Below are 57,671 nucleotides of genomic sequence, written 5' to 3'. Positions count from 1 at the left end.
AGGTTTCGCCGTTGCTGTTATTGTTAAAATCAAATATTCAATTCAATACTATAATCATTGAAGAACCGGAAGCGCATTTGCATCCGAGACTCCAATGGGAGATGGCAAAATTGATTATAAAACTCGTAAATAGTGGGATTCCGGTTTGGATCACCACCCACAGTGATACCATTTTACAGCATGTCAACAATATGATAAAACTTGATAACAATGCGGATAAAGCCAAATTGATGGAAGAATATTCTTATTCAAAAGACGATATGATAAACAGAGAAATGATCGCAATGTATCAATTTAACTCAGATAATATGGGAAAGACAAATATTGAACCGCTGGAATCGAACGAATACGGCTTTATTGTCCCCACTTTCAATGCGGCATTGGAAAACCTGGTCAATGAAGTGTATGCATTTCAGGAGGATTAAATGATAGCTGAGACAAGAATTCAGTATGCTCTGGATCATTTTATCGCAGAAAAATATTTTGATGCAGAAGCGGAAGAATATCTTCTAAAAGAGATGCGTGATAGTGGTAAAAGTGAATTAAAGATTAAAATCACCAGGGATAATCTCTGTATTGAAGATTTTGATAGCCGGGGTAAATGCAACTTTGTGAGACCAGATAAAAATATCGGTATGAAAAAAAGTGTAGATCACTTGATTTTTAGAAAAATAGAGGATCAATGGGAACTTCATCTGATTGAAATGAAGAGTTCGATTGGTGATCGTAAGTGGATTGAAATCAAACAAAAATTTAGAGCCAGTTATTTAAATGCCAAGGCGATTGCAGTTTTTGTAGGAATTACAATTGATAAAGTCATACTCTACACAACATATGAAAAAGCAGATATTACTGGCAGACCTAGTGGGACAACAGATTTAAAAAGCTACGCACCGAAACTGGGAGAAAAATTAATCAATATCAAAAAAGAATGGGACACTGGAATCGTAGAGCTCAATTTTGGTCATTATGAGGCGTTTCAGCATACCAAAATAAAAATGACCAGATCAGATGATCAAACTACGCTACTGGGAGAATACACGATATAAATACATGCAAGGGCTTTAAAGCTGATAAGGGGGTGACGTATGAATCTGCAAACGATACAAGAACAATTAAATAAAGAATTCCAGGGAGAAGGACGAAGGCTTGTTTTCTGGTATGATGATAACGGCGAATTCATCGAAGATATAGAAAGCCTGCTATTAGATAACGCAAGGATCCATCGTTTAACTGGAGACAATACTCTGTACACCAAGTTTTTTCTTGAGTGTGAGGATCATAACTACCTGATTTATGCTCCTTTTCCGAAGCCTGGTGATAAGGATAATCATTTGGCAGATATGGTTTATTATTCCCGGCAATTTTTTACGGATCGCGTGTCGCTTCTGTGCAGTACCTATAGTATTCCAGAAAAACATCGGGAACAGCTTTCCCAGTATGGAAAATTCTGGAAAGCCAATGAACGGATTGATAAGTTTATTGCTTTAGGGATTGCGGAATATAATCCGGAAATCATTGAAATCGGACTGCTTGCGGTGTTGGCGGGGGTGAAAACCCCCAGCCTGGATGAGATTCTAAAAAAAATGATTATCAGTGGCGGTTTAAAAGAGAATAAATATAAAGAAAACAAATACCTGGATGAGTTTGAAAAAATGGATATTCTGTCCAGTTTTTGGGCTTTATGTGCTAAATACTACGGCTATGTGGAAGAAAACAAAACCTTTGAAAAACTGGTCGCCACGCTTTTGGTTACCCACACTGCCAATTCGTTTATCGGGGAACTGCCAAAAAGCTGGCAGCCTTTTGTTTCGCATAAGAAAAACGATGTAGCTATTTTTGTTTCCAATTTTATGAATAATATTTATTCGCAGGATCGGTATGATAAAATCGCCAGCGAAATTGGCAGGAAATTGAAGGTCGATGATTTTCTGGCTTCGGTGCCAGTTGAGAATTACTTTGAATGTGACACCTTCGCAGCCTTTGATGTTTACATCATTAGGGCGATGGCCGAAGACCTGGTGAACCGAGGTGCCCCTCTTCCAGAGGAACACCGGGAAATGATCAGAAACCGTAGCGCCCGAAAACACTTTTCCCCAACCTACTTGCATCATTATAAAGCTTTGGATAAGGCTGATCAGCTGGTTGGCGGCATTCAGGCTTTTTCACAGGAATTGCTGGAAGTTGGAAATGCCGATGAATTTATTCAGATGTATGCCACAAAATGGGAAAGCATCGACCGCTATTACCGTGGTTTTTATACGGCCTATGACAAGATCCAGGGCGATGAGGCGTTGCATGAATTAAGAAGCTGGGTTGAAAACTTGTATACCAATGCCTATCTGCTTAAGTTGTCCATTGCCTGGGCGGACACCCTGGAAAAGGTAGCCGGATGGCATCAATTAGCCGGCGAAAAACAGTGGCATTTCTATCAATGGCAGGTAGCTCCGGCGATAAAAAAAGAAGTAACCGTGGTGATTATCTCCGATGCCCTTCGCTATGAGGCTGGAGTAGAACTTGATAAACGACTCAATGAGCGGGCCAATACCAAATCGGAAATCAGTCCGATGATTGCGGCGCTGCCATCCTTTACCCGTCTGGGCATGGCGGCGTTGTTGCCTCATCAATCCTTGACCATTAATTCAGCCGGTGATGTGCTGGTGGATGGGATGCCCTGTTTATCCAGTGAACAACGGGAGAAGATCTTAAAAACCCGTCATCCACTATCGGTTGTCGCCACCTATCAGGCGGTGATGGCAATGAATCGGCAGTCCATCCGCAAGCTCATGACCGGACAAGAGCTGATTTATATCTATCATAATCAGATCGATGCCCGGGGTGACCATATGGCCACGGAAAATGAAGTGTTTACGGCAGTGGAGGAGACGGTGAGTGAACTCATAAATCTGATTCAAAAACTGACCGTGGATAAATCCATTACCAATTACATCATCACGGCGGATCATGGCTTTATTTACAAGCGCGATAAGCTCGATGAAAGTGATAAGCTTACCTTGCCAAAACAGTCCGGCGACTTTATTAATAAGCGATTTATCCTTTCTAATGAATTGCCCGACTTAAATGGAACTTTGACTTATCCTCTGGATTACGCCGGAGCTCAAAATAAGGATGTGTTGGTTTCCGTGCCCCGGGGTGTGGCTGTTTTCAAAACCCCCGGCGGCGGGCAGAACTTTGTCCACGGTGGGGCCAGCTTTCAGGAAATAGTGATTCCACTGATAAAAGTCAAAACCGAAAAAAGAAAGAAAGATGTGGAAAAGGTGACGGTTGTCCTTACTTCAGTGACCCGCAAGATTACCAACCTGATTGTCTATCTGGATTTTCTGCAAAATGAAGCCGTTACCGATCGTCTGCGGCCAGCCAAGGTTGAAGTCTACTTTGAAAGTGAGTCCGGAGATAAAATATCCGACCGGGAAATCATCGTGGCGGATCGAAAAGACCAGGAAGTTGATAAACGTATGTTTAAAGAAAAATTTATCTTTAGAAATCAGAACTATTCACAAGATGAAAAGTACGATCTGGTCATGAAGGATGTCGTATCGGAGATAGAATTGGCACGACATGAATTTATCATCGATATTGCCTTAGTAGATGATTTTGGATTTTGACCACCAATGCAAAAAAGCATGGAGAGCAGTGTGATCACTGCATCCATGCTTTTTTTTATTAAAGAGGGAAAAGACGCTATATAAGTTGAATTAACATTTTTGTAGGGGTGATTATTAATCGCCCGCACACTGCACATGCCAGCTCAATTTGCAAAATTCTTTAATCAAACATATATAGTCTGAAAATCAGTTTAATAATCAATCGTTTCCATAAAGATAATTGCATAAATATCCGCATGGGCGTATAATGGAACAAGGAGTCATTTATAGTAAACATTATCTTGCTCAAGTAAATAAAAAGCACCCCGAAAGGTGCTTTGCATTTTAAAAAAGGTGGATTGCTTGACGGTTACCACCATACCCCACGGCGACCTCGTTAGAAGTGCCTTATCTTAGAACTACTGATGGATATTGATAAACTTACACTAAATCAATAAAATTATCGATGGATATTGATAAACTTACGCATTAGTAATTCTTTGAATTAATTGTATACGATTAAAAATGCATTGTCAATCTGTTTAAGGAGAAAAATTATGTTAAAATATCGACTGGGTTTAGATATCGGCATTGGTTCAATTGGTTGGGCGATCATTTCGGGCGATTCAAAGGTGGCTCGTATTGAAAATTTCGGGGTGCGGATTTTTGAATCAGGAGAAGATCCGCGACAAAATGAACGAAAAAGTCAGCAGCGGAGAGGTTTTCGAGGGGCGAGACGATTGATCCGTCGGAAAAAGCACAGAAAAGAACGGATAAAGGGACATCTGCAGAATATTGGTTTGGTAAAGATTGAGGAACTTAATCAGTATTTTGAAACAAATAATCAGGACATCTATGAAATTCGGGTTAAGGCGCTGAATGAAAAAATTTCCCCGAAGGAGATCGGCGCTTGCCTGATCCATTTTGCTAATAATCGGGGCTATAAGGATTTTTATGCCTTGGAAGTAGAATCACTCGATGCCGAAGAAGAGGCGGATTATGAAGCCCTAAACAATTTTGATAAGCTTTATAAATCATCAAATTTTAGAACTCCGGCGGAGTGCATTTTAGAAAAATTTAAAAAGGACGGGCAGCCTTATCCCGATTTTAGAAACAATCATTTCAAATCGGTTCATTATTTAATTAATCGTGAGTATTTAAAAAATGAAATGCACCAGATATTAGAAGAACAAAGTAAGTATTATGAATGCCTATCGTCAGCTAATATTGAGAGACTGGATGCCATTATCTTTGATCAACGGGATTTCGAAGATGGCCCAGGTGATAAAAATGATGCGTATAGACGTTACAAAGGATTTTTGCTTTCAGTTGGAAAGTGTATGTACTACAAAGATTTGGATCGCGGCTTTCGTAGCACGGTTATCTCAGATGTTTATGCGGTGATAAATACCTTATCTCAATACCGATATGAGGACAGTGAACCGGGTGACTATTATTTAAAACCCGAGGCTGCCAGGGAATTGGTTCAAACCTTGCTTAAAACCGGAAATCTGACCATGACCGAGGCAAAAAAGATTGTAAAAAAACATGGTATCACGATGTCAAAGAGTGATTTTTCAGATGATAGCGCTCTTTCAAAAGCTATCAAGTATCTTAAAGTGATCAAGAATATGATTGAATGTTGCGGTTTGGATTGGAATGGTTTTATTAGTGAAGACCAATTTGATGTCGATAATTATTCACGGCTGCATCAGATGGGCGAACTAATTTCAAAATATCAAACCCCTAAACGAAGAAAGGATGAACTTAAGAAACTGTCCTGGATGACTGAACCCTTGTTAAAGGAGCTGTGTGCAAAGAAAATTAGTGGCACCAGTAATGTCAGTTATAAATATATGTGCGAGGCAATTCAGGCTTTTATGAATGGCGAAACCTATGGTAATTTTCAGGCCAATAAACTCAAAGAACGGCAGGAAAATATCAGTCCGGAATATCGAAGTATGCTTTTAAAAACCCTGGATGATCCGGAGATAAAAGATAATCCGGTGGTGTTCCGCGCTATTAATGAAACCAGAAAGCTGATTAATGCCATTATTCGGAAATATGGCAGTCCGGAGTGTATCAATTTGGAGGTTGCCAGTGAGCTTAATCGGAGTTTTACAGAGCGCGCAGTGATTCAGAAAAACCAAAAGGAAAATGAAAAGAACAACGATAGAGTAAAAAAAGAAATCGCTGATCTTTTGCAGATTGAGGTTGGCGATGCCAGTGGCCCCCAAATTGACAAGTATAAATTATATTATCAACAGAATTGTAAATGTCTCTATTCGGGCAAAACCTTGGGCGATATTGAACTAGTTTTGAGGGATAAATCTCATCGCTACGAAGTCGACCATATTGTTCCGTATTCGCTTATACTGGATAATACCCTGCATAATAAAGCACTGGTGCTAGGTAATGAAAATCAGGTTAAGAAACAGCGAACACCCCTGATGTATATGGGGAATCAGCAAAAAGAGGATTTTATTGCCCGGATCAATGAAATGCATAATAAAAAACAAAAGCAGATATCAGATAAAAAATACAAATACTTAATGCTTGAAAATCTTAATGATGAGAACATGTTGCGAGATTGGAAATCAAGAAATATTAACGATACCCGTTATATCACTAAATATTTAATTGGCTATCTAAAATCCAATTTGCAGTTTAACAGTAACCGACCAGAACCGGTTTATGGGATTAAAGGCGGGATTACTTCTAAGTTTCGAAGAATCTGGTTGCGGGACACCAATTGGGGCAAGGAAATAAAAGATCGGGAATCATATCTCAATCATGCGGTGGATGCGGTTGTTATCGCCAACTTGACACCGGCCTATGTAGAAATTTCATCGGACAATATGAAACTGGGCCAGATGAGTAGACGCTACCGGAATACCACGAATGATGAATATCAGAAATATTTAAAAGACTGTCTTGTCAAAATGAGTGAATTTTATGGCTTTAAACCCGAATATACCCAGCGACTGCTAACAAAAACAAACAGAGTGCCTTCTTTTGTCGATCAACTGGAAAAAGAAGTGGCCATTCGTTTTGATGAAGAAAACCCGGAATTGTTTGATGAACGGGTGCAAGCCTTTTATGGGGGGGTGTCTGATTTTGTGATCAAACCTCATCTGCCCATTGTTTCACAGAAACAGGAACGGAAATACCGGGGGAAGATTTCTGATGCAGAACCAATAAAAGTATGCGAAATTGATGGGGTTTTAATGAAGATCAATCGAGCAAATATTAGTGATTTAAAACCAAAAGATATGGTGCGTTTAAGAACGGCTGATACTGATTTGATTGAAAGTCTGGAAGAAGTATTTGAGACATTTCCAACTGTTGATGCATATCTCAAGACCTATAACTTAAAACAGTTTAAAACAGTTTAAAACAAAGAAGGGTCAAACTGTTAACCGAGTATCAGTGATAGAGGGTTCAATAAGCAACTATTATAAAAAAGAGATCAGTGAACAGAATTATTCTATTCTCGGAAAAATGAAATATTACTGTGTCGAGGTGTACCAAAATAAAAAAGGTGAAACAGCCATCTGGGGGATTAAGCATACGGATCTTACTAATAAAGATAAAAAGCTATGTTTAAAAGAGAAGTCATTGCCAGAGAACTATGGAGAACATGTGATGTATCTGTTTAAAAATGATTATATTAAAGTGTTTAGCAAGAAAAAAGATGAAATGAAGTTTTTGGGTTTTTATAAATCAGTAGAGAACGTAAATCAAAATAAATTGAAAGTAGCTTTACCAACAAAACCGAAACGAAAAACACCGCTTACTGTTTCAAAATCCGATGTATTCAAAAAATATGATATCGATATTCTAGGTAACAAAGGGGGTGAAATCAAATGTTCCGCACCCTTATCATTAATACCGGCGAAAAAATAACTGTAAAAAACAATTGGCTGATCGTATCCGAAAATGAGGAAGAAAAGAAAATTCCACTTTCAGATATTTATTCCATTGTCATTGACAATCCACGGACTACCTTGACCATTGCTGCCTTAAACGCCATTACCCAATGCGGTGCCCATATTTTATTCTGTGATGAAAGCCATTTGCCGGTTTCCCACACTTATCCGATGAATGGCAGCTATGCACCGTTTGGAAAACTGAAAATGCAGATTGAGATGACGGAGTTTTTTAAAGGTCTTTTATGGAAAACCATTATCCAAGGGAAAATAAAAAATCAGGCGAAGGTATTGTCTCTCTGCAAGGTGCCGGATGAGCACGTGCAGCGGATGTTGAAGTTCAGGGATGAGGTGGACTATGATGATGTCACCAATCGCGAAGGGATTGCGGCCAAGTGGTTTTTTAATCGGCTTTATGGGGCGGGTTTTGTCAGAGATCACGATAACGCTATTAATGCCGCTCTTAATTATGGTTATACCATCATGAGGTCATCGGTTGCTAAAACACTGGCGGTATTCGGCTTTAGCTGTGCATTGGGTGTTCACCATATTAATCGTCACAACGGTTTTAATCTGGCCGATGATTTAATGGAACCATTGCGGCCATTGGTGGATTTATGGGTAGATCAGAATCAGGAGGACCTGGTTAATGAGCTGACAAAAGAAAATCGACGGGATCTTGTTAATCTGGTGAATCACACGGTTCTGGTGGGCAACCGGAAGTATCACTTGCGGTATGCTCTGACAGAATATATTTCCAGCCTGACTTCAGCAATTGCTAAAGAAGATGTGACCTTGTTGAAAATTCCGGAAATTCAGTTGAATGATGTGTTTTTTAAGGGGAATGATGGTGAATAACAGAGTCATGCGAATTATAGTAATGTTTGATTTACCAACGTTAACGAAAAGCGATCGCCGCGAGGCGTCATTATTCCGAACAAACCTGATCAAGAATGGATTCTTTATGGTGCAATTATCGGTATATTGTAGAGTGACCCGTAATCATGATGATGCCCGAAAAAATGTAGGCATCATCAAATCCTTTCTCCCACCCCACGGCTCGGTGAGAGTGCTGACAATTACCGAAAAACAATATGCGTCTATGCAGATCTTAATAGGCGATAAAACAGCATCTGAAACATTTCTCAATACGGAAGACATTTTGGAACTCTAAAATCGCATCAACATGCGGTTTTAGGTCATGAAAAAATAAAATCAGATTATGATTGCAATTAGCTAAAAAACATGTTAAATTGAATTTAAGGTTTTGGTTCTCTGATGGATATTGATAAACTTACACAATGCCACTGAAGTATTCACCAAAGAAGTAGTTTTGGTTCTCTGATGGATATTGATAAACTTACACATTCCGATCGATCTTTACGCTGGTATTACTGTTTTGGTTCTCTGATGGATATTGATAAACTTACACTAAAATCTCAACTGCTACATGGGCGGGAAGTTTTGGTTCTCTGATGGATATTGATAAACTTACACCTTTGCTCACAGCTTTAAATTTGATATTGGGTTTTGGTTCTCTGATGGATATTGATAAACTTACACTCTCATTATTGATTGAAAGACTTCGACTTTGTTTTGGTTCTCTGATGGATATTGATAAACTTACACCTATTCGTTCTCGATATCGTAGCCGATAGCGTTTTGGTTCTCTGATGGATATTGATAAACTTACACCCGGGCCAACCGCTGCGACCAATGCCCCAGGTTTTGGTTCTCTGATGGATATTGATAAACTTACACGATAGTCCTTGAGCTTAATATCCTTACCCCGTTTTGGTTCTCTGATGGATATTGATAAACTTACACCAAAACCACCAACCGTACAGACTAGGCTTGGTTTTGGTTCTCTGATGGATATTGATAAACTTACACGTAGGGCTTCTTCTTATCTTGATACTATAGGTTTTGGTTCTCTGATGGATATTGATAAACTTACACGAAATAACGTAATATAAACTAACAGCACTTGTTTTGGTTCTCTGATGGATATTGATAAACTTACACAGCCCAAGAAAACTATAAGTACGGTAGCACGTTTTGGTTCTCTGATGGATATTGATAAACTTACACTCATAGACGCTACTAAAGCGCCCATCAACAGTTTTGGTTCTCTGATGGATATTGATAAACTTACACTTTTATATTCATCGGAAGTCAAAACCTCTAGTTTTGGTTCTCTGATGGATATTGATAAACTTACACTTACTATTCCAGTGATGATCGTAGTTAGTGGTTTTGGTTCTCTGATGGATATTGATAAACTTACACATAAGTTTACAATGTGTCTTAATCCGATGACGTTTTGGTTCTCTGATGGATATTGATAAACTTACACCGCCCAAGTCGGTGTATCGTTGCCAAGCCCGTTTTGGTTCTCTGATGGATATTGATAAACTTACACAAACCGTTCTGTCTCCCTCAGCTTCTACGCGTTTTGGTTCTCTGATGGATATTGATAAACTTACACGTTGTTGTCTCATATTTATTTACCAGCCTTGTTTTGGTTCTCTGATGGATATTGATAAACTTACACTGTTACATCTTGCGTGTATGGTGCTGATGGTTTTGGTTCTCTGATGGATATTGATAAACTTACACACGCTTATCCTTAACTGTTACCCATTTCTTGTTTTGGTTCTCTGATGGATATTGATAAACTTACACATCCGTAACACTGCATGTAATTAACGGCCTGTTTTGGTTCTCTGATGGATATTGATAAACTTACACAAACCGTTAATGCGTTGAAATAAATTTCATGTTTTGGTTCTCTGATGGATATTGATAAACTTACACCTTTCCACTTAACGCCGCCGTATGGGTCAGTTTTGGTTCTCTGATGGATATTGATAAACTTACACTGGTTTACCCCTTTACTTTGTAATCAATGCGTTTTGGTTCTCTGATGGATATTGATAAACTTACACGAATTTGACAAGATGGCCATTAAAACAGTCGTTTTGGTTCTCTGATGGATATTGATAAACTTACACCCGGATTTGTTGTTTTTGTATACAATTTACGTTTTGGTTCTCTGATGGATATTGATAAACTTACACCAGTGGCTCCGTCTGCATACCATGGCTGCCGTTTTGGTTCTCTGATGGATATTGATAAACTTACACACGAAGGTTGCGTTGCGTTAGTACCAATCGGTTTTGGTTCTCTGATGGATATTGATAAACTTACACTGGACCATAGCGACATTGAAACCCCGGACCGTTTTGGTTCTCTGATGGATATTGATAAACTTACACCAATACCTTCATGATATCGTGAACCCACATGTTTTGGTTCTCTGATGGATATTGATAAACTTACACCGTTTGTTTACACAATTAACAGCGTAGTAAGTTTTGGTTCTCTGATGGATATTGATAAACTTACACTTTATAAAAGTATTGCTTACAATTCTGGGAGTTTTGGTTCTCTGATGGATATTGATAAACTTACACGTAAAAAAGACAGTAAAGAGAGTACAGAGCGTTTTGGTTCTCTGATGGATATTGATAAACTTACACTGATGATAAACAACAGCATCAGTATGCTTGGTTTTGGTTCTCCGATGGATATTGATAAACTTACACATATTTTTGATCTGTACGAAGAACTCCGCTGTTTTGGTTCTCTGATGGATATTGTATACGCTGGAAACCGGAATCGATCTGCTGCAGGAAGAAATGGAATCCATGGCGGAAGCATTTCTGGATTACATGAATATTAAACCATCCATGAAACGCATGGATAGTGTGATGGTGGCTTCAAACTGTAAAAAAATGACCCGGCTGGAAATTCTGTACAGCTGTATTGCCAATATGGTAAAGGCTATTCATCAAGCTGATAAAACCGGATCGCACCGGGAAACCCATTCCAAAAAATAAAAAAATCCATTACCCCCGACAGCCTCCAGAATCCCTCGGATCCGGATGCAACCTTTCGACGCAAAGCTGGAAAAAACCATAAAGGTTATGTGGGTAATATCATCGAAACCTTCGATGAACGAGGTGCCATCATTACTGGCTATGATTATGACATCAACAGTCACAGTGACAGTCAATTCTGCAAATAAACAATCAGTAAGTTGGGATATCAGAATGAAGCGACCACCTTGCTGGCCGTTGGAGCCTATGCAAGCACCGACAATTACGAACAGGCCGTCCAAAACAATATCGAACTGGTCACCACTGCATTAAGTCGGTGACTTTTGACATTTGTTCTAATATATGACAATATGTATGATATTTGCCGCATGTTTAATCAGGAGGGATTCTAAATGACCAGACGGAACAATGATAAAAAGAAAAACGAAATTACCATACATAGCAGTGCTGCTGAGTACTTAACCTTTGTCGCTTCCAGCGGGGAGGGCGGCGTTGAAATACGTTACGAAGATGAGAATATTTGGCTTACACAAAAAATGATGGCGGAACTCTATGATGTCAGCGTTTCTGCAATCAATCAGCATATTAAAAAAATATTTGGCGACGGAGAACTTGAGTCTGCAGCAGTTATTAAGAAATTCTTAATAACTGCTGCAGATGGTAAACGGTACAAGACAAATCATTATAGTCTGCAATTGATTATCGCAGTGGGATTCAAGGTTAACAACGAACGCGCAGTTCGTTTTAGGAAATGGGCGATTCAAATTGTCAAAGATTATACGATACAAGGTTGGACAATGGACGTTGATCGGCTCAAAAAAGGCCATATGTTTACAGACGAATATTTTGACCGTCAACTACAATATATTCGCGAAATTCGGTTATCAGAACGCAAATTTTATCAAAAAGTGACCGATATTTATGCCACTGCCTTCGATTATGACAAAGATGCCAATACTACTCGTGAGTTTTTCAAGTTAGTCCAAAATAAAATGCACTGGGCTGTTCATCGTCACACGGCAGCTGAGTTGATTGTGGAACGAGCTGATGCTAAAAAAGAGAATATGGGTCTGACCACATGGCAGGCTGCACCCCAGGGAAAAATCATCAAAGCAGATGTTTCAATTGCGAAGAATTATCTAAATGAAAAAGAAATGGATTATATGGGACGTATTGTGTCCATTTATTTGGATTATGCAGAATTACAAGCTGAACGCAAGATTCCTTTATCGATGGAAGACTGGGCAAAAAGGCTCGACGGTTTTTTAGAGTTTAATGGTAACGAAATTTTAAAGGGGGCTGGTAAAATATCCCATGAACAGGCAAAACTCCATGCCGAAACCGAGTTTGAAAAGTATCGTATTGTGCAGGATCGACTTTTTGTTAGTGATTTTGATCGGTTTATGGGATTCGAAGACAAGCCAATAGAGTAATAAATTGTAAAATTGGTTATAATCGAAGACTATCAGTCGTAAGTGCCTCAAAAGATGACGTATAGCAAGTTTGATCTAAACCTGATATACTGATGACATCATTATTTGAGGCACTTTTTGTAGTTATGATTGAGTCTGCACACCTCAGGCAATTCCTGAGACCATGGCAGGTATTTTTCAAGTACTTCCGGCTGGTGCAGATAGTCACTGTTGGGGATTTCTGTCAGAAGGTAATTCAGATATTCGAATACATTAAGTTCATTAGCCCGGGCTGATTCCACCAGCGTGTACAGAACCGCATTGGCGGTTGCACCTTTAGGCGAATCGGCAAAAAGCCAGGCGCGGCGCCCTGTTGCAAAAGGTTTGATGCTGGCCTCACAGAGATTGTTGGAGATGGGAAGACGTCCGTCTTCCAGGAAGGTTTCCAGATATTTCTTCTGGTTTTTGGAATAATTCAGGGCTTTAGTCAACTTTTCATTTGTCGTTGGAATGGCCGCAGTTTCGTCAACCCACGACCAAAAGGCATCGAGGATGGGGCGTGACCTTTCCAGACGCTTTTCTCTGATCTCCTCATAAGGAAGATCCTTTATTTCGTTCTCAATTTTAAAAAGCAGGTCGATGTACGCTCGTCCTTCGGCACCCTTTGAACCCGGGATTTCTTTCCCATTGCTGGTCAAGGGAATGCTGTCGATAAAATATCTACGACAGTGCGACCAACATAAGTTGCGCCGGATATTCTCGACTTGTTCATAAGCGGCATACGCATCCGTCGTTAAATAGCCATGGAATCCGGAAAGCAGCTGCCTGGCGATCTCCCCTTTGCGTGTCGGCGAATAATGAAAGAAAACGGCTCGGATTGTCTCGCATGCCGCACTACGGATCACCCACATATAGGATTCGCTGTTGGCTTTCCTGCCTTCCTCCCGGTTACACTGAATCCGTGTCTCATCCATATGCAGCACCTCACAGGTACGCAGTTCGGCAAGAATACGTTCATAAATCGAGGTTAGCCATTCTTCGCTGCAGCGGTTTGTCCAGTTAGCCATGTTTGACCGGGATAGAATGAGCCCCAACCGATACCAGTCTTTTTCCTGACGGGCAAAGGGGTAAGCGATTCAAAAGATGGCGTAGTGCAAAATAGGTCGAATTATTGTAGACTAACCTAAAAGAACTTACAGGAGGTTCAGGATACAATGGACGAATCAAAAAGACAGCTTTGGGAAGAGCGTTTTGAAGAACAGGCAAACAGTGGAATGACGGTCGACGCCTGGTGTACCTCAAAGCAGCTTAACAAATATACCTACTATTATTGGAAGCAGCGGATCCGAAAGGCGAAAATGGAGCCGATGGAGAAAGGGACCACAGCACCACTGTTTGCAAAACTGGAAATGCCAACGGCTTCTGATGAGCGAATACCGGTGGCGGGACTGATTATCCGATGGCGGGGTTTTGAGCTGGTTTTGTCGGATCCCCATGATATCTCTCTGGCAACACAGTTTATCCGACAGCTTTCACAGTCATGATGGATCGGTTTATCAACGACACCACCCATATTTATATTGCGTGTGGAGCCACTGACTTCAGAAAACAGATGGATGGCCTGGCCGTCGTTGTTAATACGGAGTTCAAGCTGGATCCATTCGCTGACAAATGTGCCTTTATCTTCTGCAACCGGAAAAGAAATGCCCTTAAAGTTTTACGTTACGATGGCAACGGCTTTATTCTGGCTAGCAAGAAGCTGCTCAACGGCATGAAATTTCAGTGGCCCAGAACCCCATCGGAAGTCAGAGAAATAACCGGCCAGCAGGTTCAGTGGTTGCTTCAGGGGCTTGAAATCGAGCAGAAAAAAGCCCTTCAACCAGTGACGATGACGCTGGAAAACAGCTGCTTTTAACCGCTTCAAAACAGCGCAAATAAATTTGCAAAATGGCTTTAAAATGGCGTTTTAAAGACTTTTTATTACCGATAAATGTAGCATTCTGAAGCTAAAAATGGTATAATAGTACCAATAAAAAGCAAAGGAATGGATACGGATGACAGGACAAGAAGAACTGCTGATGCTGCGGGCGCTGGTGGAAAAACAGAAAGAAGAGCTGGCCGCCAAAGACGACATCATTGCCAAACAGAATATCCGCATTGAAAATATGGTGCAGGCGCTGCTGCAAGCTCGCAAAAAACTGTTTGGTTCCTCCACTGAAACATCGAGAAACCTGGATGGACAACTATCCCTGTTTGAAAAAACGCAGGAACTCGCGAAAGAACTGTTTGGTGAACAGCAGAAAATAACCGTCCCCAGTCATACCCGGAAAGCCCGCCAACCCGGAGTCCGTCAGGAAATGCTTGCCGGTCTTCCGAAGGAGATTGAAGAGTACATCATTGGGCCGGATGATTCCTGCGTCAAGTGCGGTGGAGCCCTTACGGTCATCGGCAAACGGATCGTCCGAACCGAAGTGACCTATGAGCCACCAAAACTGAAGGTGAAGCAGATTGTCCAGCAGATTGCAAAATGTACCCAGTGTGGCAAAGAAGGCAGTGAGAATCCCAAGGATCATTTTCAGAAAGCCGCCATACCGGTGCCGGTACTCCCGCATTCCATTGCCACGCCGTCTCTGGTGGCTCAGGTCATGTACCAGAAGTTTGCCATGGGCATGCCCTTTGCCCGTCAGGAAAAAGACTGGTATCGGTTGGGGCTCATTCTATCCCGGTCAAACATGGCCAACTGGACAAACCGCTGCAGCGAAGAATGGCTAACCTCGGTTTATGAACGTATTCTTGCCGAACTGCGTACCTGTGAGGTGCTGCATATGGATGAGACACGGATTCAGTGTAACCGGGAGGAAGGCAGGAAAGCCAACAGCGAATCCTATATGTGGGTGATCCGTAGTGCGGCATGCGAGACAATCCGAGCCGTTTTCTTTCATTATTCGCCGACACGCAAAGGGGAGATCGCCAGGCAGCTGCTTTCCGGATTCCATGGCTATTTAACGACGGATGCGTATGCCGCTTATGAACAAGTCGAGAATATCCGGCGCAACTTATGTTGGTCGCACTGTCGTAGATATTTTATCGACAGCATTCCCTTGACCAGCAATGGGAAAGAAATCCCGGGTTCAAAGGGTGCCGAAGGACGAGCGTACATCGACCTGCTTTTTAAAATTGAGAACGAAATAAAGGATCTTCCTTATGAGGAGATCAGAGAAAAGCGTCTGGAAAGGTCACGCCCCATCCTCGATGCCTTTTGGTCGTGGGTTGACGAAACTGCGGCCATTCCAACGACAAATGAAAAGTTGACTAAAGCCCTGAATTATTCCAAAAACCAGAAGAAATATCTGGAAACCTTCCTGGAAGACGGACGTCTTCCCATCTCCAACAATCTCTGTGAGGCCAGCATCAAACCTTTTGCAACAGGGCGCCGCGCCTGGCTTTTTGCCGATTCGCCTAAAGGTGCAACCGCCAATGCGGTTCTGTACACGCTGGTGGAATCAGCCCGGGCTAATGAACTTAATGTATTCGAATATCTGAATTACCTTCTGACAGAAATCCCCAACAGTGACTATCTGCACCAGCCGGAAGTACTTGAAAAATACCTGCCATGGTCTCAGGAATTGCCTGAGGTGTGCAGACTCAATCATAACTACAAAAAGTGCCTCAAATAATGATGTCATCAGTATATCAGGTTTAGATCAAACTTGCTATACGTCATCTTTTGAGGCACTTACGGCAAAGGGCACGCCCATGGCAAACTTCTGGTACATGACCTGAGCCACCAGAGACGGCGTGGCAATGGAATGCGGGAGTACCGGCACCGGTATGGCGGCTTTCTGAAAATGATCCTTGGGATTCTCACTGCCTTCTTTGCCACACTGGGTACATTTTGCAATCTGCTGGACAATCTGCTTCACCTTCAGTTTTGGTGGCTCATAGGTCACTTCGGTTCGGACGATCCGTTTGCCGATGACCGTAAGGGCTCCACCGCACTTGACGCAGGAATCATCCGGCCCAATGATGTACTCTTCAATCTCCTTCGGAAGACCGGCAAGCATTTCCTGACGGACTCCGGGTTGGCGGGCTTTCCGGGTATGACTGGGGACGGTTATTTTCTGCTGTTCACCAAACAGTTCTTTCGCGAGTTCCTGCGTTTTTTCAAACAGGGATAGTTGTCCATCCAGGTTTCTCGATGTTTCAGTGGAGGAACCAAACAGTTTTTTGCGAGCTTGCAGCAGCGCCTGCACCATATTTTCAATGCGGATATTCTGTTTGGCAATGATGTCGTCTTTGGCGGCCAGCTCTTCTTTCTGTTTTTCCACCAGCGCCCGCAGCATCAGCAGTTCTTCTTGTCCTGTCATCCGTATCCATTCCTTTGCTTTTTATTGGTACTATTATACCATTTTTAGCTTCAGAATGCTACATTTATCGGTAATAAAAAGTCTTTAAAACGCCATTTTAAAGCCATTTTGCAAATTTATTTGCGCTGTTTTGAAGCGGTTAAAAGCAGCTGTTTTCCAGCGTCATCGTCACTGGTTGAAGGGCTTTTTTCTGCTCGATTTCAAGCCCCTGAAGCAACCACTGAACCTGCTGGCCGGTTATTTCTCTGACTTCCGATGGGGTTCTGGGCCACTGAAATTTCATGCCGTTGAGCAGCTTCTTGCTAGCCAGAATAAAGCCGTTGCCATCGTAACGTAAAACTTTAAGGGCATTTCTTTTCCGGTTGCAGAAGATAAAGGCACATTTGTCAGCGAATGGATCCAGCTTGAACTCCGTATTAACAACGACGGCCAGGCCATCCATCTGTTTTCTGAAGTCAGTGGCTCCACACGCAATATAAATATGGGTGGTGTCGTTGATAAACCGATCCATCATGACTGTGAAAGCTGTCGGATAAACTGTGTTGCCAGAGAGATATCATGGGGATCCGACAAAACCAGCTCAAAACCCCGCCATCGGATAATCAGTCCCGCCACCGGTATTCGCTCATCAGAAGCCGTTGGCATTTCCAGTTTTGCAAACAGTGGTGCTGTGGTCCCTTTCTCCATCGGCTCCATTTTCGCCTTTCGGATCCGCTGCTTCCAATAATAGTAGGTATATTTGTTAAGCTGCTTTGAGGTACACCAGGCGTCGACCGTCATTCCACTGTTTGCCTGTTCTTCAAAACGCTCTTCCCAAAGCTGTCTTTTTGATTCGTCCATTGTATCCTGAACCTCCTGTAAGTTCTTTTAGGTTAGTCTACAATAATTCGACCTATTTTGCACTACGCCATCTTTTGAATCGCTTACCTATCAGTCCATCATAACCAAGAATCTTTATCAGCTGTCTAAAAGTGTCTAATATATAGATAAAAAAAACATCAGCGGCTATGTTGAAACCCAATTTTGGGCAACGTAGCCGCTTTTTATTTTTTGAAATTTTCATAAATCAAGCCATGTTTTTGGAACCCTCAAAAGGAAGTGAGATTACAATTGTAAATTGACAAAATAATATCAATTTACAATTGTAAAAATAGATTGTTAAAAAATAAACTTGTATTTTGAAAAAAAAGTTTAAAACATTACTTAAACAAATGTATAAAATGAGCAAAAAATGACGAAAAAATACCTAAAAAACGACAATAAACTGTTGACTTAATGAAAAAACACGCTATAATTACAATAAATTAAACAACAACAGCAAAATAAATCAGCCAAACATATGAAAACGAAACGCACTCATTAAATTTACAATTGTAAAACAAAATCAAGACCTTAAGGTGATTAGTATGAAAAAAGTAATTGATAATAAACGATTGATGCTCAAAGTATGTGATCTGTTCTACAATCACGACGAAACACAGCAAACGATTGCAAAACAGTTGTCCATATCAAGGCCCACCGTGGCAAAAATACTAGAACAAGCACGCGCGACACAGATGGTACGAATCATTATTCCAGACTTGGCCGAAGATAGTTATTTTGAAATGGAAAGAAAACTGGAGTTGATGTACGGACTTAAAGAGGCGATTATTGTTGAAGAGAAAAAAGATCTATACGCTCAAAAAGATGAAGTTGGAAAAGCTGCCGCTGAGTATTTAGAGCGATTAGTCAAAGACGGGAAAAATATTGGTGTCTCAATGGGGACGACATTAGGGCATATTGCTAAATATATACAGCCTAAAGTCGTAAAAAACGCGATGTTTATCCCCTTGGTTGGCGGTATTGGCCAGGTAGGGATGGAGCTCCATTCAAATTATTTAGTGGAAGAGCTGGCAAATGCCTTTAAAGCTCAATATATCTTACTTCATGCACCAGCTAAGGTTTCAAAAAAATCCATCAAAGAAGGACTAATTGGAGAAGCGTACATTGAAAAGATTATTAAACTCACTAACAAATTGGATGTTGCTTTGGTCGGTTTAGGTGTTCCAACCAGAAATTCTACAACCATGGCGACGGGCTATTACGATGAACGGGAGATGGAACTGATGCGCAAAAAGAATGTCGCTGGTGATATCTGTATGAATTTCTTTGATAGTGCAGGTCGTACTGAACAGTTTGAAATGAATGAAACGGTTATCGGCATTGACATCAAAAAACTAAAGTCAGTTAAGGATTCAATCGGTGTAACCTGTGGTGCCGAGAAAGTTAGTGCCATTCGAGGTGCTATTGCTGGTCAATACATTAATGTTTTAATTACCGATGCAGGGTGTGCCAGAAAGTTGATTGAAGAAAGGGAAGTGGAGGAAAAATCATGACTTATATTATTGCTTTGATTTTTATTGGGATGTGTTTGCAGGGACTTCTGACTTTTTATCAGGTCAAAAGCTATCAAAATGCCATGGGGTCTCTTAAAGGCAAGGGCTTACTGGGAGTTGGGTATCGAAGAGGGGTGCTAAAAGGTGGACAAATTCTGATTTTGTCCTATGACAGAAATTCCGGAACAATCAATAATTGCAAAACCATGAGAGGAATCACTTCATTTGAGCGATTTAAAACAGCCGATGACTATATTGGTTTAAGTTTGAATGAAATAAAAAAACTGGCAATACTCGAAGATCAGAAATTGAATAAACCCCAGAAAACAAGAAAAGACGGATCAAAAAAAGTGGCGCCTCAAAAGCGAGGAGCATTGCTTCAGGCAGTGGAAGCCATTGAGACACATATGAAAAAAGAGCAGCGACAAAAACTTCATGAGAAAAGAAGAGAACAACAAGCATTAGCAGGCATGGTGGTGGAGTAAAAAATCAGTGTTGACAGTCAGGACTGTCAAGCCTGACAGTTCTGGAAAATAAAGTGACGTAATGTAGTTAGCAGAGTATTACAAATTATTGGAGGTGAAAAGGGGAACGTTTTAGGGGTAATTATTGGAGCGGTCACATTATTGGGTATTGATTTTAAAATAAGGAGAAGGTGAAAAAATGGATTTTTTAGCACAATTGGCAACTAATTTTATAGGTCTCTTTCAAGCTGGAGGAGAAACATTCGTTGGTTTGGTAACGGGTATTTTACCACTATTAATCGTCTTAATGACGGCAGTCAATTCATTGATTAAGATTATCGGTGAAGAACGGGTGGAACGTGCGGCTAAGTTTAGCAGCAAGAACTTTATTTTGCGCTACACCGTATTACCGGTTCTGGCCATGTTCTTTCTCACAAATCCGATGGCGTATACTTTTGGACGATTTGTTGAAGAAAAACATAAGGCCGCATTTTATGACTCAGCAGTTTCATTTTGCCATCCGATTACCGGTTTATTTCCTCATGCTAATCCTGGTGAACTCTTTGTCTACCTGGGAATCGCAGCAGGGCTGACAACCTTGGGGTTGCCGCTTGGTGATTTAGCGGTGCGGTATTTTATCGCAGGTGTTTTGGTTATTCTTTTAAGAGGAATCGTTACTGAAAGAATCTATGCAATCATGGCATCTAAAAAAGCTACTACGGAGGTGGAATAATGTATAAAGCAGTTCTTATCGAAAAAGGTCAAGGCGGATGGGGTGGTCCATTGGTAATCAAACCCACTGAAGAAAAGGCTTATATTATGTCGGTTACCGGTGGTGGCATTCATCCGGTGGCCCAGAAAATTGCTGATTTGACTGGCGGAATCGCTCTGGATGGATTTCTAAGCAGTGCGCCAGATAGTGAGGTGGCTTGTGTGGTTGTAGACTGTGGTGGTACCGCACGGTGTGGGGTTTATCCTAAAAAGGGAATCCTAACCATCAACCTGACCCCGGTTGGTCAGGCGGGACCGTTAGCCCAGTATATTAAAGAAGATATTTATGTGTCGGGGGTAAAAGAAAATAATATATCGTTGTATGACGGCGAAGCACCCGTAAGTGAACCATCAAAGAAAAAAGACTATCAGGAAGTAAAAGCTGAAGCAAAAGCAGCAGCAGAAAAGCAAAAGGGCTTTGTTGGCTTTATCTCACGGCTTGGAAAAGCTGTTGGGGGTGTCGTTGGTAAGTTCTATCAGGCGGGCCGGGAATCGATCGACATGGTTATTAAAAACGTGCTTCCTTTTATGGCCTTCATCGCGATGCTCATTGGGATCATTACCGTCACCGGGCTGGGAGATATTATTGCGAATACCATCTCGCCATTTGCGGGAAGCTTACCAGGACTTGTGCTTATTTCAATTGTATGTACCCTTCCATTTTTATCGCCGATTCTTGGACCAGGGGCAGTTATCGCCCAGGTTGTTGGGACGTTGGTAGGGGTTCAGATTGGCGCTGGCGCGATTGCTCCGGCATTGGCTTTACCGGCACTCTTTGCTATTGATGGACAGGTTGGGTGTGATTTCATTCCGGTTGGTTTGTCTTTGGGAGAAGCTGAAACAGAAACAGTCGAAATTGGTGTCCCGGCAGTGCTCTTTAGTCGATTAATTACCGGCCCAGCTGCTGTACTGATCGGTTTTGTATTGAGTATCGGAATGTACAGCTAAGTAGAAAGTTAAGCAAAAGGCAAGGAGATAAAATGGATTTCACAACAGAAATAACCCAAATTGGAGAAATGGTAGAGGAATTTTTAAAAGAAAAGTTGCTCATCGTTTTTGATGAAAATGCCCCGCCAGAATTGGCAGAAATAGCAGTTTTACACACCAAAAAAGAATTTATCAGGGAGGTGAAAGAAGGAGACGCGGTACGATTTGGGGATGTCGTTTATGAAGTGACAGCCGTCGGACATGAAGCAAACATAACATTAGAGAGCATGGGGCATTGTTCATTTTGCTTTACCGGGGAAGATCAGGTAAAACTACCGGGACAAATTGAGTTAAAAGGCCAGGGGATTCCGGCAGTTAAGATTGGTGATCCCTTCCAAATTATTTACAAATAAAAAATAAAATTAAGCGAGGAAAAAATGTTAGGACTAAACTACAAACTAGCACAATTAGAAGAAAACGGAAAACACATCATGACCAGTATTGTTGGTGCAGGACAAATGGGACGGGGCATGGTTGGACAGATTATGTCGATGAAAGGGATGCGTCCTGCAGTGGTGGTTGACATTAACATTGAAAATGCAATTAATGCCTACCAACATGCCGGTTTAAAAGAAGGCGATTATATGATTGCCAATACCATCTCAGAAGCCAATGAACTGCTTGCCAAAGGTAAATTCATTGTCACCGACAATCCGGAAATTGCAACAAAGACAGATTTAATCGATTGTGCCGTGGATGCTACTGGCGTTCCTGAGGTAGGTGCAAAAGTTGCGATCGACAGTATTAATGCCGGCAAACACATTGTCATGTTAAATGTGGAAGCAGATGTTTGTATTGGACCAATGCTTTACAAAATGGCTCAGAGTGCCGGTGTGGTTTATACCGGATCGGCAGGAGACGAACCGGGCTCCGTGCTTGAATTATATGATTTTGCCGATGCGCTGGGATTTGATGTGCGGGTCATTGGTAAGGGAAAAAATAACAAGGTTGATAAGACGTCCAATCCGGACTCGGTATTAGAAGAAGCAACCTTAAAAGGCGTCAGCCCGAAAATGCTTACCTCATTTAAAGATGGGACAAAAACCATGGTTGAAATGACAGCAATGTCCAATGCCACCGGCTACTTGCCGGATATAATGGGTGGTCATGGCGCAAAAGGCATTGTTTCGGAGTTACCAGATCTGTTCAGACTAAAGAGTGAAGGCGGAATTTTAAATAATTATGGGATCGTTGATTATATTGATGGTGTTGCTCCAGGTGTATTCATTATTGTATCAACCGAACAACCCGACATTATTCATGAACTGAACTACCTCAGTATGGGAAAAGGTCCCAATTATGTGTTGTACAGACCGTATCATTTATGCAGTCTGGAAACACCATTATCGGTTGCAAAAGCGGTAATTGATGGGGTGCCGACCATCGCTCCAAGAAAAGGGCTTGTTTCGGAAACCATTACAGTGGCAAAACGGGACTTAGTAGCAGGTGAATACCTGGATGGTATTGGCGGATTCTCAATTTATGGCAGTTTTGAAAAAGCATCAGTGGCCAATGAAAAAGGGGCGCTGCCGATGGGCATTGTCAATAAAAAGACTAAAATGATTAATGCCGTTAAAAAAGGTGAAATCGTCACTTACGCTGATGTTGCCTTGGATAACGATTCGCTGATGGTTCAACTGCGTAAGATTCAAGATACACTGTATTTATAAGATCATTAAGAAAATTATAAGATAGGGAACTGATTTACCAATCTGTTTGTGCTAGCAACACTTAAACGCTACATTGAGAGTGGTTGTTACAACGGTAAATATTGGCATATTCATAGGATTTGATTAAAAACGCACACCAACAATTAAATCCTATGAATCAGCTTTCCGGTAAAAAAATTTCGAAAGAAAGTTAAAACACCTGAAAAAATCGGATTCTTGCTAAAATAAATCTAAACGTGAACACCATTTACTAAATAGCCATTAAGCAAGAATTCGAATAAGCAAACAATATGGGAGGAACACCATTGAAAAACGAGAATAAGGAATTGGGACTAAAGTTACTAAAAGATATGTACCTGTGCAGAAAATTTGAAGAAAAGGTTCAGCATTATTTTTCGCTGGGGATGATCCATGGCACGACCCACTTAAGTATAGGTGAAGAAGGGGCCGCAGCCGGAACCTGTGAAGGTTTAGAGCCCCAGGATCTGATGTATGCCACTCATCGCGGGCATAGCCAGGCCATTTGCAAGGGGATTGATATTAATCTGATGATGGCTGAGATATTTGGCAAGGCAACCGGGGTTTGCAAAGGAAAAGGCGGCTCCATGCACATTGCCGATAAGGACAAGGGTGTGCTGGGAGCCAACGGGATTGTCGCTGCGGCCCTGCCACTGGCCTGTGGCAGTGCTTTTGCCGCCAAAAGAAGAAAGCAGGATGTCGTCACGGTAGCTTTTTTCGGCGATGGAGCGGCTAATGAAGGAGCCTTCCACGAAGCGATGAACCTGGCCTCGGCCTGGGATCTGCCGGTTCTCTTTGTCTGCACCAACAACACCTATGCCATGTCGACCCATATTTCCAAGGTAATGAAAGATACCGATATTGCCAAGCGGGCGATCCCTTATGGCATGCCGGCAGAAACAGTCGACGGAAATGATTCGTTGGCCGTTTATGAATGCATTAAAAGCGCCCGCGACTATGTGGCAAAAAATGGTCCGATGCTGATTGTTGAAAACACTTATCGGATTTCAGGACACTCGAAAAGTGACGGTAATCTATACCGAACCAAAGATGAAATCAATGCCTGGAAGGCCCGAAATCCCATTGATAAAATGAGAAATGACCTGCTGGAGGCAAAGACCTGCATGGTTGAGGAACTCGATGCCGTGGATAAAGAGACCACTGAACTGATTGACAAGGCCGTTAAGTTTGCCCTGGATAGTCCCTATCCTGAGCTTGATGATGTGTATCATGATGTTTATGCGTTATAAGAGGGGGGACAGAAAATGCCTAAAAAAGAAATAACCTACGCAAATGCGATAAAAGAAGCCATCAGTGAAGAAATGATCCGGGACGAAGACGTGTTTATGATGGGCGAAGACATTGGTGTCTACCGGGGCGCCTTTGGCGTTTCGGGAGATCTGGTCGAAACCTTTGGCGAAGACCGGATCATTGATACGCCGATTTCAGAACAGGGGTTTGTTGGCTGCGCGATTGGTGCGGCAGTGGCGGGGATGCGCCCGATTGTGGAAATTATGTTTTCGGATTTCATGACTGTCTGTTGGGATATGATTGTCAATCAGGCACCAAAGATGCGCTATATGTTTGGGGGCAAGGTGAGTGTGCCGATGGTACTGCGAACGGCATCCGGCGGCGGAACCGGAGCGGCCGCCCAGCATTCCCAATCCCTGGAAGCGATGCTGTGTCATGTGCCGGGGCTAAAAGTGATTGTGCCGTCAACGCCAAGAGACGCTAAAGGATTATTAAAGTCAGCGATTCGGGATAACAATCCAGTCATCTTTTTGGAACAAAAACTTTTGTATCGGACCAAAGGGATGGTGGAGGAAGAAGAATTTACGATTCCCATTGGCGAAGCGGATGTGAAGCGCGAAGGCCAGGACTGTACCATCATCACCTATGGCCGGATGGTGCAAATGTGTCTGGCCGCGGCAGAAAGCCTGGAAAAAGAAGGGATCGATGTGGAAGTCATTGATCTGCGAACCTTACTGCCGATGGATACCGAAGCGATTATCAAGTCGGTGATCAAGACCCGTCATGCTCTGGTGGTTCATGAAGCCGTAAAAACAGGCGGTATTGCCGGTGAAATCATTGCCCGAATTGCTGATAGTGAAGCGTTTTACTATCTGGATGCCCCGCTTAAGCGGCTGGCCTCGGAAGATGTGCCGGTACCATTCTGCCCGGTGCTGGAAAAGGGAATTCTCCCGGACGAAGCCAAAATTATTGCAACCGTCAAAGAAATGTTGGCTTAAGATGTTGTTAAAAAACAGGAGGGAGAAAAAATGGCAGTAGAAGTATTTATGCCCAAAGCCGGGATGGATATGCAGGAAGGCACCATTATTGCGTGGCTTAAACATGTCGGTGAACAGGTTGAAGAAGGTGAAGGCCTGTTAGAGATTGAAACCGATAAGGTCACGATGGAAGTTGAAGCACCGGCGACCGGGGTGCTGTTGTGTCGCTATTTTGAAGACGGAGCGGTAGTACCCGTGGTCACCACGATTGGTTATGTGGGTAAACCGGGAGAAGTGGTTCCGGATCAGCCACAGACAGCTGGCGGTGCAACCGCCGCGGTTCCGGAAAAAACAGTAGAAAGTGTCAAAACCCCAATAGCGGCGATTACCGACGAAATAAACGGGGTAAAAACGACGCCCTATGCAAAACAAATGGCAGCAGCTAACGCCATCAATCTGAGTGCGGTGCGGCCAACCGGTCCGGCCGGGGAAATCAAAGGCCGGGATGTTGAGCGAGAAATTGCTAAATCACCGTTGGCAAAACGTATTGCCGAAGACAAGGGCCTTGATTTAAGTACTGTTACGGGTTCGGGTCACCAGAACAAGGTGATGAAAAGCGATGTGCTGGCAAAAATAGCCAATCAGCAAACTTCCGGGGCAGTTGCGGCGGTGCTTGATACTACGCCACTATCGGGAATGCAGAAGGTGGTCGGTGAACGGATGGCAAAAGCCCACAGTGAAATCCCCTGCGTCACCCAGAATACCAAGGTCGATATGACGAGTCTGCTGGCATTCAGAACACAGGTTAATGAAAACCGGGATAATAAGCTGACCATCAACGATTTTATTGTTAAGGCGGTTGCCAAAGTGCTGCACTATGATAAAAACGTGCTAGTCAGTCTGGGTGATAAAGAGATCATTCATCATCAGGATGTGAATATCGGTATTGCGGTGGCATTGGACGAGGGTTTGATTGTTCCGGTGGTGAAAAATGCTGATCAGAAAAGTCTGGAAGAAATTTCGGCGGCGGTTAAGTTATTAAGTGCCAAAGCCAAATCCGGCGGACTGATGGTGGATGACTATCAGGGGTCGACCATCTCTATTTCCAATCTGGGGATGTTCGGGGTCCATTCATTTACTCCCATTGTGAATCAGCCCAATGCCGTGATTATCGGTATCTGTTCAATTGAAGATGAGTTGGCATTGGTTGACAACCAGGTGGAAAACCGCAAAAAAATGATGATTTCACTGACCTATGACCATCGGTTAGTAAATGGGGACGTGGCAGCCAAATTTTCTCTGAAAGTACGCGATCTATTGGAGAATCCAATGGACATTCTGATCTGATGGAGGTGGCAGAATGAAAAATGGATTTGATGTCGCCGTTATCGGCGGTGGTCCGGGAGGCTATGTTGCCGCCATTAAAGCATCTCAATTGGGCGGGTCCGTGATTATTTTTGAAAAAGATGCCATTGGCGGAACCTGTTTAAACAGAGGGTGTATTCCCACCAAAACATATATTAAAACAGCGGAGTATATCAAGCATATCAAAAATGCCCGGTCCCGGGGGATTCAGATTGATGTGAGTCAGCCTGGTGTTAACATGGTGGAGGTGGTTGCCAATAAAAATGAGGTCGTAAAAAAACTGACAACCGGTGTGGCCGGTCTGCTTGACAGTAACCGGGTGAAAGTCATTAAAGGCACGGCGGAGCTGACAAAAGACGGGAAAATTCGTTGTGATGGACAATACTTTGAGGCAAAAACCATTATTCTGGCGGGCGGCTCAAAACCGCGGCTTCTTGATATCCCCGGAATCAAAAGTCAGGGGGTGTTAACCTCTGATACGCTGCTGGATTTAGAGACGGTCCCGAAAAGTCTGGTGATTATCGGTGGCGGTGTAATTGGTTGCGAGTTTGCCACCGCATTTGCAGCCTTTGGCAGTGCGGTAACGCTGGTCGAATTTACCGATCAATTGGTCAAACCGATGGGTAAAGATATTTATAAGGTTCTTAGAAAAGCCATTAAAGCCCAGGGCATTAAAACTGTTTTAAATGCCGCCGTCGCATCCATTGAGCGAAATGAAGCGGGCATGCTTGTGGTGACGACTTCGGATCAAAAAACAATAACAGCGGAAAAGGTGCTGGTGGCAACCGGACGCTGTGCTGATCTGGAATGTTTGGGTGAATTGCACGGCGCGATCGAAATGAACGGTGGATTTGTTGCGGTTGATCACGAAATGCGAACCAGTATTCCGGGTGTATTTTGTATCGGGGATATGAACGGACAGCTGCAACTTGCCCATGCCGCATCTAAAATGGGAGAGACCGCAGCAGTTAATGCCATGGGTGGGAACGAAAAGGTTGATTTGCGCTATGTTGCCAATTGTCTGTATACCCTGCCGGAAGCGGCCACGGTCGGCTTAACCGAGGAAGCGGCAAAAAAAGAGTATGATATTTCGATCGGGACTTTTTCGCTTTACGCCAACGGCCGGGCCTTGGCTTCGGGTGAAACGGACGGCTTTGTTAAGGTGATCATCGATAAAAAATATGGAGAAATTTTAGGTGTTCAGATGGTGGGTCCGGTGGCAGCAGAAATGATTTGTGAAGCGGCGCTATGCATGAGCATGGAAATAACCGCTCATGAGGTTGCCGCCACCGTTCATCCCCACCCCACCTACTGCGAAGCCTTTATGGAAGCGTGTGCCGATGCGTTGGGGAAATGCATTCATCTGCCCAGAAAATAAAGCGTTTAAAAGGTCAAACAAAGGAGTTATGATTGATCAGATCGTCAGTAATCTAAACGCATGAACCAATTTTCAGGATTCAGTACACCTCCAAACTGTGGATGTAGAACAAATCAGTTTGGAGGTGTTTTAGTAGAAAAAAACGGTTTAAAGGGTAGGGTTTATGATTTGGCCAATTGGTTCGATCGGAAATAAAGACAAAAAACAAGGAGGCCAGGCATGTTTATTAAAGAGGGCATTATAGCGGCACCAGGTATTGCCATCGCCAGAGCACTGATTTATGAAAAAGCAGATGTTAAAGTAAGTGCGGATCATTATGAAGACAGCGATGCAGAAATAAAAAAGTTTAAACAGGCGTTAGATAAAAGTCAAAGTCAATTAGAAGAAATTCGATTAAAAACAGTAAGTGAGCTGGGCAAAGAAGAAGCCGCTATTTTTGAAGCCCATGAGATGATCCTTCAGGATCCTGAGTTTGTGGAGAGTGTTAGAGCTGAAATTGCTGACAATAAGGTGGGTGCCGCTTATGCGGTTCAAATCGTGACGGATCGTCTGGTGATACTGTTTGAACAAATGAATGATCCCTATTTCAGTGCCCGAGCGGCGGATGTCAAAGATGTGGGGAACCGGGTCCGAAATAATATCTTAGGTATTGTCAGGGCCGACCTGTCAAAACTCAAGGAGGACGTCATCATCATCGCTGATGATCTGGCGCCTTCAGATACGGCCCTGATGGATAAAAGAAAGGTAAGGGGTTTTGCAACCAATATTGGGAGCAGAACATCACATACGGCGATTATGGCCCGGAGTCTGGAGATTCCGGCGGTACTTGGTTTGAGCGATATTGATCAAAAAGTGAATACTGGTGAGATGATTATTCTGGATGGGCTTAATGGCCGGGTTACCGTAAATCCGGATCGCTATCAGATTAAAGAAGCGGAAGAAGATCAGCGGAAGTATCAGGCACACTTAAAAGAACTGGAGCGTATAAAAGATCTTGAGGCCATCACGCTGGATGGACGTAAGGTCTAGTTAGTCGGAAACATCGGCGAACCGGCTGATATCCAGGGGGTTCTTAAAAACGGCGGCACCGGGATTGGTCTCTATCGAACAGAGTTTTTATACATGAACAGTGACACCATGCCAGGGGAAGATAAGCAAATGGCTGCTTATCGATCTGTTCTGGAAGCGTTCCCGGATGGACCGGTGATTATTCGCACCATGGATATTGGCGGTGATAAAAAATTGCCCTATCTCCCGTTGGATGATGAATTAAATCCATTTTTAGGACTTAGGGCGATCCGCCTGTGTTTTAAAGAAATTAAACTGCTTAAGACCCAGCTTCGCGCCATCTTAAGAGCAAGCGTCTATGGAAATGCTTATATTATGTTTCCAATGATCTCAAATGTGGATGAAGTGAGACAGGCAAAGAAAATCCTCGCAGCGTGTATGGCGGAACTGGATGCGTTGCAGATTGCCTATCGTAAAGATGTAAAAGTAGGAGTGATGATTGAGATTCCATCAGCCGCAATCACTGCCGATATTATAGCCAAAGAAGTTGATTTTTTCAGCATTGGCACCAACGATCTTTGTCAGTATACGATTGCGGTGGATCGTATGAACCAGGCGGTCTCCTACCTTTATGATCCGTTTAATCCGGCGATACTGCGTCTGGTAAAGCAAGTGATTCAGGCATCGGAGAATCAGCCCGGACTTTTTACCGGGATGTGTGGAGAAATGGCTGGCGATCCCCTGGCAACCCTACTGCTCTTGGGATTGGGGCTGCATGAGTTTAGCATGAGTGCCCTGTCGATTCCCCAGGTTAAAAAAATTATTCGCAATGTCCGCTATCAGGATGCGAAAAAAATTGCCGCAGAAGCGTTGACACTTGAAACGGGCGTTGCAGTTATGGCTCATGTTCTTGAATCGATGAAGAAACTAAAAATTGAGATTTGAATTTTTATTGCGATAAGGAGATTAGAATTATGCAAATACAAGAAGTAACGGTATTAAATGAAACAGGTATCCATGCCCGGCCGGCATCCCTATTTGTCAAGGCGGCCGGAAAATTTAAATCCGATGTGTTTGTGATCAAAGCAGACAAAGAGATTAACGCCAAAAGTATCGTCGGGGTTATGGCGGGGGGAATTACCCAGGGAACGACAGTTAAGATAAAAGCAGAAGGCGAAGACGAAGTAAAAGCAGTGGCGGAACTGGTGCAAATGATTAAGGATCGCTTTGATGAGTAGCGTTTAATTGATAAAATTTACGCAGTAAAAAAACCAGTCTGATGGTGTTACTAAACATCAGGCTGGTTCTGTTTTTTTAATTGAAGTGTGATAATAGCTGCTTAATTATGGTAGATAAGACCAGTTAAAAAAGCTTTTGAGTGCTATTTCTCCTTATATTCTTTGTACACTCGAAAAGGTTTTGAAATTACCCGGGAGGGTAAGGATTTTAAGAAAATGCTTAAATCAGCTTCCATCTCTGCCGTCATTCGGGTTGGTTTTGATAAAACGCGTTTGACAAAGTCTTCTTTAAAATGATTATTGACAAACTCCTGGTTAATCGAAATTTCGATATAACACTCTTTGCAGGTAATCTGGGAAATTTGGTCGTTTTTATACTCTATTTCATGAGGGGTATCTTTCTCACAGATTACACAAAACAAATCAGCTTCGATATGATTTGTTGGCATGTTTCTTCCTCCTTACTTCTTGATTTATTGCTTAATAGTATAACATAATTAAGCCGGTCTTAGCTATAAAATTCTAAAGTAATGTTTTATTTTTATCCCCTGAAATCGACTTGACCACATTAACATCACTGGCGACATCAAAATACTGAGTATCATACAAGCGATTTAAATAATCCTGATAATAGTCAAGCAGTGGGGGGAATGATGCGATAATTTCAAGTCTGATCTTGTTGATGTTTTCTACCGATTCATCGTGAGTTCGATCTAAATCAAGGTAGGTATTAAGGAGTGTAATGGCCGTTTCAGCATGATAACTGGCGTACTGCGGAAAAACCCGAAGTTCCTGATCTTTACAGATTTTGTCCCGAACCTTTGAAACAACCGCTTCCAGATCTTCGAGGATGGCTTCCTGGGGATAGAGTGACTCCCGCCGTTTGGCAGTTTTTAATAAACCGATTAGTTTTTGCAACCGGGCCTGTTCTTTAATCGCACGATCCTGAAGCGGTGCTGAATCGGGGCTTGCTGTAAGCGTCGATAGATCCTGGTAAGATCCGTCTGAGGGTTGCTTAATTTTTTCGGGTGATTCTTGTTTCACCCGAAAAACAACATAATAAATCAGAAAAACAAACAGGATCGTTAAAAATGCGCCTCCGATAAAGAGGGACAATTGAGCAACTGGTGAATTTTCTAAGCCAAACAACTGACTAAAAAAGGTTAAAGCGTTCACGATAGCGATACCCCCTTGTTATAAATATGGATTAATTTAATGATAAGCCAAATTACCCTTTTAAGCAAGAAAAGCACCAAAATTCGATGCTTTTCTTTTAAATTCCCGCGACCTGAAAGGGAAGAACCAAACAGCGACAGTGATAAAATACTGGAAAATTAGGATTCGTTTTTAAAAATTAGACTTCTTCGGGGTCTTCAGTGTCTTCGGTGTTGGTTTTGGAATGATCGGATTGAATCTGAGCGGTAAACTCGGTTATTAAATCCAGGTCATGCGGTTCGCTGGTTGCAGTAATGGGTGGTGTGCTTACTGGTGTTGCGGAAGAATCGGCAGGTGTTGACATTTTACCGCCTAAGAACCCGGAAATTAACGACTGCAGATTAATACCGGTGCTTTCTGAGATGCCTTCGGTCACTTGTGACATAGAATTGATGATGTCTTTGACCATTTTGGCGGAATTGCCATCACCATACATAGTGATACGATCGACGTTGTTAAGTGGCGCGGCAACATTACGGGCGACTTCGGGAAGAGCATCGAAGTACATTTCCATGATGGCGGCATCACTGTATTTCTTCATCGCTTCGGCTTTGGCATCAATTCCGGCGGCTTCGGCCAGACCTTTGGCCTTGATTGCCGCAGCTTCGGCAAAACCTCTCGCTTCGATTGCGGCAGCTTCCTGTTCTTTGGCATAGCGATCAGCTTCAGCAGCCAATCGATTGGCTTCAGCATCTTTGGTGGCAATAAACAGTTTCGCTTCAGCATCTTTTTGCTTTTCAAACAAATCAGCTTCAGCCTTTTGGTTACGTTGGTAGCGTTCGGCATCGGCAGTTTTGTTGATCTCAGCTTTTAATCGTTGTTCACGCACTTCAACTTCTTTGGTGGCTAATTCAATCTCTTTGACCTGCTTAACAATGTTGGCTTCCTGAGTTTTAGTCTCAATTGTTTTTCGCTGTTCTTCCTGCTCGATTTGGTAAGCGGCATCGGCCTGAGCCTGAGTTAGATCAGACTGCCGTTTCAATTCAGCTTTGCGGATATCCAAATCGGTATTTTTCTGGGCAATTTCCAAATCAGCTATAATTCGGGCATCATTGGCAATTTTTGCGGCTTCCGATTCGGCAATGGCGACTTCTTTTTCCGCATTGGCACGAGCAATGGCAGCGCCTTTTTTGATTTGAGATTTGTTTTCGGTCCCCAGGTCCTCAATTACCCCAGCCTGATCGCGGATCGATTGAATGTTGAAGGAGATTATTTCAAGCCCCATCCGTTTAAGATCCGGAACAGCATTCTCCTGAACCTTTTCGGAAAAGGATTTTCGGTCGGTTAACATGTCTTTTAGGTCCAGTGAGCCGATGATTTCACGGACATTTCCTTCAAGGACATCCTTTACCTGGGGAATAATGGCATCAGTTGATTGGTTTAGAAAGTTTTCGGAAGCCAGTAAAATGGCGTCCGGTGATGAACCGATCTTGATCTTTACAGCGCCATCAACCATCACATCAATGAAATTGTTGGTTGGTACGGATTCACCAGTTTTGACATCAACAGACATCATTTTTAAGTCCAGTTTGTCTACGCGTTCAAGAAACGGAATCTTGACTCCCGCTTTTCCGATGATGACACGCCGTTTAATACCAGATATGACATAGGCTGTATCTGGGGGAGCTTTAACGTAGCTCATCATTAAGATGGCAATAACTAACAATACGACAATAATGGGGATAATCAGTGTAAAAATTGACATTTGCACCTCCTGCAATATTTAATGTTGAGGTCAAAAGGATATTCGCTTTGGTGGGAATATGGCAACCGCACAGATTCTTGGAAGTGGATAATCTTTGTATGAACTCAACAAACGTATTATATAAGAGGTTGGATTCAAAGTCAAAGATTAAAAATCGTTATAGTTGTCTTGGGGGATAAATGTTATAATTTTACCAGTGCTTAATGTTAGTTGAAAGCGATCGATTGTTAGAGGTAAACATGAATTATCTAGGCAAATAAAAGAAGTTAGAGAGTCCTGGAATTATCAGATTACGTTGGCGAGTTGATTGAGAGAACAGAATAGAGTATAGAAAAAAAGAAGAAAATAAAATTGTTGGATTAAAGGAGACATGATGGGAATTCAGGAAGAAGCATTAAAATTACACGAAGAATGGCAAGGGAAGCTCAGCATTGACAGCAAGGTTCCAGTAAAAAGCAAATACGATTTGTCCATGGCCTACACCCCAGGGGTGGCAGCGCCCTGCCGAATGATCCATAAGAACAAAGATGATGTATATAAGTATACTGGAAAGGGAAATATGGTGGCAGTGGTCACTGACGGATCGGCAGTGTTGGGGCTGGGCGATATTGGTCCCGAAGCCGCCCTTCCAGTGATGGAAGGAAAAGCCGCTTTATTTAAAGAATTTGGTGGTGTGGATGCGTTTCCGATCTGTATTCCATCCCAGGATGTGGAGGTCATCATCAAGACGGTCAAGATGATTGAACCGGGATTTGGCGGGATTAATCTGGAAGATATTGCTTCGCCCAGATGCGCCGAAATCGAAAGACGCTTAAAAAAAGAACTGGACATTCCGGTTTTTCATGATGATCAACATGGCACGGCAGTGGTGGTGACAGCAGCGCTGATGAATGCCCTGAAGGTCGTCGGCAAACAATGGCAGCAGGTGACGGTAGCCATGAGCGGCGCCGGAGCAGCCGGATCGGCCATCGTCAAGATGCTATTAAATGTCGGCGTTAAGGATATTATCGCCTGCAGCAGCAAGGGCATTCTCTCAAAAGACGAAGAGTACAGCAACTGGGTTCATCAGGAAATAGCCCAGATGACCAATAAGCATCACAAAAAAGGGAGTCTTGCCGACGCCATCAACGGGGCTGATATTTTTATTGGTGTTTCGGCACCGGGTATCGTCACACCCGAAATGGTAGAGACCATGGCACAAGATGCCATAGTTCTGCCAATGGCCAATCCGGATCCGGAAATTGATCCGGAGCTGGCCATAAAAGCCGGCGCGAGGGTTGTCGGAACGGGACGGTCGGACTATCCCAACCAGATTAACAACGTCCTGGCTTTCCCCGGTATTTTCAGAGGCGCACTGGATGCCCGAGCCAGTGACATCAACGAAGCGATGAAGGTTGCTGCAGCAAAAGCCATTGCCGAGCTAATCAGTGATGACGAACGGAGTGCCGACTATATTATTGTGCCAGCCTTTGATCCCCGGGTTGGAAAGGTTGTGGCAAAAGCCGTCTATCAGGCGGCAAAGGATTCAGGTGTGGCCAGACGGAAATAATCTTAAGAAACAAAATTCAGCAATTTTGATTGTGCTGACAATGGCTAAATGTTTATAATAGATGTTGAATCAATAAAAAATAAGGAGGGAAAAAATGAAAATGAGTAAAGATGATAAAATCCGAATCATTATTGATGCCCTGGATGAGGTGATCACCATTCCGAACCATAAAGAGGAACAGATCAAAGATGTTTTGAGAAAAGCGCTGGGGACTATTGACGAAAAGGAAAGTGAAGATTATTAAACAAATTAAAAAGAAGCAGCCAGATTTGAGACTTTCATTTCCGGGGCTTCTTTTTTTTACAGTTTATTTCGATCAGGAAGGTAATCTAAAAATCGCTTAACCGCTAGTGATGCGTTTTTTTGATTTTTCATAGCTATTCCGATTCTGCGATAGGCAGGAACTTCCAGCTCTTTGATAATGATCCGATAAGGCAGACGCTGCAAAATAAGTTCTGGCAGAATGCTGATTCCCAGTCCGCTTTCCACCATTGACATAATGGCATAGTCGTCCCAGGTGGTGAAATGAGTCATTGGCTCCAAATGGTGAAGTTCAAATATTTCTGAAATTTCGGCTTTTGCTCCCTTTTCCAGAAGCATAAATGGGTCATTACATAAGGCTTCAACAGGAAAACGGTCGCAATTTGCCAGAGGATGGTTCTCAGGTAAAATAACGAGCAGACGATCCTGTTCCAAAAAAATAGTTTCCAGGCTAGGGTTTGTGGGAAGTCGAAGAAAACCGCAATCGACGCGCCCTTCCAAAATCCAACTTTCGATTTCGGTATAGTCACCGAGTAACAACTCGTAAGCGATGTTGGGATATTTTTTCTGAAAAGCTTTAATAATATTTGGAAGCCAATGGGTAGCCACGCTGGAAAAGGTTCCAATCCGAATCAAGCCAGATTCAAGACCGTGCAGTTCGTTAATCTGTGTTTGTAATTTTTCGTACTCCAAACAGATACTTTTGGCGTAAGGAAGAAGTTGGAGTCCATCGGAAGTGAGTCGCAGACCGGTATGACCGCGTTCAAGGAGTGAGATCTGCCATTCTCTTTCTAAATCGTTAATCATTCGACTAATGCCGGATTGGGAATAGTTTAATAATGTGGCAGCTTTTGTGAAGCTGCCACATTCAACGGTTTTTACGAAAGCCAGGTATTTTTGAATATTCATGATCAGGTTCACCTTCAATCATCTGGTTTTGTCATAAGCAACATGACAAGAATTCGTTTATGTAATGCTTATGTTAATGATATACTTTTATACACGGTGTTTCAAGTATTAAAAAAATGAAGTTTGAAACAAAAAGAGGAAGGGCAGGAGGCGATTATTATTGATGAAAATAAAAAGAGATTATACGAAATACATATCGGCGTTATTGCTTTTTGGCACAAATGGAATTGTGGCCAGTGCGATTTTACTGAATAGTTATGAAATAGTTTTTTTGAGAACCTTGATCGCCAGTTTATTTCTGGGTGCGATGTTTTTAATCACTAGGGGAAAGTTTAAGGGACTGGAACACAAAAAGCATCTGGTCTGGCTGTTGATCTCCGGTGGAGCGATGGGTGCAAGCTGGATGTTTTTATATGAAGGTTATGCACAAATCGGGGTTAGTATGGCAACCTTGGCTTATTATTGCGGGCCGGTAATTGTGATGGTGCTGGCACCCTTGATTTTTAAAGAAAAAATGGTCGCCACCAGAATAATCGGTTTTTTGAGTGTGTTGCTGGGGATGTTTCTGGTCAATCGCGATACGCTGATACAAAGCGGATTGACCTGGGGATTATTTTGTGGAATAATGGCGGCATTTATGTACGCTGTCATGGTGATCTTCAATAAAAAAGCAGTCAGTATAAACGGGCTTGAAAATGCGGTATGGCAGCTCTTGGCAAGTTTGGTCACCGTTGGCATATTTACGGTGATCAAACAGGGGCTGGTGATTCCTGTTACGCTTGTGGACGTTGTTCCTATTTTATTATTGGGAATCGTCAATACAGGAATCGGATGTTATCTTTATTTTTCATCAATTCAGCAGCTTCCGGCTCAATCTGTAGCCATTTTGGGATATTTGGAACCGCTTTCGGCCTTGTTTTTTTCAGCGATTTTTCTCCAGGAACGATTAACATCCATTCAGGTTGTAGGAGCGGTGTTAATTCTAGGGGGAGCAGCATTCGGCGAGTTTTGGGGCCGAAAGAAGCAAGCGGATGGCTAGTTCACGCTGAACTGAGATTGAAGATAGACGAATTTGTTCATGAAAAAGGAGGAACCAAAGTTTTTTGCTGTATGCGTTTGGTTAAAGAGTTTTGCAAAATGAACTGGCAATTGTGCAGTGTGGGGGCGATCATTGATCGCCCCCCACATTAAATATTTAATTCTACTTATACAATTGAAGTATTGCAAATTGGTTTATTTCAAAATCCACTCATCCGGCAGGGCTTGGATTTCAGAGAAGAGGATATTTTGAAAATCGACTGCTGCTTTTTCATCCGGGAAGGGGACAATAGCTGCTTTGCTTCGACAGCCTTCAGCTAAAAAAGTATCAATCGCTGCTTGGGTCAGAAGGGAAAAATATTTTTTTAACACGATTCTGCCTTTTGAGATAAAGAAAACCTTTTCGCCATCCTCAACCGGTATTTTTAAAAGCACATCTCTGGTGGTCAGGTGCTTATAATCATGAAGTATATGGCTGATATAGGTCAGACTTTTAATCAGATCCCGGTAGGTGGTGGCTCGTTCATAATGATATTGGGCAGACTCTTTATTCATGCAGATCTGAAATTGATTAAGTAAGCAGTTAAGCGTAGTGGCTTCTGAAAAAATCTGAAGCAGGGTCTGTCTGTTTTTCGAAAAATCATCAGGGTTCATGATCTCAGGCAGCGTATGATAGTGAAAATTGAAACGGTGGTTATCTTGAACAATGGGAAAGAGGTGGGTGAACATATCGATCAATGATTGGATTGCTTGTTTTCTCCGAAACGGTCCAAAGCTATAGTCTTCTCGTTCCGGAACAATCGACAATCCCTTGGAATGGGCTGAATTAGTAACTTTCAGATAGAAATACCGTCTGTCGTTTTTCATTTGCGAATTAAAGTATGGCTGGATCTCTTTAATCAGCTGACATTCCAGCAGTCGGGCTTCTAAATGGGTATCGGTGACAATATAATTGATATCATCAATGAAAAAAACCATTCTTTCAATCTTTGGTTGCTTAGGGGATTTAGTGAAATAAGATTTCACTCTTTTTTTCAGACATTTACTTTTTCCGATATAGATAATTTGACCGGCGGAATCCAACATCTTATAAACACCGGGAAGTGGTGGTATCTGGTTTAGTTTTTGCTCTAAATGGCTCATCGTTTTGGTTCCATATCATTTTTATTTTGGTTTGGCTAAAAAATATTTCGTTCTTTCACCTGCTTATACAATAACATAACAGTAGCACGTTTAACCTTGATTGGCTTAGACTATTTGATAAATTACGCACAAAAAAATAATTTCTTGACACCAGGAACATAATTAATTATAATAAGTATAAAGTCAATGAGTTTGGAGTCAGTGAAATGAAAACGAAACGTCAGATCCAAAAAGAAGCAACCAGAAAACTGATTTTAGATGCCGCTTATCAAGTGTATGCAGAGGAAGGGTTTAGTGCCACAACCAATCAAATAGCCAAGGCAGCTAATGTTTCTCATGGCACTATCTTCGTTCATTTTCCAACGGTAGATAATCTCATTAGTTGTTTACTTGAACGTTTTGGATCTGAAATTAATGAGCATTTGCATCTCCTCTCGGAAAAAGATGAAAGTCTGGAGACTTTTTTGGCGGCCCATATTAATGTTCTGATCAGTTATGAAGATTTTTATAAAAGGCTTATTTCCGAAATAAATATTTTGCCCCAAGAAGCAAAGTATGTATTCATTAATATCCAATCAGTGGTTTCGTTTCATCTTAATCAGGTGATTGAACGTGATAAGGAAAAAAAGGCAATCAAAGAAATACCGATGCATATAATTTTTAACAGTTGGTTAGGTTTGATACACTATTATCTTACCAATAACTATCTTTTTGCAGCAGGGTCAGTACTAACGGATCATAAGGATGAATTGATTTTGAACTATATAAAATTAATTAGAAAATGAAAGGAATCAATGATATGAAAGCTTATGATAATTTTTTTCTGCCTGTCGATGATTTGGAAGAAGCAAAAAACTATTGTTCTAATGTGTTAGGTTTGAAATTAAAGTTTGATTTTTCAGACAAGGGCATGGCGGCATTTAATGTTGGTGATGAAGAACCGGCGATTATTTTAAAGGAAAAGAATAAATTCCCGGATGCAAAACCGACGATCTGGTTTGTTGTGGATAATGTCAATGATGAGTACGAACGGCTTCACAATAATGGGGTTAGTTTTATAAGTAAGCCGTTTCAAATTGGAACGGGTAATGCGGTTGAATTTGAAGATTTATTCGGCAATCGATTGGGAATGACTGATTATTGTTAATGGCAGGTAATTATCGATATTAAATGATTCAAGGAGGTAAAAAGATGAAAACATGTATAGCATGCGGAATGCCAATGAAGAAAGAAAGCGACTTTGCCATGGGCGACACCAGTAAGGCGTACTGTGTCTATTGTGCAAAGGAAGATGGTTCGATGCAATCTTTTGAAGAAAAGAAGCAGAGCCTAATTAATTTCACCATCAAAACCCAGGGACTTGACGAAGCTGTCGCAGAAAAGGCGGTGGAGAATATGATGCGTCAACTGCCAGCGTGGAAAGCGTGTTTTTAGAAATAAGAACCAAACGAAAAAGATAAAAAAAGTAGCCGTGATGGTCCCAGACAAAAAGGTCAGTCACGGCTATATTCTTAGATTAATTTTTTACCCCGGCGTTTTTTAAAAGTACCCAGGTAAATCCACTTACGATAATACTTAAGATGATCAACGAGAACATTCCGATAAAGGGGTTATGGGCAGAAATACCCATAGACACGTCTAAAAAACTTAGTAGGATGGTTGAAATCCGACCGGATAAGAACATATCAATGATGGGTAAAACCACAAAGATAACAATATAAAAACCAACGATGGAACTAATTTTTAGTTTTTTATTCATGCGATAGAGTGTTACGGTAATGAAATAACCAAGTGCTTGAGCGGCAATAAATAGAACCGTCAGAAAAAGAAAACTGACAAGATATTCCAATAGACCACTAAATGAAGCGGTACCAGTGGATTGATAGATCATGCTCAACAAGCCAGAATACGCGATGCCACTTGCTGGCGATTCGATTAATTTTCCGAGCGCCAATAATAGCAGTGAAAACAGTGCCATCACAACCGCTAATGTTACTGCGACGTAATTCCGATTTACAAATAAAGATTTTCGGGAGACACCGTTTTGCAGGGCAAACAGAAAGTTCTCCTTAAAAGCGCTCAGCCCGCAAATGAAAAGAAATACGGCGGGAGCCATATCGATGCCCGTTATTCGGGTGGATTCATAAGAGGTCGATAAAGTGTTGGAAAAGGTGACTTGAATGGGAACAAGCGCCATCACGGCAAGGATGACCGCACAGAAGATTAAGACAGCATTTCGGTGATCTAAAAGCTGATATTTATAAATTGTATGTAGTTTCATTGCTTTGCTCCTCGTTGGTTAATTTAATGAATAATTTTTGCAAATCCAGACTGGTAATTTCAATGCCATCAGGCAACGTGCTCTTATTGATTGAACCGATAATAGTGGCGGTTTTTAATCCGCCCAGAACATCTTCGCCAATAACTTCCTTGTCGGCAATGAAGGTATCGACTTGCTTGATTGTGCCGGCTACGGAATATCCTTTGCTTAGTAAGGTTTCGCAGGATTCGTTCACCAATATTTCACCGTTTTTGATAATCATGACATACTCAAGCAGATTAGCAATTTCTTCGATTAAATGGGTGGAAATGATAGCAGTGAACGCATTATCGCTATACTTTTTTATTAACAATCGATAAAATAGTTCCCGATGATTGGCGTCGAGTCCTAATACCGGTTCGTCAAACAAGACATAGGGGGTATTGACAGAAAGGGCGATGATGATTTTAAAAATAGACGTGTAACCAGTCGACAATGACCGGATTTTTTTCTTGGTATTTAGTTTAAATTGCGTGGCTAAGTTGTGCGCATAGTCCAAATCAAAATCCTTGAAAAATTGTTTCGTCCACTTGAATGCTTCGTTACAGGTCATGCTCTCGGGATACAGATTTTTTTCGGACATCAAATAAATCAGGCCTTGGATCTGATCATTTTCGGAGCCAGCTAGACCATCAATGGTAATAGTGCCGCTGTCGGCAAAGAGACGATTGGTGATAATATTGAGTAGTGTCGATTTTCCGGCACCGTTTCGACCCAATAATCCATATATTTTGTGGGGCTCAAAAGTCAGGTTTACCTGATTTAAAGCTAACGTATCCCCAAATGTTTTTGTCACATCATTTATTTCTATTCCGTTCATTCCTGATAACCTCTTTCTACCATTCCCAATATTTCTTCATTGGTGATACCTAATTTTTTTGCTTCCTCGATGAGTTTTTTAATATAATGATCGAAAAATAATTCTTTGCGTTTGTCCCGCAGTTTTGAAACCGCACCGGGAGCGACAAACATGCCAACACCCCGCTTCTTAAAAATAATGCCCTCGTCAACCAGAATTGAGATGCCCTTAAGGGCCGTGGCTGGATTGATTTTATAACTGACCGATAATTCAGTTATGGATGGAATCTGACCGCTTTCCGCAAATGCTCCAGTTAAGATGGCGTCTTCAATGCCATCGGCAATTTGAACAAAAATCGGTCGTTCATCGTCGAAATTTATTTGCAAAGGGTTACCCCCTTTCGTGAATGTTAGTTAGTTGGTCGACTAACTAACTATGTTACTATTGTAAGGCCGGGTTGCTTTTTTGTCAATACCAATTTTATCAACAGTGAAATTTAGGCATGTGCGAATCCGATTAAGGGTGTTTTTTTAAAACCTTTTTATGCTATACTCACAAATGAAAGCCAATGTGCGTTATCCGCTAGCTGATTAATGGTTTATTTTGATTTTGGGCGGAGAACGACAATTTAAAGCAAATGAAGAGGGGAAAAGTTAATGTACGAATATTATTATAAAACACAGGATTTTGGGATGTGCCTGATGGAAGGAAAAGGATCTGGGGAAGAAGCCATCATTCCTACTGATCGAGATATTCTAATTGTTGGTGATGACATCTTTAAAGGGCACAAAGAATTGGTACGGGTAGAATTTCCCGATACCGTCATTGAGATTGGCGGTTTCGTTTTTGACGGGTGCGAAAATCTGAAATTTGTCAAGCTTCCTGCCAAGCTCAAAGATTTCTGGCAATATGCCATGACCCGATGCGGTATTGAAGAAATTGATATACCGGGAACAGTGGAGCGGATCGCGGCTTTTACATTTAACGAGTGTATGCAATTAAAAACGGTAAAAATTAATGAAGGAACAAAAAAGATACTGGCCTGGGCATTCAAAGATTGTGTTAATTTAACGGACGTCTATTTACCCGCTACCATTGAAGAAATCAGTGAGAAAGCGTTTGAAGGCTGTCCAAAAGTCGTGCTGCATCGGAAATGAATATCATAAAGTGATGTTTAAAATATGATCATATGTTAGAAAAAAGAACACGAAAATGCTTAAAAATTAAGCATCGCAGGACGAAAAGCATCGAAAATAGGATAAAAAATTGTCTTTTGAATTGGCATAAAAATTGCGATACATTTAGGTTAAGCATTCATTTAGAAATAAACTGCTGATTAAAAACTGTTGATATGGGTATAAATAAATATACTTGAATTGAATCAGAAAAGCGAAATGTAAAAATGGATGTTTAACTAAGAAAGTGGAGGAAAAAATGACTAAAACAGGGAAATTATTAGAAATGGCCAAAAAAATGGCAGAAGCGGCTGCTGAGAAAGCTATCCAAATTGATGTGCCGATGGTGATCGTGATTTGTGATGCGGGTGGAAATATGGTGTTATTTAACCGGATGGAAGATTCATTGTTAGCCAGCATGGATATTGCTACCAATAAAGCTTATACAGCAGTAGCCCTTAAAATGAGCACTGATACAGCGGCAGATCTTGCCAAAGAATCGGGTCAGCTTTTTGGGATTGCATCTTGTGACAAAGGTAGAATGGTGGTATTTGGGGGTGGTTTCCCAATTGTTGAAGATGGAAAAATCATTGGCGGGATCGGAGTCAGCGGCGGAAGCGTGGCTGAAGACATGACCGTCGCTCAAGCAGGACTGGATGTCCTAAAATAAATCTTAAAAAGGCTTAGCTGATCCAGTTCAGCAGAAATCTAAATTGGTATCTCGTCTGCAATTGCGGGTTTGATCCGGTTGATTAAGAAAAATTAAAAAACAAATTTGAAGTTAAAATGACCAGTTACCCATTCGGGCAGACTGGTCATTTTTGATTGAGAAATAAATCCAACGATTTGGTTTGCTGGTATTATTAATTAAAACCAAAAATAATCGGGAAAATAAAGGCAACGACAGCTAACCAGATCGCAAAAATGTAAAGATAGGTGGTCTGCCAGTTTTCGATTTTAATAAAATCTATTTTTTTTAGAAAAAAGCGGCCATACAACCAGGCCAGTCCTCCCAGATTAACGAGTAGAATTAAATTTTCTCCCAGTGCAGCTAGTTTATTCGGTGTTATCCCAAAGGTGGATAATCGAATCAGGATGGCTGATAAGGCTATCGCATCGATAATCATTGCCGCAACAATCAGAGCCATATTCAGATAATCAAAAAGCCTGTTTTTAGCATAGGGATTTCGGGCCGAAATGGTGTAAAGAACCAGGCCGAGAACCAATGCCAGCATAAAGTCAAAGGCGATCAGATAATCTCTTTCCATAAAAGGGCTGCTCCCGGATACGACCAGGACCAGCAGGAAAACAATCATAATGATCAGGAAAAGCGGACTGAATATTTTGGCCAGAATCGGAGCAAAATTCTCGACCACGCTTTTCTTGGTCTCGACCAGATAGACAGTAATCATGGCCACTGCTGCGGCGCCATAAACAATTAAATAATTTTGTATAAACCAACTGGCATCAATTTGAATAGCGAAAAAAATCGCCTGGGTAAACATCGCTAAAACGATGAGACCACAGAAAATAAGGGTGCCGTAAATCACGGATTCACCGGTAAACCGAATGAAATTCATCCGTCCCTGGCTACTGCGCCAATCCGAACCGATATAGGCAACTCCGGTGATTAGCCACAAAAATAGTGGCAGATGTAGGGCGGTCAATAATTCGGTATTATTCGGCGAATGCGAAGGATAAAGGTTGATCAGGATGGCCGCACCGGCAAAAATGCCTAGAATCACGGCAATCGTTTTTAAATTGGCTTTATTTTTATACAGAAAAAACAGAGCAATTAATGGCAGGATGAAAAAACTCAAATTTTTAAAATAAAACAGTTGATATTGAGGATCATTGAAACTGTAGCCTAAAAGTTCGGGAATTTTGAAAAAAGTACCAGCCAAAAAAGAAAAGAGAATAATCAGCCCGATATAGCGCTGATTTTCGCTCGAAATCCCAGTGGGTTCGGGTTCTAACATCAATTGCTTCCAGAGGTTTTCGGTATTTACTTTTGAATATTCCCGAGAAACCGAATGGGTATCGCCAAAACGTTTAACACTGATTAAAAAGGCCTCTTCCGCTGATAATCCGGTGTGGATCAGATCGTCGATCTCATCGTGCAGATGACTTTCCAATTCGATAATGTCCGTTTCCTTAAAATGTCCCTGACTTCGCAGACAGTCACTCCAAGCACGGATGTTTTTTTCTAAATCAAACATGGCAAGCAGTCCTCCTTGTTCATAATTTCAAACCAGGTTTTCGAAAGTGCGGTATGGATAATATCCCATTGTTTCTTTTGTACTTCCAGTTCAATCAGTCCTTCCTCTTTTAGTTTATAGTATTTTCGCTTCCGTCCACCATCTGAATTATTCCAATAAGACACAATAAAATTTTTTTCTTCAAGACGATGGAGCACCGGATAGAGCATCCCCTCGGACCAGACTAGCTCGTCTCCGGTTAATTCTTTAACTTTTTTGATAATTGCGTAGCCATAACTGTCGTTCTCCTTTAATATCGATAAAATAAAGGGCGTTGTAGAGGCTGCAATTAAATCTTTTGATACATTCATTAAGAACCTCCTATATACATAGATCTATTAGGTATAAACGTATTATACATAGAACTTCTAGGTAGTGCAAGTCTTTTCTGCAATTGACAACATAATATTTAACGGTTGTTAATTTTCAAGGATGTCATTCTATGTTAGAATAGAGTCCGTAGAACGATGCAAATAGAGAATTGTCAGTGTGGTATTTCAAGTAGATGAGTTGAGGTAAAAAAATTGGAGCAAAATAATTTTTATAAGCGGCGACCGGGAATGATTGGTGAAAGAAATTTCAGTCAGTATGCGGTTCTGGTAGTTTTATTAGAAACCGAAGAAGGCCCGGCATTTCTTTTTGAAAAACGCGCAGAGACATTAAATCGTCAGCCGGGAGAAATCTGTTTTCCGGGGGGGCGGCTGGAAGAAGGTGAAACACCTTTGGAAGCAGCAATTCGCGAAACCATCGAAGAGCTGCTGGTTGATCGTCAGCAAATCGAAATACTGGGACCCGGTGATGTTTTCATATCGCCGTTTAATTTTATTGTTCATCCCTTTATTGCAATTCTTAGGGATTATAAGTATAGTTTCAGTCGAGAAGAAGTTAGCGAAGTTTTTACTGTGGCAGTGCGTTTTTTTGAAGAACATGAACCTAAAAAGTATCTCAATCATCTGAGTCACGAGCAACCCGGCGATTTTCCCTACGAGTGTATTCCCGGTGGAAAAGATTACCCTTGGGTTAAAGGGACTTATGAGATAAATTTTTATACCTATCGAGATGATGTGATTTGGGGGATGACAGCGGGAATTGTTGAGTCTGCCGTAGAGTTGGTAATCAACTACTGTTTATTAAAGGCAATATAAGGGGAAAGAAGGAAGTCTACTAAACTGCTGATTAGTATTCTCACAATGATGACGATGCAGCACAAGTGCAAAGTTCTGTGCCAGCCGTGTAAAATTATAACTGGAAAGAGGAAATAATGAAAAAAATCTACATCTATGTTTTTTTAACCGGGATGCTTTTCGGATCGATGGAGGTTGCCTTGAAAATTGGGGGAGCAACCTTTAATCCAATTCAGCTGACCTTTATCCGCTTCTTAATAGGAGGGCTTTTTTTGTTGCCTTTTGCAATTGGCGATATCAGGAAAAGAAAGATAAAGCTGAGCAAAAGCGACCTGGGTTATCTTTTTATACTGGGATTAATCTGCATCTGCTTTAGTATGGTGCTTTTCCAAATCGGTTTAATGGGCATTAACGCAAGCTTGGCGGCATTGATTTTTTCGATCAATCCGGTATTTACCATGGTCTTTGCTCACTTTATTGTTCATGAAAAATTCACGAAAAAAAAGGCCATTGCGCTTACCATTAGTATAATCGGGTTGATTATTGTGATGAATCCTCAAAAACTCGTCTCCGGCGAAAGTAATATCTGGTTTTTGTTATTGACCCTGGTGGCAGCTATTGCCTTTGGGTTGTATACCGCCTATGGTAAAAAAAAGATTGGTAAAATCGGCGGTGTAGCTCAAAACAGTTTTAGTTTTTTGATGGGCTCGGGGGTATTATTGGTCATATTGTTTGTTAGCGGTCAACCCGTCTTTCAGGGTGTAAGTCTGAAAAACGCACCGCTGCTTTTTTATCTGGGGGTATGTGTGACTGGGATCGGCTATTACTTTTATCTGAAAACGGTCGAAATTGCCGGGCCATCCACGGCTTCAGTAGCATTCTTTATCAAACCGATGGTTGCACCGATTTTTGCATTCGTTATTCTGGGTGAAGCCATTACATTAAATATCGGGATTGGACTGATCTTCATATTATTTGGATCGTTTGTTAACCTTACTGATGGTGATAAATTGGTCAGGATGTTTAGGATGGAAAGAGTGTTTTACCGGCAGTAAAAAAGATGTGACGTTTTTGCAAAAACCAGTTGACAAAGAGTTGGAAAATATTTATACTAACAAGGTCGTCAAAAACGGCGACAGCGAAAACAGAGCAACATAGAACACAACTTAAAAGAATTTCAAAAAACAGCTTGACAACTAAGAGAAACGACGATACAATAGAAAAGCTTCTTCGGTGGGGAATGATTAAAAATCACCTGAGATGCAGCGGTCATAGAAAAGAGAATAGTACCATAAAACCTGTAAAACAGCCGAAACATCCGCAAGGATGAATGAGGCTAAAATAGAAACAGAGAGATGTACTCTTTAAAACATTAACTCGGCAGAGGATAAAGTGCACTCGGTAGAGTATAAAATACAGTTATTCATGAGACAGCATTTTAAGCCTAACGGCTTTAAATACAAACTTTTATTGAGAGTTTGATCCTGGCTCAGGACGAACGCTGGCGGTATGCTTAACACATGCAAGTCGAACGAGACAAAAGAGAAGTGCTTGCACGGATCTTTTAGAAAGTGGCGAACGGGTGAGTAACGCGTGGGTAACCTACCCTATGGAAAGGAATAGCCTCGGGAAACTGGGAGTAATGCCTTATAAGATATATTTGTCGCATGGCAGATGTATTAAACGCTCCGGTGCCATAGGATGGACCCGCGTCCCATTAGCTAGTTGGTGAGATAACAGCTCACCAAGGCGACGATGGGTAACCGGTCTGAGAGGGCGAACGGTCACACTGGAACTGAGACACGGTCCAGACTCCTACGGGAGGCAGCAGTGGGGAATATTGCGCAATGGGGGAAACCCTGACGCAGCAATACCGCGTGAGTGAAGAAGGTTTTCGGATCGTAAAGCTCTGTTATTGGGGAAGAAAAAAAGACGGTACCCAAGAAGAAAGTCCCGGCTAACTACGTGCCAGCAGCCGCGGTAATACGTAGGGGACAAGCGTTGTCCGGATTTACTGGGCGTAAAGGGCACGCAGGCGGTTTTTTAAGTCAGATGTGAAAGGTACCGGCTCAACCGGTGACATGCATTTGAAACTGAAAGACTTGAGTATTGGAGAGGCAAGTGGAATTCCTAGTGTAGCGGTGAAATGCGTAGATATTAGGAGGAACACCGGTGGCGAAGGCGGCTTGCTGGACAAATACTGACGCTGAGGTGCGAAAGCGTGGGGAGCAAACAGGATTAGATACCCTGGTAGTCCACGCCGTAAACGATGAGTGCTAGGTGTTGGGGAGACTCAGTGCCGCAGCTAACGCAATAAGCACTCCGCCTGGGGAGTACGACCGCAAGGTTGAAACTCAAAGGAATTGACGGGGACCCGCACAAGCAGCGGAGCATGTGGTTTAATTCGAAGCAACGCGAAGAACCTTACCAGGTCTTGACATCCTCTGACMAYCYRAGAGATYRGRCTTTYCCTTCGGGRACAGAGAGACAGGTGGTGCATGGTTGTCGTCAGCTCGTGTCGTGAGATGTTGGGTTAAGTCCCGCAACGAGCGCAACCCCTGTGGTTAGTTGCCATCATTTAGTTGGGCACTCTAAGCAGACTGCCGTGGATAACACGGAGGAAGGTGGGGACGACGTCAAATCATCATGCCCCTTATGACCTGGGCTACACACGTGCTACAATGGTCTGAACAGAGGGCTGCGAAACCGCGAGGTGAAGCTAATCCCTTAAAACAGATCTCAGTTCGGATTGCAGGCTGCAACTCGCCTGCATGAAGTTGGAGTTGCTAGTAATCGCAGATCAGAATGCTGCGGTGAATGCGTTCCCGGGTCTTGTACACACCGCCCGTCACACCACGAGAGTTGGCAACACCCGAAGTCAGTGAGGTAACCGTAAGGAACCAGCTGCCGAAGGTGGGGTCAGTAATTGGGGTGAAGTCGTAACAAGGTAGCCGTATCGGAAGGTGCGGCTGGATCACCTCCTTTCTAGGGAATACAGGAAGTCATGGTACTATTTTCTTTTGTATGACCATTTGGTTATACAAGACASAAGCAATCAGCATAAACTTAATACGTTTTAATGTTGGGGGGGTGTAGCTCAGTTGGGAGAGCACCTGCCTTGCAAGCAGGGGGTCAGGAGTTCAAGTCTCCTCATCTCCACCAATTTTTAAAACAAACGCATGGGCTTGTAGCTCAGGTGGTTAGAGCGCACGCCTGATAAGCGTGAGGTCGGAGGTTCAAGTCCTCCCAAGCCCACCATCAAAAATTGCGATTACACCAGCCCCATGCAAACACATGGCAAGGACCGGATTGATTCAATTCGGGTAAAAGCGTCGATCATTGAAAACAGCATAGTGTATAAAAAAAAATTGAAATACAATTTCTTAACACGAAAACGTAATTTTAGGATCGTATTTTTCGCCAATATTCCTTATTCAGTTAAGGAAGAATTTTGCCGAAAAATGCGTTAGTTTTTACATCAGTCACACGCTAACGCTTAGTGACTTACCAAATTTTAACAAATTTGGGTAAAAACGTYAGGATCAAGAAGAAAAGAGCACAGGGTGAATGCCTTGGCAATCAGAGCCGAAGAAGGACGCGACAAGCTGCGAAAAGCTACGTGTAGGTGCACATAACCGATAAAGCGTAGATATCCGAATGGGGAAACCCGGCTGGTAGAAGACCAGTCACTGTGACGTGAATACATAGCGTTATGGAGGGAACCTGGGGAACTGAAACATCTTAGTACCCAGAGGAAAAGAAAGAAACATCGATTCCTTTAGTAGCGGCGAGCGAACGAGGAAGAGCCCTGATTACATCAAGGCTGTATTATTAGTTGAACGACATGGGAAGGTCGGACGCAGAGGGTGAGATCCCCGTAGACGAAAATAGTATGGACGGGTAATCGACGAGTACCACGGGACACGTGTAACCCTGTGGGAAGATGGGGGGCCCACCCCCCAAGGCTAAATACTACTGATTGACCGATAGCGGAAAGTACCGTGAGGGAAAGGTGAAAAGAACCCCGGAAGGGGAGTGAAATAGAAACTGAAACCCTGTGCTTACAAGCAGCAGGAGCTAACGTGACTGCGTGCTTTTTGTAGAACGGGCCAACGAGTTACGGTATGTAGCAAGGTTAAGTACTTCAGGTACGGAGCCGTAGGGAAACCGAGTCTGAATAGGGCGACTAGTTGCATGCTGTAGACCCGAAACCGTGTGATCTATCCATGACCAGGATGAAGCTTGGGTAAAACCAAGTGGAGGTCCGAACCAGTGTCTGTTGAAAAAGGCTTGGATGAGTTGTGGATAGGGGTGAAATTCCAATCGAACACGGAGATAGCTGGTTCTCCCCGAAATAGCTTTAGGGCTAGCGTTGTAGAGAGAGTGATGGAGGTAGAGCACTGAATAGGCTAGGGGKCGTAAAGMTTACTGAACCTTATCAAACTCCGAATGCCATVCACTTATATACGGCAGTCAGACTGTGTGAGATAAGTCTCATAGTCAAAAGGGAAACAGCCCAGACCATCCGCTAAGGTCCCCAAGTCCAGATTAAGTGGGAAAGGATGTGCAACTGCACAAACAACCAGGATGTTGGCTTAGAAGCAGCCACACATTTAAAGAGTGCGTAATAGCTCACTGGTCGAGTGGTTGTGCGCCGAAGATGAACGGGGCTAAAATCTGGCACCGAAGCGATGGATTATGGTACTACCATAGTGGTAGGGGAGCAATGTCTTGAGGGCGAAGCGAAACTGTAAGGTTTGGTGGACACAAGACAAGAGAGAATGTTGGCATGAGTAGCGAAAGTGAAGTGAGAATCTTCACCATCGAAAGCCCAAGGTTTCCTGAGGAAGGTTCGTCCGCTCAGGGTAAGTCGGGGCCTAAGCCGAGGCGAGCAGCGTAGGCGATGGACAACAGGTTGAAATTCCTGTACCACCTTTAATTGTTTGAGAGATGGAGTGACACAGAAGGATAAGCGAACCCAGCGGTTGGAAAAGCTGGGCCAAGCGTCAAGGCTGAGTAGGGAGGCAAATCCCCTTACTCATAAGGCCAAGGCGTGACGGGGAACGAAAAATAAGTAGGGAAGTCGCTGATTTCACGCTGTCAAGAAAAGCTTCTATTGAGAGAGAAGGTGCCCGTACCGTAAACCGACACAGGTAGGCGAGGAGAGAATCCTAAGATGAGCGGGAGAAGTGTTGTTAAGGAACTCGGCAAAATGACTCCGTAACTTCGGGAGAAGGAGTGCCCCCTTATGGGGGCCGCAGAGAAGAGGCTCAAGCGACTGTTTAGCAAAAACATAGGTCTCTGCTAAATCGAAAGATGATGTATAGGGGCTGACGCCTGCCCGGTGCTGGAAGGTTAAGAGGAGTGCTTAGCGCAAGCGAAGGTGCAAATTTAAGCCCCAGTAAACGGCGGCCGTAACTATAACGGTCCTAAGGTAGCGAAATTCCTTGTCAGGTAAGTTCTGACCCGCACGAAAGGCGTAACGATTTGAGCGCTGTCTCGACAACACACCCGGTGAAATTGTAGTACTCGTGAAGATGCGAGTTACCCGCGACAGGACGGAAAGACCCCGTAGAGCTTTACTGCAATCTGGCATTGAGTTTTGATCGTGCACGTACAGGATAGGTGGGAGACAAAGAATTTGGGACGCTAGTTTCGAAGGAGTTGCCCTTGGGATACCACCCTTGTACGATTGGAATTCTAACGAGTGGCCGTAATCCGGTCATCGGACAGTGTCAGACGGGCAGTTTGACTGGGGCGGTCGCCTCCTAAAAAGTATCGGAGGCGCCCAAAGTTACCTTCAGGATGGTTGGAAACCATCTCTTAGAGTGCAAAGGCAAAAAGGTGATTGACTGCGAGAGAGACATCTCGAGCAGAGACGAAAGTCGGGCTTAGTGATCCGGTGGTTCCGAGTGGAAGGGCCATCGCTCAACGGATAAAAGCTACCTCGGGGATAACAGGCTTATCTCCCCCAAGAGTCCACATCGACGGGGAGGTTTGGCACCTCGATGTCGGCTCGTCTCATCCTGGGGCTGAAGCAGGTCCCAAGGGTTGGGCTGTTCGCCCATTAAAGAGGCACGCGAGCTGGGTTCAGAACGTCGTGAGACAGTTCGGTCCCTATCCGTCGTGGGCGTTAGATATTTGAGAAGAGCTGTTCCTAGTACGAGAGGACCGGAACGGACAAACCACTGGTGCACCAGTTGTTCCGCCAGGAGCATAGCTGGGTAGCTAAGTTTGGAAAGGATAAGTGCTGAAGGCATCTAAGCACGAAGCCCCCTTCAAGATAAGATATCTCACCGAAAGGTTAAGGTCCCTGATAGACGATCAGGTAGATAGGCTGGATGTGGAAGTATGGCAACATATGGAGCTGACCAGTACTAATCGACCGAGGTCTTGATCCAAGATTTTATACACTRTGCTGTTTCSAGTGATCGNNAYGATCACYRRAAARMAATTSATAWANNTGCAATTATAATTAAATAGTTTNWAACTAGTCTAACTAGTTCCGTAATGATGGCGGAAGGGCYACACCTGTTCCCATACCGAACACAGAAGTAAAGTCTTCCAGCGCCGAAAGTACTTGGTGGGCAACTGCCTGGGAGGATAGGACRTTGCGGGATTTTAAATAATCCTCAGTAGCTCAACGGTGGAGCACTCGGCTGTTAACCGATAGGTTGCTGGTTCAAATCCAGCCTGGGGAGCCATTAAGACATCAAGCGGGTGTGAACCATAATGATTCATATCCGCATTTATTACGGCCCCTTGGTCAAGCGGTTAAGACACCGCCCTTTCACGGCGGTAACAGGAGTTCGAGTCTCCTAGGGGTCACCAATTTCATATTCACGCGGCCTGGTAGTTCAGTTGGTTAGAATGCCAGCCTGTCACGCTGGAGGTCGAGAGTTCGAGTCTCTTCCAGGTCGCCATCATATTCACGCGGCCTGGTAGTTCAGTTGGTTAGAATGCCAGCCTGTCACGCTGGAGGTCGAGAGTTCGAGTCTCTTCCAGGTCGCCATCATATTCACGCGGCCTGGTAGTTCAGTTGGTTAGAATGCCAGCCTGTCACGCTGGAGGTCGAGAGTTCGAGTCTCTTCCAGGTCGCCATTTAAACAGAGAACCAAAAATGCATGAACGTAGTGAGTGAACATTTTTGAATGAATCGCTGAGTTGATTGGCTGTGACTTAAAGCAACGTAATTTATATGTGTCAATATTTTATCATTAAGCTGATGTGGCTCAATTGGCAGAGCAGCTGATTTGTAATCAGCAGGTTAACGGTTCGAGTCCGTTCATCAGCTCCATTTTTATGATTAAGCTGATGTGGCTCAATTGGCAGAGCAGCTGATTTGTAATCAGCAGGTTAACGGTTCGAGTCCGTTCATCAGCTCCATTTTTATGATTAAGCTGATGTGGCTCAATTGGCAGAGCAGCTGATTTGTAATCAGCAGGTTAACGGTTCGAGTCCGTTCATCAGCTCCATTTTTATGTCAAGAATTATTTAAACATCTGGGAGAATGCCCGAGTGGCTAAAGGGGGCGGACTGTAAATCCGTTGACAACGTCTACGATGGTTCGAATCCATCTTCTCCCACCAACGCTTTATCCCAATTTCATACCTGAAATTGGTCGGCAGGCGAGCATAGCGAGACAACAGTGATAAAGCTAACGCATTTTAATTGAAAACTCATCCAATTAGGATGAGAAGAGTTTTCGAATAAAATACGCTCCTCTAAATACCCATTAGCTCAGTTGCCAAGTAGAGAACCCAAATCTTTGATTTGGTGTGAATCACTTAGTTAGGCAAACGGGAGTATTCATAATCGTTTGGAGACAGACAAAAAGTAAATTATAGCATGACCCATTAGCTCAGTTGGTAGAGCATCTGACTTTTAATCAGGGTGTCGGGCGTTCAAGTCGCCCATGGGTCACCAATTTCTAAATTTAGCCGCAGATGATGCGGTTTTTTTGCTTTTTTGAATTAGCAAGCATAAAAAGGCTGAAATATTCCATGATATTATAGAAAAAATACAGTTAAAAATTAGACGATTCCATTTTAATTTCTTCTTAAAGTGATATAATTACTCGGTAATACTAAATGAATATAAAGACATCAAGAAAAGGAGGCATTTTAATGGAAAATATTTTAAATATGAATGACGGAAAACTAAGGATTATTCAAGAAACAGTTCCCGGTAAGCAAGTAACATTAGCTCATATCATTGCCAGCCCAGATGAAATTGTTTATAAAAAACTGGGCTTGAATCCCAGTGTTGATTATCAGAAAGCAGCGATCGGGATACTGAGTATGACACCATCAGAAATATCGGTGATTGCTGGAGATTTAGCTATAAAAACATCGGTTATTGATTTGGGGTTTATTGATCGATTCAGTGGTACGCTGATGTTTACCGGGAGAATATCAGAGGTGGAGTCTGCGATCACAACGATTTTAACTTATTTGCAAAACACCTTGAAATTTACAATTTGTGAGATTACAAAAACCTGAGAGTGAAGGCATAACATGAAAAAAATGATATTAGTCGGTCGAAGTGAATGTGGAAAAACAACATTACGACAAGCCTTAAAAGGAAAAGAGATTCGTTACGAAAAAACCCAGTATGTCAATCATTATGATGTAGTGATTGATACCCCAGGGGAATATGCAGAAACGAAAGGTTTAGCTAGAGCATTAGCCTTGTATTCTTATGAGGCGGATGTGGTAGCTCTTTTAATTAATGCAACGGAGCCTTATTCGCTTTATCCGCCATGTATTACTCCCGTTGCAAATCGACCCTGTATTGGTGTGGTTACTCAGATTGATGCCTCTGGCGCTGATGTGGAACAGGCAGTGAGTTGGCTGGAATTAGCTGGATGTGATACGATTTTTAGAGTAAGCTCTTATACTGGTGAAGGTATTTGGGAAATCCTTGATTATCTCAAAGATGAAGGTGATATCTTGCCCTGGGATAAGAAATCAGAAGCTGAAAAACCTAGAAATGTCATATCAACTAAAATGATGTAGCAATAAAACCTTTTAGCTGGAGGATGGAACACTAATGAAAATTGAATTGCAAGAACAAAATGCTTGCAGAATGATGAATTAATTGTTATAATAGTACCGTTGCGGAAGTGGCTCAGTGGTAGAGCACTGGCTTCCCAAGCCGGGGGTCGCGAGTTCGAATCTCGTCTTCCGCTCCATATTAAGATAATAGTGGCATTGAATCAGGAGTGTAAAGTTGCAAATAGCGATTTTACGCTCTTTTAACGGATTAAAGCGAAATATTGGGAATCTTTTAAAATCGCATTGAATAAATAAAAAAGTCGAAAAAAGTTCCGAAACGGGTTGACAAAACCTACGTATTTTGTTATTATAATCAGGCACGTTACAGATACAACAATTGCTTTAGCGGATGTGGCGGAATTGGCAGACGCGCTAGACTTAGGATCTAGTATCGAATGATGTATGGGTTCAAGTCCCTTCATCCGCACCATTTATAAGCGGAAGTGGCTCAGTGGTAGAGCATCGCCTTGCCAAGGCGAGGGTCGCGAGTTCAAATCTCGTCTTCCGCTCCAAAATTTAATAAATCTGAATCGGTTGGGTATTTATCCCAATCATTCTTTTTTAATCTACTTATGTGCGCCCATAGCTCAATTGGATAGAGTGCCTGGCTTCGAACCAGTAGGTTGGGGGTTCGAGCCCCTCTGGGCGTACCATAAACGTGCTTAAACAGTCATTCGTGGCTGTTTTTTATTTACGCAAAAGAAGATGTAAATGAGATTAAGAGAAATCAGACAAAATCAGAATAGGAAAATAAAATGAAATCAGAAATCAGCATTAACAAAGCAATCTTGCATGTATTGGACACCAACGCAAACATCCCGGTGTTATCGGATATGCTCCTGAACATGACCGTAACAGTGAAAGAATATGTGGAAAAGCATGTGGAAAGATCAATAAAAGATCCGGAGATCAAACGGACTGTCTTTCGGACGGGCAGTCCTTTTAAAGACCGGATTATTGATTACAAGAATAATCCTCACGAGCTTGTTCGGATTAGTTCGGAAATATCCCAGCTTTTTTTTGAGTATATGCAAGAAAACATCGAAATACCATCTGCCGATCTGGTTTTTGTGGATTTTAATGTCGAGCATGAAACTTATTTGGGTATATTCAAGTTTAATTATAAGCAGGGTTATATTCACTATGTGAATACTGACAAAGGTCTGACCAATGATATTCTGGTTCAACCCTGTGTACTGCCAACAGAAAGTCAGAAACTGGATGAATTCATTCTCGTTAATCTGGCTTGTGATGAGGTTCTGATCAAGGAAAAGAAATATCCAATCAATAATGAGAAAGATTATTATATTTCCACTCAATTAGTTTTCTGTGAGCCGGCGATGTCAGAAAAAGAGGCCTATGACATTATCGATAAAACAGTCAAAGAAGTGATTGTCAGAGAATATGGCGGTGATTATCAAAAGCTCAATGCCGCTAAAACAGTGCTGGCTGATGATTATGAAACCGAAAGCGAAATCGACGTGGACAATCTGGCCAAAACGGTTTTTGACGGGGATTCGACCATTCAGGAGCGGTTCAGGTCGTCCTTGGAAGAAAAAGGGCTCTACGAAAAAAAGATCCCGGTCACCCCGAATATTGAAAAGAAGATCTTTGGCAAACAAAAATTTATTACCGATACGGGCATTGAAATCAGTATTCCGATGGACCAGCTGAAGCGAAATGATATCATTGAGTTTAAAAATAATCCGGATGGTACCATCTCCGTGGAAATCAAGAATATTGGACTACTAAACCAGAAATAAATAGTCGTTTCGTTAACCGGAGGGCACTTTTGCAATGATGAATCATAAATGTGGAAGGAAGAATTTTATGAAGACGAAAAAAGCATTTAAATTAATCAGAAAAAACACCTTTATCTCGTGTATTCCATTGATCAGTGCCAATCGCGATGAATTAATAGCTGATGTTGAAGTGGGAGTGGCAAATGGTTGTGATTTTCTGGAGTGGCGTCGCGATCATTTCATGGCGGGGGGGAACTGCTCACGGCGGAAGAAGAACAGGATTTGTTAGTTGAAATAAAAACAAGAATGCCCGATCAGGGACTTATTTATACTTATCGCAGTCATCTGGAGGGCGGCGTTTGTGAAACCGCAGATGAAATCCGGACAGCCGCAATCATTGCGGCGATAAAAAGTAACCGGGTCGACTATGTGGACGTGGAACTTAATAGCGAGCCGGCTTTTCTGGAGCGGATTAGAGGGGCTTTAAAAGTAAGTGAAAGCCAATGGCTGGTTTCTCATCATAACTTTGAAAAGACCCCGACTACAGAGGAAATAAACGCTGTTTTTAAAGCCATGGAAGCGGTCGGCGGCGATGTCCTAAAACTGGCAGTGATGCCGCAGTCAATGGATGACGTCCGCCACCTGATCCAGGCCACCCTC

At 42.4% G+C, this 57,671-nt stretch carries 52 protein-coding genes, 16 tRNA genes, 3 rRNA genes, 1 pseudogene and 1 CRISPR repeat array (2 of these 73 running past the window's edge); of the genes and pseudogenes, 58 read left to right on the top strand and 14 right to left on the bottom strand.

All coding sequences use genetic code 11. The features are described from left to right. The 9 genes from DOZ58_RS09175 to DOZ58_RS09140 form a co-directional block, all read left to right on the top strand. Window positions 1-425, top strand: partial view of an AAA family ATPase gene (locus DOZ58_RS09175; protein ID WP_242988654.1) — the 3' end only. 961 nt of this gene lie to the left of the window's left edge; only the last 425 of its 1,386 coding nucleotides appear in the window; its start codon lies beyond the left edge, outside the window; its stop codon occupies window positions 423-425. Further along, window positions 426-1,049, top strand: coding sequence for a hypothetical protein (locus DOZ58_RS09170; protein WP_111888007.1), 624 nt, complete (start codon window positions 426-428; stop codon window positions 1,047-1,049). Between the two features lie 39 nt (window positions 1,050-1,088). Next, window positions 1,089-3,626 (top strand): BREX-1 system phosphatase PglZ type A, encoded by a 2,538-nt coding sequence (gene pglZ / locus DOZ58_RS09165; RefSeq protein ID WP_111888006.1) that lies wholly within the window; start codon window positions 1,089-1,091, stop codon window positions 3,624-3,626. Between the two features lie 536 nt (window positions 3,627-4,162). Next, window positions 4,163-7,000 (top strand): type II CRISPR RNA-guided endonuclease Cas9, encoded by a 2,838-nt coding sequence (gene cas9, locus DOZ58_RS09160; protein ID WP_111888005.1) that lies wholly within the window; start codon window positions 4,163-4,165, stop codon window positions 6,998-7,000. A 127-nt stretch (window positions 7,001-7,127) separates the two neighbouring features. Further along, the gene (locus tag DOZ58_RS09155; RefSeq protein ID WP_162624488.1) at window positions 7,128-7,511 is read left to right on the top strand and encodes a hypothetical protein; all 384 of its coding nucleotides are present in this window, start codon (window positions 7,128-7,130) and stop codon (window positions 7,509-7,511) included. Beyond that, window positions 7,472-8,392, top strand: a complete 921-nt coding sequence (cas1, locus tag DOZ58_RS09150) for a type II CRISPR-associated endonuclease Cas1 (protein ID WP_111888003.1) — start codon at window positions 7,472-7,474, stop codon at window positions 8,390-8,392. The genes DOZ58_RS09155 and cas1 overlap by 40 nt, the downstream gene beginning before the upstream one ends. Window positions 8,393-8,399: 7 nt before the next feature. Continuing rightward, a complete protein-coding gene (gene cas2, locus DOZ58_RS09145) occupies window positions 8,400-8,708 on the top strand; it encodes a CRISPR-associated endonuclease Cas2 (protein WP_111889724.1) in 309 nt (102 codons plus the stop codon). A gap of 90 nt (window positions 8,709-8,798) precedes the next feature. Then, a CRISPR array of direct repeats spans window positions 8,799-11,208; the repeat unit is 36 nt; unit sequence GTTTTGGTTCTCTGATGGATATTGATAAACTTACAC. 27 nt (window positions 11,209-11,235) lie between these two features. Continuing rightward, window positions 11,236-11,436: a hypothetical protein gene (locus DOZ58_RS18545; protein ID WP_162624487.1), complete on the top strand. Its 201-nt coding sequence runs from the start codon at window positions 11,236-11,238 to the stop codon at window positions 11,434-11,436. Window positions 11,437-11,828: 392 nt separating this feature from the next. Next, window positions 11,829-12,869 carry a virulence RhuM family protein gene (locus tag DOZ58_RS09140; RefSeq protein WP_111888002.1) on the top strand — a complete coding sequence of 347 codons (1,041 nt, stop codon included), beginning with the start codon at window positions 11,829-11,831 and terminating at the stop codon, window positions 12,867-12,869. A gap of 101 nt (window positions 12,870-12,970) precedes the next feature. Here the strand turns inward: DOZ58_RS09140 and DOZ58_RS09135 are convergent, their stop codons facing one another. Beyond that, window positions 12,971-13,984 (bottom strand): IS66 family transposase, encoded by a 1,014-nt coding sequence (locus tag DOZ58_RS09135; protein WP_256372223.1) that lies wholly within the window; start codon window positions 13,982-13,984, stop codon window positions 12,971-12,973. A gap of 78 nt (window positions 13,985-14,062) precedes the next feature. Here DOZ58_RS09135 and DOZ58_RS09130 point away from each other — a divergent pair, with 78 nt between their 5' ends. The 3 genes from DOZ58_RS09130 (at window position 14,063) to DOZ58_RS09120 (ending at window position 16,525) form a co-directional block, all read left to right on the top strand. After that, window positions 14,063-14,392: a hypothetical protein gene (locus tag DOZ58_RS09130; protein ID WP_111887798.1), complete on the top strand. Its 330-nt coding sequence runs from the start codon at window positions 14,063-14,065 to the stop codon at window positions 14,390-14,392. Further along, window positions 14,389-14,763, top strand: a complete 375-nt coding sequence (gene tnpB, locus DOZ58_RS09125) for an IS66 family insertion sequence element accessory protein TnpB (RefSeq protein WP_111887999.1) — start codon at window positions 14,389-14,391, stop codon at window positions 14,761-14,763. The genes DOZ58_RS09130 and tnpB (DOZ58_RS09125) overlap by 4 nt, the downstream gene beginning before the upstream one ends. A gap of 139 nt (window positions 14,764-14,902) precedes the next feature. Then, window positions 14,903-16,525, top strand: a complete 1,623-nt coding sequence (locus tag DOZ58_RS09120) for an IS66 family transposase (protein WP_111888001.1) — start codon at window positions 14,903-14,905, stop codon at window positions 16,523-16,525. Between the two features lie 36 nt (window positions 16,526-16,561). Here DOZ58_RS09120 and DOZ58_RS09115 read toward each other — a convergent pair whose 3' ends face one another. The 3 genes from DOZ58_RS09115 to DOZ58_RS09105 form a co-directional block, all read right to left on the bottom strand. After that, window positions 16,562-17,215 carry an IS66 family transposase zinc-finger binding domain-containing protein gene (locus DOZ58_RS09115; RefSeq protein WP_111888000.1) on the bottom strand — a complete coding sequence of 218 codons (654 nt, stop codon included), beginning with the start codon at window positions 17,213-17,215 and terminating at the stop codon, window positions 16,562-16,564. A gap of 139 nt (window positions 17,216-17,354) precedes the next feature. Continuing rightward, window positions 17,355-17,729: an IS66 family insertion sequence element accessory protein TnpB gene (gene tnpB / locus DOZ58_RS09110; RefSeq protein ID WP_111887999.1), complete on the bottom strand. Its 375-nt coding sequence runs from the start codon at window positions 17,727-17,729 to the stop codon at window positions 17,355-17,357. Continuing rightward, the gene (locus DOZ58_RS09105) at window positions 17,726-18,055 is read right to left on the bottom strand and encodes a hypothetical protein (protein WP_111887798.1); all 330 of its coding nucleotides are present in this window, start codon (window positions 18,053-18,055) and stop codon (window positions 17,726-17,728) included. Before DOZ58_RS09105 ends, tnpB (DOZ58_RS09110) begins: the two co-directional genes overlap by 4 nt. Window positions 18,056-18,621: 566 nt before the next feature. On the opposite strand from DOZ58_RS09105, the gene DOZ58_RS09100 reads away from it, so the two are divergent. The 12 genes and pseudogenes from DOZ58_RS09100 to DOZ58_RS09045 all read left to right on the top strand — a co-directional run bounded on the left by DOZ58_RS09100 (window position 18,622) and on the right by DOZ58_RS09045 (window position 30,717). Next, window positions 18,622-19,590, top strand: a complete 969-nt coding sequence (locus DOZ58_RS09100) for a sugar-binding transcriptional regulator (RefSeq protein WP_242988652.1) — start codon at window positions 18,622-18,624, stop codon at window positions 19,588-19,590. Further along, window positions 19,587-20,075, top strand: coding sequence for a transcriptional regulator GutM (locus DOZ58_RS09095; protein WP_111887997.1), 489 nt, complete (start codon window positions 19,587-19,589; stop codon window positions 20,073-20,075). The genes DOZ58_RS09100 and DOZ58_RS09095 overlap by 4 nt, the downstream gene beginning before the upstream one ends. A 178-nt stretch (window positions 20,076-20,253) precedes the next feature. After that, window positions 20,254-20,787 carry a PTS glucitol/sorbitol transporter subunit IIC gene (locus tag DOZ58_RS09090; RefSeq protein ID WP_111887996.1) on the top strand — a complete coding sequence of 178 codons (534 nt, stop codon included), beginning with the start codon at window positions 20,254-20,256 and terminating at the stop codon, window positions 20,785-20,787. Continuing rightward, complete coding sequence (locus DOZ58_RS09085) at window positions 20,787-21,773, top strand: PTS glucitol/sorbitol transporter subunit IIB (RefSeq protein WP_111887995.1); 987 nt, start codon at window positions 20,787-20,789, stop codon at window positions 21,771-21,773. Before DOZ58_RS09090 ends, DOZ58_RS09085 begins: the two co-directional genes overlap by 1 nt. 32 nt (window positions 21,774-21,805) lie before the next feature. Beyond that, the gene (locus DOZ58_RS09080) at window positions 21,806-22,165 is read left to right on the top strand and encodes a PTS glucitol/sorbitol transporter subunit IIA (RefSeq protein ID WP_111887994.1); all 360 of its coding nucleotides are present in this window, start codon (window positions 21,806-21,808) and stop codon (window positions 22,163-22,165) included. A gap of 24 nt (window positions 22,166-22,189) precedes the next feature. After that, the gene (locus DOZ58_RS09075) at window positions 22,190-23,482 is read left to right on the top strand and encodes an NAD(P)H-dependent oxidoreductase (protein WP_111887993.1); all 1,293 of its coding nucleotides are present in this window, start codon (window positions 22,190-22,192) and stop codon (window positions 23,480-23,482) included. Window positions 23,483-23,787: 305 nt separating this feature from the next. Continuing rightward, on the top strand, window positions 23,788-24,750 hold the full coding sequence (locus tag DOZ58_RS09070; RefSeq protein WP_111887992.1) for a thiamine pyrophosphate-dependent dehydrogenase E1 component subunit alpha: 963 nt from the start codon (window positions 23,788-23,790) through the stop codon (window positions 24,748-24,750). Window positions 24,751-24,765: 15 nt separating this feature from the next. After that, window positions 24,766-25,749, top strand: a complete 984-nt coding sequence (locus DOZ58_RS09065) for an alpha-ketoacid dehydrogenase subunit beta (RefSeq protein ID WP_111887991.1) — start codon at window positions 24,766-24,768, stop codon at window positions 25,747-25,749. Between the two features lie 30 nt (window positions 25,750-25,779). Continuing rightward, the gene (locus tag DOZ58_RS09060) at window positions 25,780-27,075 is read left to right on the top strand and encodes a dihydrolipoamide acetyltransferase family protein (protein ID WP_111887990.1); all 1,296 of its coding nucleotides are present in this window, start codon (window positions 25,780-25,782) and stop codon (window positions 27,073-27,075) included. A gap of 13 nt (window positions 27,076-27,088) precedes the next feature. After that, window positions 27,089-28,471 carry a dihydrolipoyl dehydrogenase gene (gene lpdA, locus DOZ58_RS09055; RefSeq protein WP_111887989.1) on the top strand — a complete coding sequence of 461 codons (1,383 nt, stop codon included), beginning with the start codon at window positions 27,089-27,091 and terminating at the stop codon, window positions 28,469-28,471. 219 nt (window positions 28,472-28,690) lie between these two features. Further along, window positions 28,691-30,424 (top strand): annotated as a pseudogene (gene ptsP, locus DOZ58_RS09050) (phosphoenolpyruvate--protein phosphotransferase). A 29-nt stretch (window positions 30,425-30,453) separates the two neighbouring features. After that, window positions 30,454-30,717 carry an HPr family phosphocarrier protein gene (locus DOZ58_RS09045; RefSeq protein ID WP_111887988.1) on the top strand — a complete coding sequence of 88 codons (264 nt, stop codon included), beginning with the start codon at window positions 30,454-30,456 and terminating at the stop codon, window positions 30,715-30,717. Between the two features lie 143 nt (window positions 30,718-30,860). Here DOZ58_RS09045 and DOZ58_RS09040 read toward each other — a convergent pair whose 3' ends face one another. The 3 genes from DOZ58_RS09040 to DOZ58_RS09030 form a co-directional block, all read right to left on the bottom strand. Next, window positions 30,861-31,166 (bottom strand): bh protein, encoded by a 306-nt coding sequence (locus tag DOZ58_RS09040; protein WP_111887987.1) that lies wholly within the window; start codon window positions 31,164-31,166, stop codon window positions 30,861-30,863. Between the two features lie 73 nt (window positions 31,167-31,239). After that, entirely contained in the window at window positions 31,240-31,893 is a 654-nt protein-coding gene (locus tag DOZ58_RS09035; RefSeq protein WP_111887986.1) for a hypothetical protein, read from the bottom strand. 178 nt (window positions 31,894-32,071) lie between these two features. After that, window positions 32,072-33,637: a flotillin family protein gene (locus DOZ58_RS09030; protein WP_242988651.1), complete on the bottom strand. Its 1,566-nt coding sequence runs from the start codon at window positions 33,635-33,637 to the stop codon at window positions 32,072-32,074. A gap of 373 nt (window positions 33,638-34,010) precedes the next feature. Between DOZ58_RS09030 and DOZ58_RS09025 the strand changes: the two genes are divergently transcribed. Together DOZ58_RS09025 and DOZ58_RS18540 are read left to right on the top strand one after the other, a co-directional pair. Further along, complete coding sequence (locus DOZ58_RS09025; protein ID WP_111887985.1) at window positions 34,011-35,186, top strand: NADP-dependent malic enzyme; 1,176 nt, start codon at window positions 34,011-34,013, stop codon at window positions 35,184-35,186. 94 nt (window positions 35,187-35,280) lie between these two features. Further along, window positions 35,281-35,430 carry a hypothetical protein gene (locus DOZ58_RS18540; RefSeq protein WP_162624486.1) on the top strand — a complete coding sequence of 50 codons (150 nt, stop codon included), beginning with the start codon at window positions 35,281-35,283 and terminating at the stop codon, window positions 35,428-35,430. A gap of 56 nt (window positions 35,431-35,486) precedes the next feature. Here DOZ58_RS18540 and DOZ58_RS09020 read toward each other — a convergent pair whose 3' ends face one another. After that, entirely contained in the window at window positions 35,487-36,362 is an 876-nt protein-coding gene (locus DOZ58_RS09020) for a LysR family transcriptional regulator (RefSeq protein ID WP_111889722.1), read from the bottom strand. Between the two features lie 163 nt (window positions 36,363-36,525). Between DOZ58_RS09020 and DOZ58_RS09015 the strand changes: the two genes are divergently transcribed. After that, window positions 36,526-37,395 (top strand): DMT family transporter, encoded by an 870-nt coding sequence (locus DOZ58_RS09015; RefSeq protein ID WP_111889721.1) that lies wholly within the window; start codon window positions 36,526-36,528, stop codon window positions 37,393-37,395. Window positions 37,396-37,589: 194 nt separating this feature from the next. Here DOZ58_RS09015 and DOZ58_RS09010 read toward each other — a convergent pair whose 3' ends face one another. Further along, entirely contained in the window at window positions 37,590-38,537 is a 948-nt protein-coding gene (locus DOZ58_RS09010; protein ID WP_111887984.1) for a GIY-YIG nuclease family protein, read from the bottom strand. Between the two features lie 206 nt (window positions 38,538-38,743). Between DOZ58_RS09010 and DOZ58_RS09005 the strand changes: the two genes are divergently transcribed. The 3 genes from DOZ58_RS09005 to DOZ58_RS08995 are packed head-to-tail and all read left to right on the top strand — an operon-like array spanning window position 38,744 to window position 39,971. Continuing rightward, complete coding sequence (locus DOZ58_RS09005; RefSeq protein ID WP_111887983.1) at window positions 38,744-39,322, top strand: TetR/AcrR family transcriptional regulator; 579 nt, start codon at window positions 38,744-38,746, stop codon at window positions 39,320-39,322. Between the two features lie 14 nt (window positions 39,323-39,336). Next, window positions 39,337-39,684 (top strand): VOC family protein, encoded by a 348-nt coding sequence (locus tag DOZ58_RS09000; RefSeq protein WP_111889720.1) that lies wholly within the window; start codon window positions 39,337-39,339, stop codon window positions 39,682-39,684. Window positions 39,685-39,728: 44 nt separating this feature from the next. After that, on the top strand, window positions 39,729-39,971 hold the full coding sequence (locus tag DOZ58_RS08995; protein ID WP_111887982.1) for a zinc ribbon domain-containing protein: 243 nt from the start codon (window positions 39,729-39,731) through the stop codon (window positions 39,969-39,971). Window positions 39,972-40,053: 82 nt separating this feature from the next. Here DOZ58_RS08995 and DOZ58_RS08990 read toward each other — a convergent pair whose 3' ends face one another. From DOZ58_RS08990 to DOZ58_RS08980, 3 genes are read right to left on the bottom strand one after another with little or no spacing between them, the layout of a single operon-like run. After that, window positions 40,054-40,818 (bottom strand): hypothetical protein, encoded by a 765-nt coding sequence (locus DOZ58_RS08990; RefSeq protein WP_111887981.1) that lies wholly within the window; start codon window positions 40,816-40,818, stop codon window positions 40,054-40,056. Continuing rightward, window positions 40,796-41,677 (bottom strand): ATP-binding cassette domain-containing protein, encoded by an 882-nt coding sequence (locus DOZ58_RS08985; RefSeq protein WP_111887980.1) that lies wholly within the window; start codon window positions 41,675-41,677, stop codon window positions 40,796-40,798. Before DOZ58_RS08985 ends, DOZ58_RS08990 begins: the two co-directional genes overlap by 23 nt. Further along, on the bottom strand, window positions 41,674-42,042 hold the full coding sequence (locus DOZ58_RS08980; RefSeq protein ID WP_111887979.1) for a GntR family transcriptional regulator: 369 nt from the start codon (window positions 42,040-42,042) through the stop codon (window positions 41,674-41,676). The genes DOZ58_RS08985 and DOZ58_RS08980 overlap by 4 nt, the downstream gene beginning before the upstream one ends. A gap of 270 nt (window positions 42,043-42,312) precedes the next feature. On the opposite strand from DOZ58_RS08980, the gene DOZ58_RS08975 reads away from it, so the two are divergent. Both DOZ58_RS08975 and DOZ58_RS08970 read left to right on the top strand, forming a co-directional pair. Next, complete coding sequence (locus tag DOZ58_RS08975) at window positions 42,313-42,813, top strand: leucine-rich repeat domain-containing protein (RefSeq protein WP_111887978.1); 501 nt, start codon at window positions 42,313-42,315, stop codon at window positions 42,811-42,813. Between the two features lie 277 nt (window positions 42,814-43,090). After that, window positions 43,091-43,501 (top strand): heme-binding protein, encoded by a 411-nt coding sequence (locus DOZ58_RS08970; RefSeq protein ID WP_111887977.1) that lies wholly within the window; start codon window positions 43,091-43,093, stop codon window positions 43,499-43,501. Between the two features lie 193 nt (window positions 43,502-43,694). Here the strand turns inward: DOZ58_RS08970 and DOZ58_RS08965 are convergent, their stop codons facing one another. Together DOZ58_RS08965 and DOZ58_RS08960 are read right to left on the bottom strand one after the other, a co-directional pair. Continuing rightward, a complete protein-coding gene (locus tag DOZ58_RS08965) occupies window positions 43,695-45,050 on the bottom strand; it encodes a permease prefix domain 1-containing protein (protein WP_111887976.1) in 1,356 nt (451 codons plus the stop codon). After that, window positions 45,038-45,400: a PadR family transcriptional regulator gene (locus DOZ58_RS08960; RefSeq protein ID WP_111887975.1), complete on the bottom strand. Its 363-nt coding sequence runs from the start codon at window positions 45,398-45,400 to the stop codon at window positions 45,038-45,040. The genes DOZ58_RS08965 and DOZ58_RS08960 overlap by 13 nt, the downstream gene beginning before the upstream one ends. A 249-nt stretch (window positions 45,401-45,649) precedes the next feature. Here DOZ58_RS08960 and DOZ58_RS08955 point away from each other — a divergent pair, with 249 nt between their 5' ends. The 26 genes from DOZ58_RS08955 to aroD all read left to right on the top strand — a co-directional run. Continuing rightward, window positions 45,650-46,234, top strand: coding sequence for a CoA pyrophosphatase (locus DOZ58_RS08955; RefSeq protein ID WP_242988650.1), 585 nt, complete (start codon window positions 45,650-45,652; stop codon window positions 46,232-46,234). Window positions 46,235-46,350: 116 nt separating this feature from the next. Then, entirely contained in the window at window positions 46,351-47,268 is a 918-nt protein-coding gene (locus DOZ58_RS08950) for a DMT family transporter (protein ID WP_111887973.1), read from the top strand. Between the two features lie 411 nt (window positions 47,269-47,679). After that, window positions 47,680-49,198 (top strand): 16S ribosomal RNA (locus DOZ58_RS08945). Between the two features lie 101 nt (window positions 49,199-49,299). Continuing rightward, window positions 49,300-49,375 (top strand) — tRNA-Ala (locus tag DOZ58_RS08940). A 19-nt stretch (window positions 49,376-49,394) separates the two neighbouring features. Beyond that, window positions 49,395-49,471: transfer RNA gene (locus tag DOZ58_RS08935), tRNA-Ile, on the top strand. Between the two features lie 282 nt (window positions 49,472-49,753). After that, window positions 49,754-52,614: ribosomal RNA gene (locus DOZ58_RS08930) — 23S ribosomal RNA — on the top strand. Between the two features lie 102 nt (window positions 52,615-52,716). Next, a 5S ribosomal RNA gene (gene rrf / locus DOZ58_RS08925) occupies window positions 52,717-52,833 on the top strand. Together the 16S, 23S and 5S rRNA genes with 12 tRNA genes alongside form the textbook arrangement of a ribosomal RNA operon. A 9-nt stretch (window positions 52,834-52,842) precedes the next feature. Next, window positions 52,843-52,917: transfer RNA gene (locus DOZ58_RS08920), tRNA-Asn, on the top strand. A gap of 52 nt (window positions 52,918-52,969) precedes the next feature. Continuing rightward, window positions 52,970-53,044 (top strand) — tRNA-Glu (locus tag DOZ58_RS08915). 15 nt (window positions 53,045-53,059) lie between these two features. After that, window positions 53,060-53,136, top strand: a tRNA-Asp gene (locus DOZ58_RS08910). A 12-nt stretch (window positions 53,137-53,148) separates the two neighbouring features. Beyond that, window positions 53,149-53,225, top strand: a tRNA-Asp gene (locus DOZ58_RS08905). 12 nt (window positions 53,226-53,237) lie between these two features. Next, a tRNA-Asp gene (locus tag DOZ58_RS08900) sits at window positions 53,238-53,314 on the top strand. Between the two features lie 120 nt (window positions 53,315-53,434). Beyond that, window positions 53,435-53,510: transfer RNA gene (locus DOZ58_RS08895), tRNA-Thr, on the top strand. 13 nt (window positions 53,511-53,523) lie between these two features. Continuing rightward, window positions 53,524-53,599, top strand: a tRNA-Thr gene (locus tag DOZ58_RS08890). 13 nt (window positions 53,600-53,612) lie between these two features. Then, window positions 53,613-53,688, top strand: a tRNA-Thr gene (locus DOZ58_RS08885). A gap of 29 nt (window positions 53,689-53,717) precedes the next feature. Then, window positions 53,718-53,802: transfer RNA gene (locus DOZ58_RS08880), tRNA-Tyr, on the top strand. Window positions 53,803-54,063: 261 nt separating this feature from the next. After that, a tRNA-Lys gene (locus tag DOZ58_RS08875) sits at window positions 54,064-54,139 on the top strand. 200 nt (window positions 54,140-54,339) lie between these two features. After that, window positions 54,340-54,714: a BMC domain-containing protein gene (locus DOZ58_RS08870; protein ID WP_111887972.1), complete on the top strand. Its 375-nt coding sequence runs from the start codon at window positions 54,340-54,342 to the stop codon at window positions 54,712-54,714. 15 nt (window positions 54,715-54,729) lie between these two features. After that, window positions 54,730-55,230 (top strand): EutP/PduV family microcompartment system protein, encoded by a 501-nt coding sequence (locus tag DOZ58_RS08865; protein ID WP_111887971.1) that lies wholly within the window; start codon window positions 54,730-54,732, stop codon window positions 55,228-55,230. A gap of 101 nt (window positions 55,231-55,331) precedes the next feature. After that, a tRNA-Gly gene (locus DOZ58_RS08860) sits at window positions 55,332-55,406 on the top strand. Between the two features lie 208 nt (window positions 55,407-55,614). Then, window positions 55,615-55,699 (top strand) — tRNA-Leu (locus tag DOZ58_RS08855). Between the two features lie 7 nt (window positions 55,700-55,706). Continuing rightward, a tRNA-Gly gene (locus tag DOZ58_RS08850) sits at window positions 55,707-55,781 on the top strand. A 64-nt stretch (window positions 55,782-55,845) separates the two neighbouring features. After that, a tRNA-Arg gene (locus tag DOZ58_RS08845) sits at window positions 55,846-55,922 on the top strand. A 102-nt stretch (window positions 55,923-56,024) separates the two neighbouring features. Then, window positions 56,025-57,032, top strand: a complete 1,008-nt coding sequence (locus tag DOZ58_RS08840) for a nucleoid-associated protein (protein ID WP_111887970.1) — start codon at window positions 56,025-56,027, stop codon at window positions 57,030-57,032. Window positions 57,033-57,066: 34 nt separating this feature from the next. Next, entirely contained in the window at window positions 57,067-57,300 is a 234-nt protein-coding gene (locus DOZ58_RS19270) for a type I 3-dehydroquinate dehydratase (RefSeq protein ID WP_371414200.1), read from the top strand. Beyond that, window positions 57,234-57,671, top strand: partial view of a type I 3-dehydroquinate dehydratase gene (gene aroD, locus DOZ58_RS08830; RefSeq protein WP_204355498.1) — the 5' portion only. It continues 189 nt past the right edge of the window; 438 of the gene's 627 nt are visible here — the first part of the coding sequence; it begins with the start codon at window positions 57,234-57,236; its stop codon lies beyond the right edge, outside the window. Before DOZ58_RS19270 ends, aroD begins: the two co-directional genes overlap by 67 nt.

Source organism: Acetobacterium sp. KB-1 (assembly GCF_003260995.1).
GTDB lineage: Bacteria > Bacillota > Clostridia > Eubacteriales > Eubacteriaceae > Acetobacterium > Acetobacterium carbinolicum.
Note: the sequence above shows the minus strand (reverse complement) of the source record. Positions and strands in the feature narration are given on the sequence as shown.

Coding starts and splice junctions, on each gene's coding strand:
- DOZ58_RS08955 (WP_242988650.1), top strand. CDS start 45,650: ATGATTGGTGAAAGAAATTTCAGTCAGTATGCGGTTCTGGTAGTTTTA.
- DOZ58_RS08995 (WP_111887982.1), top strand. CDS start 39,729: ATGAAAACATGTATAGCATGCGGAATGCCAATGAAGAAAGAAAGCGAC.
- cas9 (WP_111888005.1), top strand. CDS start 4,163: ATGTTAAAATATCGACTGGGTTTAGATATCGGCATTGGTTCAATTGGT.
- DOZ58_RS09025 (WP_111887985.1), top strand. CDS start 34,011: ATGGGAATTCAGGAAGAAGCATTAAAATTACACGAAGAATGGCAAGGG.
- cas2 (WP_111889724.1), top strand. CDS start 8,400: ATGCGAATTATAGTAATGTTTGATTTACCAACGTTAACGAAAAGCGAT.
- DOZ58_RS09140 (WP_111888002.1), top strand. CDS start 11,829: ATGACCAGACGGAACAATGATAAAAAGAAAAACGAAATTACCATACAT.
- DOZ58_RS08965 (WP_111887976.1), bottom strand. CDS start 45,050: ATGTTTGATTTAGAAAAAAACATCCGTGCTTGGAGTGACTGTCTGCGA.
- DOZ58_RS08950 (WP_111887973.1), top strand. CDS start 46,351: ATGAAAAAAATCTACATCTATGTTTTTTTAACCGGGATGCTTTTCGGA.
- DOZ58_RS08840 (WP_111887970.1), top strand. CDS start 56,025: ATGAAATCAGAAATCAGCATTAACAAAGCAATCTTGCATGTATTGGAC.
- DOZ58_RS08870 (WP_111887972.1), top strand. CDS start 54,340: ATGGAAAATATTTTAAATATGAATGACGGAAAACTAAGGATTATTCAA.
- DOZ58_RS08970 (WP_111887977.1), top strand. CDS start 43,091: ATGACTAAAACAGGGAAATTATTAGAAATGGCCAAAAAAATGGCAGAA.
- DOZ58_RS09080 (WP_111887994.1), top strand. CDS start 21,806: ATGGATTTCACAACAGAAATAACCCAAATTGGAGAAATGGTAGAGGAA.
- DOZ58_RS08975 (WP_111887978.1), top strand. CDS start 42,313: ATGTACGAATATTATTATAAAACACAGGATTTTGGGATGTGCCTGATG.
- DOZ58_RS18545 (WP_162624487.1), top strand. CDS start 11,236: ATGGAATCCATGGCGGAAGCATTTCTGGATTACATGAATATTAAACCA.
- DOZ58_RS09090 (WP_111887996.1), top strand. CDS start 20,254: ATGGATTTTTTAGCACAATTGGCAACTAATTTTATAGGTCTCTTTCAA.
- tnpB (WP_111887999.1), top strand. CDS start 14,389: ATGATGGATCGGTTTATCAACGACACCACCCATATTTATATTGCGTGT.
- DOZ58_RS09010 (WP_111887984.1), bottom strand. CDS start 38,537: ATGAGCCATTTAGAGCAAAAACTAAACCAGATACCACCACTTCCCGGT.
- DOZ58_RS08990 (WP_111887981.1), bottom strand. CDS start 40,818: ATGAAACTACATACAATTTATAAATATCAGCTTTTAGATCACCGAAAT.
- DOZ58_RS09040 (WP_111887987.1), bottom strand. CDS start 31,166: ATGCCAACAAATCATATCGAAGCTGATTTGTTTTGTGTAATCTGTGAG.
- DOZ58_RS09095 (WP_111887997.1), top strand. CDS start 19,587: ATGACTTATATTATTGCTTTGATTTTTATTGGGATGTGTTTGCAGGGA.
- DOZ58_RS18540 (WP_162624486.1), top strand. CDS start 35,281: ATGAAAATGAGTAAAGATGATAAAATCCGAATCATTATTGATGCCCTG.
- DOZ58_RS19270 (WP_371414200.1), top strand. CDS start 57,067: ATGATGAATCATAAATGTGGAAGGAAGAATTTTATGAAGACGAAAAAA.
- DOZ58_RS09115 (WP_111888000.1), bottom strand. CDS start 17,215: ATGACAGGACAAGAAGAACTGCTGATGCTGCGGGCGCTGGTGGAAAAA.
- tnpB (WP_111887999.1), bottom strand. CDS start 17,729: ATGATGGATCGGTTTATCAACGACACCACCCATATTTATATTGCGTGT.
- DOZ58_RS09005 (WP_111887983.1), top strand. CDS start 38,744: ATGAAAACGAAACGTCAGATCCAAAAAGAAGCAACCAGAAAACTGATT.
- DOZ58_RS09045 (WP_111887988.1), top strand. CDS start 30,454: ATGCAAATACAAGAAGTAACGGTATTAAATGAAACAGGTATCCATGCC.
- DOZ58_RS09170 (WP_111888007.1), top strand. CDS start 426: ATGATAGCTGAGACAAGAATTCAGTATGCTCTGGATCATTTTATCGCA.
- DOZ58_RS09105 (WP_111887798.1), bottom strand. CDS start 18,055: ATGGACGAATCAAAAAGACAGCTTTGGGAAGAGCGTTTTGAAGAACAG.
- DOZ58_RS09120 (WP_111888001.1), top strand. CDS start 14,903: ATGACAGGACAAGAAGAACTGCTGATGCTGCGGGCGCTGGTGGAAAAA.
- pglZ (WP_111888006.1), top strand. CDS start 1,089: ATGAATCTGCAAACGATACAAGAACAATTAAATAAAGAATTCCAGGGA.
- DOZ58_RS09085 (WP_111887995.1), top strand. CDS start 20,787: ATGTATAAAGCAGTTCTTATCGAAAAAGGTCAAGGCGGATGGGGTGGT.
- DOZ58_RS08985 (WP_111887980.1), bottom strand. CDS start 41,677: ATGAACGGAATAGAAATAAATGATGTGACAAAAACATTTGGGGATACG.
- DOZ58_RS08865 (WP_111887971.1), top strand. CDS start 54,730: ATGAAAAAAATGATATTAGTCGGTCGAAGTGAATGTGGAAAAACAACA.
- DOZ58_RS09060 (WP_111887990.1), top strand. CDS start 25,780: ATGGCAGTAGAAGTATTTATGCCCAAAGCCGGGATGGATATGCAGGAA.
- DOZ58_RS09075 (WP_111887993.1), top strand. CDS start 22,190: ATGTTAGGACTAAACTACAAACTAGCACAATTAGAAGAAAACGGAAAA.
- DOZ58_RS09000 (WP_111889720.1), top strand. CDS start 39,337: ATGAAAGCTTATGATAATTTTTTTCTGCCTGTCGATGATTTGGAAGAA.
- DOZ58_RS09100 (WP_242988652.1), top strand. CDS start 18,622: ATGAAAAAAGTAATTGATAATAAACGATTGATGCTCAAAGTATGTGAT.
- DOZ58_RS09030 (WP_242988651.1), bottom strand. CDS start 33,637: ATGTCAATTTTTACACTGATTATCCCCATTATTGTCGTATTGTTAGTT.
- cas1 (WP_111888003.1), top strand. CDS start 7,472: ATGTTCCGCACCCTTATCATTAATACCGGCGAAAAAATAACTGTAAAA.
- DOZ58_RS09065 (WP_111887991.1), top strand. CDS start 24,766: ATGCCTAAAAAAGAAATAACCTACGCAAATGCGATAAAAGAAGCCATC.
- lpdA (WP_111887989.1), top strand. CDS start 27,089: ATGAAAAATGGATTTGATGTCGCCGTTATCGGCGGTGGTCCGGGAGGC.
- DOZ58_RS09130 (WP_111887798.1), top strand. CDS start 14,063: ATGGACGAATCAAAAAGACAGCTTTGGGAAGAGCGTTTTGAAGAACAG.
- DOZ58_RS08960 (WP_111887975.1), bottom strand. CDS start 45,400: ATGAATGTATCAAAAGATTTAATTGCAGCCTCTACAACGCCCTTTATT.